Origin of the sequence: Eubacterium oxidoreducens (assembly GCF_900104415.1) — a bacterium.
Classification (GTDB): Bacteria; Bacillota; Clostridia; order Lachnospirales; family Lachnospiraceae; genus Eubacterium_C; species Eubacterium_C oxidoreducens.
In genome coordinates this window covers 57672-104531 of sequence record NZ_FMXR01000014.1, presented here as the reverse complement: position 1 = coordinate 104531, position 46860 = coordinate 57672, and the positions used below count along the sequence as shown (strand labels likewise).

Here is a 46860-nt window from a genome sequence, read left to right as displayed (position 1 = left end):
TGATAATCAAGCAGAAATCAGCAACAAAGTGCAGATTTCTGCCCAATATAACAAGTAAATAGTGCTGACGGTATCTGGGAGGAGCCAATATGACAAGACGGTTCGAGCCAACTGCGTTCTCCCTATGTGCGCACGGGAAACCGTGATCCACGATAATAGATAGCAGGGCTCTCGGCGGACCATTAGCCTGTTGGTAACCAATCCACGAATAACAGAGTGGCTACATGCCGGAGACTGTTAAACTGGCTCTTTCCAGATGCTGTCAGACAATAACAAATGTGACAATTATCAGGTGGAAAGTTTGTTGAGGCTTTCCTGCTTGACAAAGGTCACTTCATAACAGGGATAAATAGGTTGAACACTGCTTAAAAAATCGGGGCTATATTGATGATTAAACAAAGCACAAAGATGCCAAGAATTGGTATTCTTTGCTTTTTTGTTTATAAGAGATTTAGAAAATAAAAAAAGATCTCTAGGATGAGATCTTAAATGCACACACTGTGCAGCTGGAAATGGTATATGATGTTCCATAGTTTCGGCATTTTATTTTCCATAAATCAATCCATTGAGGATATACTGATTCTCGGAGGTGAATAGAAAGGGGCAAGATTGGATGATTTACGAAAAATAAGTTCCAAGGCGGATTAATCTTAATAAGTATCAGGTAGGTCGTTGTGGTGGGATTTCTTTTATCTCATGTAGGTATAGATACTTTTTAAAAGTTTATAGATTTCATGGATTATCAGGATATGATATTAGATGAAGAAAGAAAACAAAAGCAAATGGATTACATTGGATGAAATGTGTAATGCATGATTTATGCTACAATAAAAAGGCACTATTAGTTCTAAAGGAGGGAGCATTTTTAATGAAAAGTAGTAAAGTCGCCAGATATTTTTGGTGTGTAGTTGTAATCATTATAGTAATCGTTGTCGGAATAGTTGCGTTTAAAATATATTCTAATTCACATAACAAAACTGTTTCAGAAGTGTATATTTCTGATCTCATAAAGATAGAGAGACTTTACATGATGGATATTCCGATTTCCGGTGTTGTAACTGTTACAAAGGAGAAGAAAGATGGCAAGAAAGAGGATGCGGAATATATCCATTATCAGAATGCAGTTGTATCGGCTTATATTGATGTAGAAGACATTGAAGTAAAGGTAGATAAGGAAAATCAAGAGATAGATGTAACAATGCCAAAGGCGGAATTTACTAATGCGAGTATTGAGTATGAGAGTAAAGAAATATTAAAGAGAATCAGAACATTCAATGATGAAGATGTGGATATTGATCATCTTATAGTAGAAGATGCGAAGGAAAAGGCTTCTAAGTTCAGGGATACAGTAGAAGATACTGCGCAAGATACGATATATGAATTGATTGATACCTTGGTAAATGATGAGGAAACGCAGTATACAATTAAAGTTTCGGTTGATGGGGAGGCTGAAGATGATGAAAAATAGATGTATGATTATGGCAGCAATTGTACTGTCTATGTTTTCTTTGAGCAGTTGCTCTTCGGATAATAGTGTAAGTACAGTACAGTTACAAAAAGTTTGTGAACTGGCAACTATCCAAACGGAGGTAACCGCAGTTGCAGTTACGGAAAAAGGAAAGTCCAATATTCTGCAAGCAAATCGAACTTATTGGGAAGAGTTTGAAATGAATGTGGATTTGGCGTATGAAATAGAACCAGAAGACATAACGGTTAAAGGAAATACGGTGACGGTAATATTTCCATCACAACCGACTTTGAAATTCTCTCAGGCGGATACTGGAAGCAAGAGTTATTATTCGAAGAATTCGATTATAAAAAATAATATAACGATGTCAGATCGAGACGCGGCAAAAGCGGATGCTGTGGAAAAAGCCGAGAAAGAAATTTTGGAAAATGAAACGATTTGTGAAATGGCTGAAGAGCGTACAAAGGCTATAATAACATCATATATTGAGTCTTTGGGATCAACAATCAACAAAAATTATAAGGTTGAATTTAAGGATGAAGATTAAAACAAAAATATTCAAGTCCCGCAAGGGGGACTTGAATATTTTTGTTGATTGGTAGCAAATGAAAACGATTATGTCCAAAATTATGGAAGGGGAAAAAAACAACGAATAAAGAGTAAGAAGAATATCAAGATAGCTGATGGATTAAAGTTTTAAAAGAATGTCGCAACGACATTCTTTTTTTTTTTTTACATAATTTACTTGTAAGGATAAAAGAATTGTTTGAGTTTGGAGAGCCAGGTAAGAAAAGTGCAGCGCAGCCCCCAGGAATTGTCAGAGGTTGGGGAGCCGGGCAAGAAAAGCGAAGCGTCACCCCCAAGAAATGCCAGAGGTTGGGGAGCCAGGCAAGAAAAACGTAGCGCAGCCCCCAGGAATTGTCAGAGCTTGGGGAGCCAGGTAAGAAAAACGAAGCGTCAGCCCCAAGAATTGCCGGAGGTTGGGGGGCTAGGCAAGAAAAGCGAAGCGTCAGCCCCAGGAATTGCCGGAGGTTGGGGAGCCAGGCAAGAAAAGTGCAGCGTCACCTCCAAGAATTGTCAGAGGTTGGGGAGCCGGGCAAGAAAAACGTAGCATCACCCCCAAGAATTGTCAGAGCTTGGGGAGCCGGGTAAGAAAAGCGAAGCGTCACCCCCAAGAATTGTTTGAGGTTGGGGAGCCAGGTAAGAAAAGTGCAGCGTCGACCCCAAGAATTGCCGGAGCTTGGGGAGCTGGGCAAGAAAAGCGAAGCGTCACCCCCAAGAAATGACAGAGCTTGGGGAGCCAGGCAAGAAAAGCGAAGCGTCACCCCCAAGAAATGACAGAGCTTGGGGAGCCAGGCAAGAAAAACGTAGCGCAGCCCCCAGGAATTGCCGGAGCTTGGGGAGCCAGGTAAGAAAAGCGAAGCGTCATCCCCAAGAATTGTTATGGCTTGGGGAGCCGGGTAAGAAAAACGTAGCGCAGCCCCCAGGAATTGCCGGAGCTTGGGGAGCCAGGTAAGAAAAGCGAAGCGTCACCCCCAAGAATTGTCAGAGCTTGGGGAGCCAGGCAAGAAAAACGTGGCGCAGCCCCCAGGAATTGTCGGAGTTTGGGGAGCCGGGCAAGAAAAGCGCAGCGTCGCCCCCAAGAATTGCCGGAGCTTGGGGGCACCAGCCCAGAAACCAGGGACGCGCTCCCAAGAATCGCCCCAATGACATTTTTTGTATTAAAAAAAAAAATAATTTACTAATACTACCTAGAAACACTACCAGTTCGGCGTTTCCTCTGGTAGATAGGTTAAAAATAAAAAATAGTACTATTGACACACGAATGGTAAGATGGTACCATATGGTTAACTCGTTGGTAATAAAGTACCAAGAATGTGGGCGAAATTTAGAAACGTCTTTCGGATAGATGTAATAGTGTGAATTTAGGAGAAAGTGAGGATAAGGACATGAAGACAAAAGAAGGAAGATTTAAGAAAATGTTAGCCGGCATGTTATCGATAACAATGGCTTTTACGCTATGTTGTATCAATATGCAGGTTGCAAATGCAAGTGAAACAACGATTCCTAGTTGGCTTACAGCAAGACAAAGCGATGAGGATATTATATTGTCAGTAACAGACAATGCAACATATTCTATATCAGGCATTGCATCAGCACTTGGAGCACAAGCAGATACAAGTGGTTCGAATACGTCAATTAAGACAACGAACATTAATGTTACAGATTTAAGTAACTGGTATGTATATGACAGATATGATACATCTGTATATGCGGACCAGGCAGCTTATCTGGCAGGAACCGGCTATAATGAAGCATTAAGACCATATTTTGGTGATTCCGATAGTTCGGTGGAAACAGCTTGGCCAAGCAGCTTAGGAACACAAGGCGAGGCTGATTATGTAGATCTTACGGATAAGAATAATTGGACGATTGTAAATGCAAAAAGAGCGAATGAAGTACAATCAACTTATGGCGTGGCAGCCAGACATCTGAAAGAGCATATTTCAGCAGGTGTAGATAGCACCGGCGCTGCTAATATCTATTGGTATGGTTATTCGCAGACACAAGGAACTGACTGGGCGTTTTATCCGGCAGCAGCTGGTGGAAAAAAGACAGTTGATTATAAAGTAGATGCCAGCAAGATTTATTTCCATACCGTACCGCAGTCAGCAGGAACCGGATTTTTGATTAATACAAAGATTGTAGATGGAAAACTTTACGGATATGCAGTTATGACAAACTATACATCTTCAGGTAGCTATCCGTCAGGTATTTCAGGATTTACGATTTACAAATATGAAGGTGTAGACCTTACACAAGCACATAATTCATCGCTTACTTCCAAGGCGACAAGTATTATACAAAGTTCGGCAAATTTTTCAGCTTGTACAACGGCAAATGGATATGATCAAATTCAGATGCATATGGAAATTACAGATACGCATCTTTATATGACCATAACACCGATTGGCACTAGTGCAGCTCAAAATGCAACACCGGTAGTAGCTTTTGATGAGGATCTTAACGATTTATCAGCAGGTGGATTTGGACCGATTGTATCATACAGCTCACATGCATGTGGAACAACTTCCGCAGTTGATTTTACAGACCTTAAGATGAAACTATCAGAGTCAGATTCAACATTAAACGGATATGCCAATGCAGATTATACACAGTTTGATGATAACGGTGATTTATCAAAGAAATATTATGTACTTTTAGGAAATAATACCAATACCGCAGAGTCCGGTTATGTAGATTTCTTCGATCTCACCGGCGATAGAGCATTCTTAGAATTACTGAAGAAGGAAAATGTTGTATTAGTTACTAATCTAGAGACAGCACCGGTTAATGTGGAAGAAGGAAAGAATGGTACAAGATGTAATCTGGCAGATTATTTAGGTGAAGATAATGTCGTACAGGTAGATCTTAGTACTGCAACAACAGATGAAGAAATAGCCGAAATTATATATAATGCAATCAATAATGCACATTATAATACAACATCTTCACAAGCAGCTACAAATGCATTAGATAATCAAGCAACACCTACAGGAACCAATGTATATGTAGTAGAGAAAAATACCGGTGTACAGGTAGATACGATTAGCACGGGAAATTCTACATTTACAGAAGCATATCTGGAAGTAAATACAGATTTGTCAACCGATAACGCAGAAGGTATCGTAGTTACAGTATTAGATCCGGAAGGAAATGCACTAGAAGCACCGGATGAGAATAATACCAATAAGGCAACTTATGATCCGGATACCAAGACGATTCGTGTGCCGGTAACAGCGCTGCCGGGAACCTATAATATCTCGGTTAAAGACACTTTGACAGATACGGTAACACAGACAGTTGCATCCGCAACATCCTTTAGTGTAACAAAGAATATTGGTGTAACATTTAATGGAGTAACAAGTCAGAGCGGTCTTGCGATGGATGGTTGTTCCACAACAAATTCATTAGGCGCAGGAATCTTAGATACTTCATTAGGAGATTACACATTTGTTGTAAATCTGGATGGTGACCAGACAGCATTGTCAATGTATTCTGTTACTTGGGGACCAAATGGAACAGAAAATACACTGACCGAAGGAAGCGATTATAACGTAACAAAGATTGGAAATAAATACACATTTACCATTGATGCAGGAGCATTGGCAAGTATTCAAGATAACATCAATATAAATGCAGTATGCAGCAACGTATTTGATGAGATGGACAATGCGGAAATTGAAGATGCGTCTGGCTTAGGAAATGGAAATGTAATTACAACCTGCTCATCAGGCGAAGATTTTGTTGGTTATGTTAATGTAAATACGAATTATTATAAGAACTTAACAGCAGATCAGCTCGAAGTTTATTCCGATGATACATTGTTAGAGTATCAGACAGATTACTCTTATAATGAAACAACCGGCAAGGTTAAGATATTTGGAGATGTAATCGGAAGTTCCTTGACATTTAGAGGCGAGCCAACACCGGTTAACCTGAGCGTAACATTTAAGGAAGCACTTAATATTGAATATAGTGGCGAAGCAATTGCAGATTTTGATCATGATTATACGGCACAGATTACACCGGCTCATCACTATTATGTGAAGGAAATTATTGTAAAATCTGATTGTGCCGGACATGAAACACTGGTTTCACCGGATGATTATACCTTTGACGGAACAACACTTACGATTAAGAAGAACCATGTATGGGGAAATATCGTAGTAAGAGCGATTGCAGATACAACATATTACACAGTAACAAATAATGTAAGTCATCTTACTGTAGAAAGAAATAATGTACAGGTAACAGAACCACAGGATGTGAAGTATTCTACTGTATATACAGAAACTTTGGTTGCACCAAGCGGTTATTATTTACCGGAAAGCATTACACTTACTCGTGGTGAGGATACTCTGGTATTAGGCACGGATTATAGCTATGATCCACAGACCGGAGAAATTACGATTGAAGCAGAAGCAATTTCAGCTGATATCGTAGTAAATGCACAGGCAATACCAGATCTTAGTGTTACCACACAGCTGACAGGATTGACATTTGATGGTGAAGCAACAGTGAAACAGCAGACCGAGTATACCGGAACATTTGCACTGGCAGGCGATTATTACCGTTTGCCGACAGCAATCGAAGTATTTGCAGGAGATCAATTACTTGTAGCTAATGAAGATTATACTTACAATGCAACAACCGGAGCATTGGTAGTAAATGCAGATGCGGTAACAGATAACCTGAATATCATCGCAAGCGGTGATGACAGCAATATCATTGATGCAATGGATCACAGTGTGCTTACGAAAACGGATAAGACAACATTAGCACATGTGTACCAGGAAGATACAACAACTTATCTGTATGTGGTAGCAGACGAAAACTATAATTTACCAACACAAGAGCAGTTGAAAGTATATTATGACGGTGTATTATTATCTGCATTGGCGGACGAATACAGTTATAATCCTAACACAGGAAAGCTTAGCATTTGGAGTGACACATTAACAGATAAATCCAAGATGCTTACCGTTACAGCGGAACAGAATGCAGCTTCATTTGATGTCACATTTAATGGCACACATGTAACCAGTGATGGTGCAGCAACCGCAACATTTAATACAGATTATACAGCAACGCTAACCGCACAGGATGGTTATCGCCTGACAGATAGTATCACAGTAAAGGTTGGAAATGATACCCTGACAGCTGCAGATGAGTATACCTATAACGCATCTACAGGCGAAATCGTGATAAATGGTGCTGAGATTACGGATGATGTTACAATTACCGCAACCGCAACACTTAAAACATATAATGTCACATTAGATGCAGAAAATGTAACAATTACAGGAAGCGATGAGGCAACTCATGGACAGGCCTATACCGCAACACTCGAAGCAGCAGATGGTTATTCTTTACCGGAGACGATTGAAGTGAAGGTAGGCGAAAGTGTATTAGCAGCTGAAGATTATACCTATAACAAAGAAACCGGAGAAGTTGAGATTCTGGCAAATAAGGTAACCGGTAATATCACAATTACAGCAGCAGCGGACATTAATGTGTATGATGTAACCTTTGATGCAGAAAATGTAACAATTACAGGAAGCGATGAAGCAACTCATGGACAGGACTACACTGCAACACTTGAAGCAGCAGATGGTTATCTCTTACCGGAGACGATTGAAGTGAAGGTAGGCGAAAATGTATTAGCAGCTGAAGATTATACTTATGACAAAGAAACCGGAGAAGTTGTAATCGATGGAGCACAGGTAACTAATGATATCACCATTACGGTAAATGGAACAATCAAACAGTATAATGTTACATTGGATGAAAACAACATTACAATTGCCGGAAATGAAATTGTGAATCATGGTCAGGAATATGTAGCAACAATCGAAGCAGATGAGGGCTATTCTTTACCTGATAAAGTGAAAGTAAAAGTAGGCAATACGACATTAAGCGATCAAGATTACACCTACAATAAAGAAACCGGAGAAATTACGATTCACGCAGACAAAGTAGTAGGCGATATCACAATTACGAAGGTTGAGACAACACAAGAATCTACAGACACTAGCGAGACAACGCCAACCATTTCTACAGAAAATCAGACAGAAAATGAATTCGCACTGAACTCCGGATTAAAGGTTTCACAAAGTGGCTCAGTCATTAATGTGAAATGGGGTAAAGTAAGTAATGCAGATGGTTATGATGTCTATGCAGCATATTGCGGAACCAACTTTAAAGGACTTACCAAGACGGTTGCTAAGAAGTCTCAGGCAACAAAGATCAAAAAGCTGAATGGAAAGAAATTGAATCTTAAGAAGAATTACAAGATTTATGTAGTTGCATTCCAGAAAGTGAATGGTAAGAAGGTGATTCTTGGCAAGACTATTATGGCACATATTGTAGGTAAGAAGAATACCACTTATACCAACGTGAAGGAGATTAAGGTCAATAAGACCAGCTATCAATTGAAAGTTGGTAAGAGTGCTACAATTAAGGCAAAGACAGTTCTTGTAGATAAGACGAAGAAGCAATTATCAGACGCACATGCAAAACAGTTTAGATATGCTTCTACCAATAAGTCAGTTGCAACAGTATCTGCAAAGGGTAAGATTACAGCAAAAGCAAAAGGATCATGTAGCATTTATGTATATGCTAGAAATGGATATGCTAAGAAACTCAAAGTAACTGTAAAGTAAATAAGATTGCATACGCAATAGTAATAGCGCCGGCAAGCAGCCGGCGCTATTTTTTGACAAAAATTTAGGTGAACTTAATTCTTTTCATTTTTTATTAGATTCGAAATAGGCATCTGTGCAGTTATGATAATCATTTAAAAGAGTAGTAATGTCACAGGGTTTATGAAACAGGTAGCCTTGCACCAGCTCGCAATCTATATCCTGTAAAAATTGCAGCTGCTCTTGTGTTTCAACACCTTCTGCAAGTGTATGAATACCAAGCTCTTTGCATAAGTTTACAATGAGGCGAAGGATTCTGCGATTGGCTTGATTATGTTCATCAAGATTGTGGATTAGTTTCATATCAAATTTAATCCGGTCAAAGGTAAATTGACTAAACACGCTTAAGGAAGAGTAGTCACTTCCAAAATCATCTAACCAAAGCTCATAGCCTTCTTCCCGAAGCATTTCAAGCTGCATATGAAAATGGTCTGTTGCCCGGGCAATATCCTGCTCTGTAATCTCCACGATAATGAAGTCTTTGGGAATATTGTATCGTTGAAGAATCGTATTCAATTCATAAACAACATCTGCATGATCGAAATCTTGTGCAGAAAAATTAATGCTGATTTGAGAAAGTGGAAATCTTGCCTGATGAGCCAAGTGTAAGTCACGGCAGATATGTTCTACCATATAAAAGTCCAATTCATGAAGCAGATGAAAATGAGATAAAATCGGGATAAATTCGGCCGGTGAAATGGTTCCATATACCGGATCAATCCATCTTGCCAATGATTCAAAAATTGCAAATTTGTGAGTCGTAGTTCTTACGATACCATGATAAAAAGGTTGGATCCAATCCTGTTCCATTGCTTCATTAAAATGTTCAAGAATATAGCGTCTTTTTTTATATTGTTCATCTTGCTTTTGAGAGTAAAAATTACAAATCGTGCTTAAATCATCGCCAATATTCTTAAGAGCGATTCGGGCATAATCAACAGCTTTTGCAGCCGTCATATTCGGACGGACTATGCAAATGCCGACACGGATTCCAAGTGGTTTTCCATATGCCGTCTTTTGTACATGGTGATTTATGGTTTTGATGTTATCTAGAATGAGAGTTTTGGTTGAAAATTCATCAATGAGAACAAATTGATCATCTACAGCTCGTGCAATCATCGCATCCGGAAAGTATTCTTTGATTAAGGATGCATAAAGACGCAATAAATCATCTCCCCTAGAATATCCATATTGGGAATTATAATCATGTAAAGAATTGATATTGATATAGATAAGAACAGGCTGTTTTTCACAGGAAAGAAGAAGCTGTAGTCGTTCATCTGCGAATTGACGAAAGTACATAACATTGTGTAGGCCCGTTAAAGTGTCGCGAAATAAGGCATTATCCTCTTCGTCAACGGTATTGGAAAAGAGTTTGCCAAGCTTTCCTGCCGGATCCATCATGTCATAGTAAGTAAAGCAGACCATTTCAGAACCATCATTCATAGGCTGCCATTTTCCAATCAAATGAACCATTCGATAGCCTTCGCCGTTATGGATTTTATTGCGATATACAACATCTAAGTCATTCATTTTGGAAAGGAAGTTTGCGATATCATGCTTTAGCCAGAGCTTATCAGCCGGATGAACCTGGTGATACAAATCATGATTTAACTGATTTAAAAATGTCTCTCTGTCTTTGGTTCCGACATTACATAAGCCATCGGATATCAATTCGGCATGAAGCTTACCCTTTGATTGGTCAAATAAAACAAGTGGAAGTTGTAGGTTCTCATAAAAGATTCTTTCATTTTTTGATATCATAGGCTGCCTCCAATACAAGTTACATTTCATAGTGGCATAGTATAATTGTACTATTTGTTGTATCTATTTACAATGATGTGATTCATAGAAGAGGGGCAAATGGGTCGTGCTCCGCTTTGGGGGGGTGATAAGGTAATTTGATTGCGGGTAATAGATTCAATCGAATATTCAAAGGAAAACCGATATGCTAATATAAACCTACAAAGTTGGTAGGAAATAAAAGACCGACAAAAGAAAGGAGCAACAACAGGATGAATTTTTTAAGAATAAACCCAACTAGCAAATGTATGTGTAGCTGCTGTCTGATGGATGAGTTCCGGGAAGACGGTTTTAGCTATGCGCGAAGACGAGGCTGTTTGGGCATGGATAAGACCTGATGTTATGATGGCAAATGAAGCTATATGTAACGATTCCGGAAGCATGTTAGAATGCTTCTTTTTTTTATGTCAGAATTCATTATGATTTTCGACTGGGAGAAAAGGATTCACTTTTGATATGCAGAGATTTGTATCGGAAAGATATCAAAAAAAGGGATGCAAGTTCCGCATCCAATATCACGAAGCAAGAAATGAAAAATAAGAAAGGTGAAAAATATGAGTTTAAAAATTGATTCGCAACTAATACATGGAGGCGTGGATGGAGATTCTACGACAGGCGCAGTGAATATACCGGTATATCAGACTTCTACTTATCGACAGGATGGGTTGGGTAGAACGAGAGGATGGGAGTATTCAAGGACGGGAAATCCAACAAGAGATGCACTTGAACAATTAATCGCACAGCTTGAGAGGGGAAAGTATGGATTGGCATTTGCTTCGGGGCTGGCAGCGATTAATACCGTGCTTTCCTTGTTTCAGTCAAAAGATAAATTGATTGTCTCAGATAATATTTATGGTGGAACATTTCGGATTCTTGATAGCGTATTTAAGAATTTTGGCATTACCTATGAGATTGTAGATTCTTCGAATGTAGAAGAAGTAGAAGCAGCGATAGATGATGATGTTAAGGCAATTTACATAGAAAGTCCTGCCAATCCACTTTTAACAGTAACGGATATTGAGGCGATTGCTAAGGTGGCACATAAGAAAGGAGTGCTACTGATTGTAGATAATACATTTCTGACACCATATTTGCAAAGACCGCTTACCTTGGGGGCGGATATTGTTGTGCACAGTGGAACGAAATATTTAGGTGGCCACTCTGATACAGTCGCAGGACTGGTTGCGGTAAATGATGAGAAGCTGGCAGAGCGCTTATATTATCTGCAAAATTCCATTGGTGGAGTGCTTGCACCGTGGGATAGTTTCTTGATTATCAGAGGCATTAAAACACTTGGTGTACGCATGGAAAAGCATCAGCATAATGCGCGAATCATTGCAAAATGGTTGGGAGAATCCGGATATGCTACGAAGGTATATTATCCGGGGATTGAACAAGATAAAGGGTATGCAATTCAAAAAAAGCAGGCAGATGGTCCGGGAGCCATGATTTCCTTTGTGCTTGATGAACAATATGACTATCAGATTTTTCTAGAGAATTTGAAACTAGTTACGCTTGCGGAAAGTCTTGGAGGAGTAGAGTCTTTGGTATGCCATCCGGCCAGCATGACGCATGCTGCAATTCCGGCGGATATTCGAAAAGAAGTGGGAATTGTAGATGAGTTAATCCGATTATCTGTCGGTATAGAAGATGTGGATGATTTGATAGACGATTTAGAACAAGCAATAAAAATTGCCAAAAGGGGGTGACAAATAGTGGATGTTCATATGAGTGTTCAGGAACTGATAGGACATACTCCCATGCTGAGGCTAAATCATTTGGGGATGAAAGAAGAAACGAAAGTGTTTGCAAAATTGGAGCTGATGAATCCGGCAGGAAGTTTAAAAGATCGTGTTGGAGCTTATATGGTAAAAGATGCACAAGAGCGGGGAATTCTAAAAAAGGGCGGTACGATTGTGGAGGCTACAGCAGGAAATACGGGAATTGGGATTGCACTTGCTGCGCTGAATAAAGGATATCGGGTGATCTTCACGGTGCCGGAAAAATTCTCCATAGAAAAGCAAAAGGTGATGCAGGCATTAGGGGCACAGATTGTGCATACGCCAAGAGATGAGGGGATGCTTGGGGCAGAAAAAAGAGCACAAGAAATTATGGAACAGATTCCAGGCGCAGTGTCGATGCGGCAGTTTCATAATCCGGCTAATCCGTTGGCGCATTATGAAACCACAGGTCCGGAGATTTATGAGCAGATGGAGGGAAAGATTGATTATCTGGTTGCAGGAGCCGGAAGTGGAGGGTCTTTTTCCGGGATTATGAGATATCTAAAAGAAAAAAATCCGAATATTGAGGGCGTATTGGCGGATCCATATGGCTCAGTTATAGGTGGTGGTGAACACGGTGATTACGATATTGAAGGAATCGGAAATGACTTTATTGCAGACACTATGGATATAAAACTGGTGGACCGTGTGATAAAAATTACGGATGATGAGGCTTTTGAGGCAGCACGTATGTTAGCCAAAAAAGAAGGTATATTGGCTGGAACTTCATCGGGCGCTGCACTTGCTGCCGCACAAAAATTGGCAGATAAGATAGAAAAAGGCAATATCGTGGTAGTATTACCGGACAGAGGAGATAGATATCTTAGTAAGGGCTTGTATGATACAAAAAATTGATTGCGCATTATAAAAGTTAAGAATTATTCAAGAATAAGAAACAATGCTATCATGGCAACTAGTTTTGAACTCAGTCGGAGTACAAGCTCCGACTGAGTTAAACGCTCCGCGAGGATGCACACGGATTCGGACAGGAATTTGTCTGCTGAAGCAGACCCGAATCCGGCGCGCAAGACTCGCGAGCGAGTCTTGAATAGAGAAAAATAAAAATGATATAGAAACGTTGTTATGGTGAAAGGATAAAGGAGATATGTATGAGTATAGAAAAAAAATCAACGATTAATCTATCGCTACCGGCTGTAGAGATCCGAGAAGTAAGAACCAATTCTATAACAGGATATGATGGTAAGGCGAAAGATCTGGTAGAACAATCGCACAGCGGAGGCTTAAAAGATATAAAACGCTCCTTTCAACAATGCGCCGGATGTTCAATTGAGAAGGCTGCATGTATGACCGTTTTGATTCAGGACGCAGCGGTGATAGAACATGGTCCGATTGGATGTTCTACCTGCTTTCATGAATATAATTTTACATATAGTGTAAATGCGGATTTGAGAGGCGTTGCCCATCCAACGCAAAGAAAGGTGTTCTCAACCAATCTTCAGGAAAAGGATACCGTTTATGGAGGGGTTCAAAAACTGGCGAATACCATTCGGGATGTATATAAAAGAACCCATGCTTCTGTAATCTTTGTGCTATCAACCTGTGCGGCTGCAATTATCGGAGATGATATCGAAAGTACCTGTGATGAGGCAGAAGATGAGCTGGGGATTCCAATTGTTCCGATTGTTTGCGAAGGATTTCGTTCAAGGGTATGGACAACCGGATTTGATGCGGCATATCACGGGATAGCCAGAAAATTGATTGATAAGCCGGCTAAGAGACGAAATGATGTGATTAATGTCATTAACTTTTGGGGAAGCGATCGATTTTCAGACTGGTTTGCTCCATTTGGATGTAAGCCAAATTATATCACGCCGTACGCAACGGTAAATACACTAAGAAAATCCGGAGAGGCTGCGGCAACGGTGCAGGCATGTTCGACGCTAGGCAGTTATTTAGCAGCAGTACTCGAAAAAGAATTTGGAGTGCCGGAGATTGAGACGGCGCCGCCATATGGAATCGCGCAGACAGATCGCTGGTTTAGAGCGTTAGGCAAGATACTTCACAAAGAAGATGTAGCAGAAGAGATTATTGCACAAAAGAAAGAAAAGTATCTACCTAAAATTGAAGCCCTTAGAGAAAAATTAAAAGGCAAGACGGCTTATGTTACAGGAGGAGCAGCGCATGGACAGGCACTTCTTGCGGTATTAGGGGAACTTGGAGTGAATGCAGTCGGGGCATCTATTTTCCATCATGATGCAATCTATGATTCGGGTAGACAAGAGGATGATCAGCTTAAGAAAGCCGTAGAAGATTATGGAGATATATCCAATTATAGAGTCTGCTCAAAACAAGAATATGAGCTGGCGAATTCACTTGGAAAACTAAGACCGGATGTACTTCTTGCAAGACATGGAGGAATGACCCTTTGGGGGGCAAAGTATGGAATACCGAGTCTGTTGGTAGGGGATGAACACTTGAGTATGGGATATGAAGGCATCATAGATTATGGAGAGCGTATCTTAGATACGATTGAAAATGATGAATTTGTAAGAAATCTGCAAAAACATGCCATTAATCCATATACGAAATGGTGGTTGATGCAAAGACCGGATTATTTCTTTGAAAAGTAGGACAGATGAAAGGAGCAAAAAAATGGCTAATAATAATGGCATAATAGAGCAACCACGTTTTTCTTGTGCAATAGGTGCATTACAGAGTGTGGTCGCGATAAAAAGAGCAATGCCGATTTTGCATTCAGGCCCGGGATGTGGAGATATGGTACAGGGATTTTTTGAAAGAAGTAGAGGATATGCCGGAGGAGATACTTCACCATGTACTAATTTTTCAGAGAAGGATGTGGTATTTGGAGGAGAGGAAAAACTTCGAAAAATTATTGAGAATTCTTATAAAGTACTGGACACCGATTTGCAGGTAGTAATGACCGGGTGTACGGGGGGAATTGTAGGAGATGATATAGAAGGTGTTGTACAGGAATTTCAGGAAAGCAAAAAGCCGATTGTGGCACTCGATACACCGGGATTTAAGTGCAACAATTATGTATCGCATTCACATGTCGTAAATGCGATTATCGATCAATATGTATCAGTATATGAAGAAGACAATCCGGCTCGTAGTGATAAGAAACTGGTTAATTTATTTGCCAGTATTCCGTATCAAGATCCGTTTTGGAAGGGAAATTTAAGAGAATATAAAAGACTCTTAGAGGGACTTGGCTTACGAGTGAATGTGCTTTTTGGACCGGATTCAGACGGAGTAAAGGAATGGCAGACAATCCCAAAGGCGAATTTTAATATTCTGGTATCTCCATGGTATGGCAAAACAATTGTAGATCATCTAAAAGTTCGCTATGGACAGGATTATACCTGGTTTCATTCGGTGCCAATTGGAGCAAACGAGACAGAGAAGTTCTTAAGACAGGTTCTTTCTTATGCAATTGAAAAAAAGAGTGGGATTGATGTAAAAGCAGCAGAAGAATTTATCGATCGGGAAAGAGATGGATACTATGAAGAAATCGATAATCTTGCGACATTCCTGCTGGAGTTTCGGTATGGATTACCTGGATTTGCTCATATCCTTCATGATTCCGGCTATGTAGTCGGAATGGCAAAATTTTTGCTTCATGAGACGGGAATTGTGCCGAAGGAATTATTTGCGATAGAAAATACGCCTGAAAAATATCGGGAAGCAATTTATGAAGACTTAAAAAGTACTAGTACAAAAAGGACGATTCCTTTGTACTTTGAGCAAGATGCCGGATACGCACAGGACATCATTAGAAATACGGAACATAAAGGACGTGGAATTATATTGGGCTCCGGCTGGGATAAAGGCCTGGCAAGAGAAAAGAATTATGAATTTTTGTCGGTAGCGGTTCCAAGTTCTGTAAGACTGGTTCTTACTACGAATTATGTTGGATTTTCAGGTGGTCTTCGATTGATTGAAGATATATATCAAACGGCATTGAATGGATATGACTAAGAAGAATAAGACGGAGGCATAACATATGAGAGTGGGATTTGCCAGTACAGATGGAATTGTAATAAATGAGCATTTTGGACATGCAAAATACTGGGAGATATATGACATAGGTACGGAACTTTCGCTGGTTGAGACGAGAATGGTGAGGGCGGGGTGCAACTGTCACGATCCATCACTTTTTGAGGAAATGCTTAACGTTTTGTCGGATTGTAAAGCCCTTTTTGTGTCGAAAATCGGTAAGGAAGCTGCTCAATTTGTAGCACAAAAAGGAATTCGGATATTTGAAGCAGCAGGTGATATTGAAGAGATTGGGAGAGTCATTATAGAACAAGAGATATTAGATGAGGTAACGTAGATGAGTGTATCATTTGAAGAATTAAAATCCAGGCATCCGTGCTTTGCTCTTGGAGAAAAAAGCAACAATGGACGCATACATCTTCCGGTGAGTCCGGGATGTAATATCGGATGTCATTTTTGTAAACGCGATTATAACATAACAGAAGAAAGGCCTGGCGTAGCATCCGGAATCATATCTCCACAAGAGGCGCTCGAAACCGTAAAAAGAGCAGTAAAAATCATGCCACAGATACAGGTTGTAGGGGTGGCAGGACCAGGAGATACGCTCGCAACACCGTATGCACTAGATACATTTGAGTTAATCAAAAAAGAGTTTCCGGATATGATAAAATGCATGAGCACGAATGGTCTTATGTTAAAGGAACTTGCCGATCGTGTGATTGAGGTTGGAATTGATTCTTTGACCGTTACCGTCAATGCGGTTGATCCGAAAATACAAGCAAGGATTAATGAGTATATTATTTGGCATGGTAAGCGCTATGAGGGCGAAGAAGCAGCCAAAATTCTGATTGAAAATCAGTTAGAAGGAATACGCAAAGTGACGGAGTCTAATGTGACGGTGAAGGTAAATACAGTGCTTATTCCCCAAATTAATAAAGATCATATAGAGACGATTGCCAAGACCGTTTCACAGCATGGTGCATCAATCTATAATATCATTCCGCTAATACCACAGCATCATCTGGATTGGTGTACAGAGCCGGGATGTGAAGAATTATATGAAGCGAGAAGGGAGGCTGAAAAATATATCAAGGTATTTCGGCATTGTCAAAGGTGCAGAGCCGATGCAGTCGGAGTGCCTGGAGGTAAGGATATTTCAAAACAGATTTATCTTAAGGAAATTAAAGTAAAACAGACATTTTCACATGGATAATGGTAGGAGGATAACGAAGAATGAGTGGGAAAATCAGACAGATAGCAATATATGGAAAAGGAGGAATTGGTAAGTCTACAACGACACAAAATCTGACAGCAGGATTAGCTGAAAAAGGAAAAAATGTTATGGTAGTAGGCTGCGATCCAAAAGCAGATTCCACAAGACTTTTGCTTGGAACGTTAGCACAAAAGACCGTGCTTGATACGATTCGGGAAGAGGGGGATGAAGTAGAATTATCTAGTATTTTAAAGGAAGGTTTTCAGGGAATCCGTTGCGTAGAATCAGGTGGACCAGAGCCGGGAGTAGGATGTGCAGGAAGAGGAATTATCACTTCCATAGGATTGTTAGAACAACAAGGCGCATATACAGATGATTTGGATTATGTCTTTTATGATGTACTAGGAGATGTGGTCTGTGGCGGATTTGCAATGCCTATGCGAGAAGGAAAAGCACAGGAAATTTATATAGTAGCATCCGGAGAAATGATGGCATTGTATGCGGCTAACAATATTTCAAAAGGAATTGCAAAGTACGCCAAAAAAAGTGGGGTTCGTTTAGGTGGTATTATTTGCAACAGTAGAAATGTAGACCGTGAAAAGGATTTGCTTACCGCCTTTGCCAAGGAGCTTGGGACACAGCTCATCTATTTCGTTCCAAGAAATAATGTCGTACAACGGGCAGAAATTAACCGAAAGACCGTCATCGAATACGAGCCAAAATCAGTACAGGCGGATGAGTACAGAAACCTGGCAACGGCGATTGATCAAAATGAAATGTTTACGATTCCAACCCCAATGACGCAGGAGAGATTGGAGGAAATATTGTTGGAATATGGTCTTATGGATTCACTGAAGGATAATTATGTTATTTAACTCAGTCGGAGTACAAGCTCCGACTAAGTTAAACGCTCCGCGAGGATGCACACGGATTCGGACAGGAATTTGTCTGCTGAAGCAGACCCGAATCCGGCGCGCAAGACTCGCGAGCGAGTCTTGACCTATATGATGGAGGGAATATATGAAGAAGAAAATAAGAATAAAAAGAGGGGTAATTGCATTGGCAATCACCGGAATTATAGCGCTGAGTGGATGTTCGGCCAATACATCTGCTACAAGTGACAGTGAGGCATCATCTGAAGATACGGAGTATAAATATGGTGAAGTACAGATACCTGCATTAGATGGAGCACTTTGTGGAGCACCGATTTATATTGCTTATGAAAATGGTTATTTCGCAGAAGAAGGACTGGATGTAAAGCTGATTTCTGCAGATGCCGAGACTAGAAAAATCGGGTTAAACGATGGAACCATTCCTATCACAAATGGTGATTATATGTATTTTCAATCTATTGAACAGGATGTGGATGTAACCGTTGTGGACGGACTTCACAATGGATGTATCAAAATTCTGGTACCGAAAGGTTCAGACATCGATTCGGCAGAAGATTTGATTGGTGCGAAGATTGGTGTAGATGAAATTGGAGGAACACCATATCAGGTATCAAGTCTTTGGCTTGAGAATAATGGAGTAAAAGCAAATGGTAATGATGCGCAGGTAACGTTCCTGCCATATAGTGATGGTAATTTGCAGTTAGAAGCATTGTATAGTGGAGAAATTGACGCTGCGGCAATCTGGGATCCGGTAGGGGCAAAAGCGATTGCATCAGGAAAGGCAGAGGCACTTTTGGATATTGGGACGGATGATATATTTGCAGACAAATATTGCTGCTTTATCTATGCTTCTAATAAGGTCTTAGATGAGAATCCAGAAGAGATAGCAGCTCTTTTAAGGGCGCTTCATAAGGCATCGCAATATATTAATGATGATCCTGAAAGCAGTGCGAAAATCATTTCAGAGGGGGGATATTCTGAAATAGATGATATTGATATGGCGGTGGAATTACTTCAATCCTATCAGTATCCAACGTTAGAGGAGTTTGAGTCCGGTGAAAGAGATGTCAAAGAACAAGTACAATTTTTTGCAGAACAATTGTATGACATTGGATATCTTAGTACTCCGGCAGACGAACTCATTGATCGTCTCTATACAAAGGTGGATTATTAAATCCGCCGGAAAAAGATTTAAAAAGGAATGGAGGAATATCGTTGAAAGGATTAATTAAATCGGTTGCCGGTCTAGTTGCAGCATTACTGATTCAAATATTTGTGCCCTATGTGGATGGGGAAAATCTTACAGAATATCCACTCGGTCCGATTAGATTAAGTGGAAACGATTTATACAAAATACTTTTAATTGGCCTGGCAATATTTTGGGTGATTCTGTGGATGGTTTCCCAAAAAAATAAAACGAAGAAGAAGATATACCAAAAGAAATCTTCTCGCAGATTGGCGCTAGGGTTGGCACTTGCAGCATGGGATATTGCCGGAAGCAAATTTCAGCTCCTGCCGCAACCGTTTTTCCCGGGACCGGCAGGAATTGCACAGGCCTTTTTGGAAGATGGAAGTGCCATATGGGAGAACACATTGTATTCGGTAAGACTATTTGCATGGGGATTTATTTTAGGGGCCGTGATTGGAATCGTTACAGGTGTACTCATTGGTTATTATGCAAAAGCAGCGTATTGGGTTGAACCCGTGCTTAATATATGCGGGGTGTTGCCGGCTGTTGTATGGATGCCATTTGCACTGATCCTGTTTCCAACTTCATTTCAGGCAGCGGTATTCCTACTTGTAATATGTGTATGGTTTCCGGTGACATCTCTTAGTGCACTTGGAATCATGTCAACACCCAAGGTGCAGTATGAGGCAGCACAGATGCTGGGCGCGAGCAAACTTCGACAGATATTTACCGTTGCCATACCGCATGCTTTGCCACAGATTTTTACCGGAATTATAACGGCAGAAGCGTTCTCATTTACCAATCTGGTTATGGCAGAAATGATGGGACAGCCCGGAGGTCTGGGATATTACATCAATGCATCTAAGGCATGGAGTGCGTACTACAAAGTGTTTGCAGCAATTGTAGTAATGGCTATCATGTTCAGCCTGATTAAATGGGGAACAGATAAATTACAAAACTCATTATTGCGATGGCAGAAAGGGGTGGTTAAGTGAAGAATGCCATTTTAGAGGTTGAGAATGTGGAACGCATTTACAAGGACGAGGATAAGGAGACGTTGGCACTAAAAAATGTTAATTTCAAAATTGAAGAGGGAGAATTCGTCTCAATTATTGGAGCCTCTGGTTGTGGTAAGACAACTCTTCTTCGAATGATTGCGGGTCTAGATCAAATTGAGAAAGGAAATATCCGTCTAAGGGGGGAGGCGGTTGGTAAGAATAACCAGCAGATTGGATACGTATTTCAACAGGGAAGTTTGTTTGAATGGCTTACTGTAGAACAAAACATTGCATATGGATTAAAGGCATCCGGACAATATAAACAAAAGAACCAATTGGTAAAAGAGTATATAACACTTACCGGACTAACGGGATTTGAGGATGTCTATCCGCATCAGATCAGCGGTGGTATGGCACAGCGAGTGGCGATTGCAAGAGCGTTGGTAAACAGTCCGGACATATTGCTTTTAGATGAGCCGATGGGAGCTTTGGATTCTTTTACAAGAGCGAATTTACAAGACAAATTGTTGGAAATAAAACACAAAAATAAGATTACGATGCTATTGGTTACACATGATATTGATGAGGCAATTTATTTGTCGGACAAGATTATTATTATGACACCTCGACCGGGTAAAATCAGTGAGATTATGAATATAAAAATTGCACATCCGCGAAATAGAAGTGGTAGTGAATTTGTAACGATAAGAAATAAATTAATGGAAAAATTTGCACTGGCCAGTGAAGACGCCTTGCCGGAATATGTGATTTAGGAGGTATATATGGAAGCACAAAGATTTGATACAGCAAAGATTCATGCCGGATATAATCCGGCAGAACATAATTGGGCAATTTCGGTACCAATCTATCAGACAGTTGCATTTGAACTAGATAATATAAATCGAGGTTTGGAACTGTTTTCATTTAACAGCTCGGATTCGTTGTACACAAGGGTAACGAATCCGACTACTGAAATATTAGAAAAACGTATTGTTAAGATGCATCCGGGTGCGACGGGTGCGGTGGCTGTAGCGAGTGGAATGGCAGCAGTTTCGTATTCACTTTTAAACGTGACAGGAGGTAGTGGCAGAATTTTGGCATCGCCAAGACTGTACGGTGGATCTTTTGATAGCTTTGAACAGATTTTTAAGGAATATGGAGTACAGGTAGATTTAGTGCCAGATCCGGATGATATCAAGGCTTATGAAGAAGCAATTAAGGAAGATACAAAATGTATTTATATCGAGTCTGTATCCAATCCGAATGCAACGGTTTTGGATATTGAGAAAATAGCACAGGTTGCCCATCAGTATGGTATTCCTCTGATTGTAGATAATACATTGGCGACACCATATCTGATCAATCCATTTGAGTTTGGGGCGGACGTAGTTGTATATTCTGCCACAAAAGGACTTACGGGACATGGCAATGTGATGGCAGGTATTGTAGTTGAAAATGGTAAGTTTAATTGGAATAAGGATAAGTATCCGCAGTTTTTTAAGACACCTTATTTTCTAAATGATCTTGATGGAACACCGAGAAGTTTTCTTGATTTGTTTGTGGATATTCCATTTACAGGGCGTATTCGAGCTGTTTATTTAAATTATATGGGAGCTGCGTTAAGTCCGTTTAATGCATATCTGGCACTGATTGGCATTGAGACATTGTCTGAACGCTTAAATAAGCAGCTGGATAACACGAAAAAAATCATCTCTTTTTTGGAATCAAGAGATGAGGTGGCATGGGTGAAGCATCCATGGGCACAAGGTAGCCCTTATAAAAAGCTGGCGGAAAAGTATGCACCTAAAGGAGCGGCGGCAATTCTTTCTTTTGGATTAAAGGGAGATCTTGACACCGTGCATCGATTACTTGATTCGGTGAAAATATTCAGTCTTCAGGCCAATATTGGAGATGCAAGGTCCTTAATAATTAATCCGGCGCAAACGACACATGGTGAACTTACACCGGAAGACTTACAGGCAGCAGATATTGACACACAGACAATACGACTTTCCATTGGACTTGAGGATGTAAAAGACCTCATCGAGGATTTGAAACAGGCATTTGAGCAGTTATAGACAGAAAGAAAGGAAATGTTATAAAGATATGAAGAAATTATTGGGAATTATTGTTATCATTGCAGGAATTTTTTTGGTAGTGGCACCGCAAACTTTTTTTGCACCATGTGATATGGATGGAGCAGCCTGCACGTACATGGCAAAAGCAGTGCAAGTAATAGGAGTTTTTGTTGTATTAAATGGACTTACAGGGTTTGTGATAAAGGAAAATAAAGCCTATATATGGTTAGGCATTGTAACGACCATAACCGGAATCATCGGAGAATTAGTTCCGCAATATTTTGGTTACTGTGATATGAAGACCATGGCATGCGTTGTGGGTACGGTGCCGGCAACGCAAATTGCATCAGCAATTGTTATCGTGGTAGGAGTTTTGTATATTCTTGCCAGTATTATTTCAAGTAGGAGAAATCATGACTAGTATTAAGATGGCTCTTAAGGATTTAAGAACACAAAGATTTACAGCGGCGATTTTGTTTTTGCTGTTTTTATGTACAACTTTTGTAATAGTGGGCGGCGCCTTGGTGACAAATGGTTCTTTGCAAGGAGTACAAGAAACACAAAACCGTCTGGGGGCTGATGTGATTGTGGTTCCGTCTTCGTATAGCACAGATATGCAAAACGCATTATTTGAAGGAGAGGCAGCTACCGTTGATATGGATCGAACCTGGCTTGAAACTCTTGCACAGATGGATGGAATCTCCAAAATCAGCGCCCAGCGATATATTGCCACACTTTCGGCGGACTGTTGCTCGGCCGGAGGAATACAGATGATAGCATACGATCCGGATACGGACTTTACAATTGGTAAATGGCTTAGCAAGCAAGAGATTGCGACCCCAAAGAAGAATGAAATTATAATGGGAAGTGCTACGGGCTTTTCAAAAGGAGAGACAGTGCAATTCTTTGGGGTGGAATTTACCGTGATAGGAATTCTTGAAGAGACCGGCATGGGCTATGATACCGGTGCATTTATTTCATTTGAAGCGGCGCAGGAGATTGCTTCGCAGGAGGGATACAGTATCGTATATCCGACTAGGAATGGTGTGGAGCAAATATCTATGATTTTAATCGAAGTGGAAGATGGATATGAGCCGGAGAAAATTAAGCAAAGTATTCTGAATTATTATGAAGATGATGGTATTCATGCATATAGCAAAGCAACGATGGTATCGACGCTGTTTCAAAAGATTGAGAGTATGAGTAAGATGATGAATATATTTCAATTGGCACTCGTACTAGTCTCAGCAATCGGTGTCTTTGCGGTGATTACGATTTATATGAGTTTTCGAAAGCCTCATATTGGCTATCTATTGTCAAATGGTGTAGCTGCATGGAAAGTCTGGCTCTTTTTTGCGGGGGAATATCTGCTGGTTCTTGTGTTGGCGCATGTGATTGCTGATACTTTGGTAATCTTTTTGATATACGCGTTTGAAATGATGCTTAAGTTGAATCTGGAAATGCCTTTTGTAATACCGGGAGTTTGGGAAATGGTGAAAATCATAATCAAGAGCTTCCTTGTGAATCTGGCAGTGCTTTTTGTGGCAGCAGTGTATTCGCTAATTCGGATGATACGATTAGATATATCTCTGATTGTAAAGGAGGATATAAGGTGAGATTGGTTGCAGATCATATAAGTAAGAGATATGAAAGCGGTGGAATAGAAGATCTTTCTTTTCTGATAGAACCGGAGAGTTTCACTCTGGTAAAAGGGGAGTCAGGGGTTGGAAAGACGACCTTATTAAATGTGATTACAGGATGTTTGCATCCGGATTGCGGAGCAGTTTATATCGATGGACGTGAAATCTATACACAGATGAAACGCCATGAGAGAACTGCACTGTTACAGCATAAAATCGGTTATATGATGCAGGGGATAAGTCTGATTCCATCGATGAGTGTGTATGACAATATTCTATATCCTTATAAGCTAAATAATACTGCTTGCAAGGATATAACAGACAGGATTGATGAAATCTTTGAAGAGCTTGGAATTGCTAACATTAAGCAATCTACACCGGCTAGGATATCCGCAGGAGAATATAGAAGAGTTCTTTTGGCCGGAGTATTATGCAAAAGGCCACAAGTGTTGATAGCGGATGAGCCGACATCGAATCTAGATGAGAAGACAGCAGATCTGGTAAGACAGACACTTTATGATTATGTATCGGCGAACAACAGTGTTATTGTAGCAACACATGATTATAAATTTGCCGATGCAGACCGTATCATTCATTTGTCAAATCAAAAAGACGATGTCAAGGGTGTCTATTGACACAAAAGTGTGGAGATGCTAATATTCCTATAAAGTTGGTGGGAATATGAATTTCTGCCGCATAGAAATGAGGATAACTATATGAATATATCACAAATGAAATATATATTAGAAGTTGCAGGGGCATCTTCTATTAGAGAAGCAGCAACAAAGCTTTTCATATCTCAGCCGGCATTGTCGGCAAGCATTAAAGAGGTTGAGGAAGAACTTGGAATCTTGATATTTGAAAGATCCAATAAAGGAATTTCTATAACGGAGGAAGGTAGAGAGTTTGTTACATATGCCAAGAAGGTGATTGGGCAATATGCCATCTTAGAGGATCGATATTTTTCGAAGGATTTGGATAAAGAGCGGTTTTCTGTATCTACACAGCATTTTAACTTTTCCATCAAAGCCTTTACCAATGTGCTTCAAAAATACGACCCGGAGAAGTTCGTGTTTTCCATTCATGAAACAAAGACCAGAGAAGTTCTTGAGGATGTGCGTTCCATGAAAAGCGAAGTGGGAATCATATCATTTACAAGTTCGAATGAAGCTGTTTTAAAAAAACTGATTCGAGAATATGGTTTAATCTTCACACCTCTTATGGTATGTGAGACTTATATCTACGTATGGGAAGATCATGAGTTTGCCCAAAGAGAGGAAATTTCTATAGAGGAGCTTTCGGATTATCCATGTGTTTCGTTTGATCAAAGTGATGATACGAACTTTTATCTTACGGAAGAAGCGATGGCAGATTACGATTTTAAGAAGCTGATTAAATCAGATGATAGAGCAACAACGATGGAGCTGATAGCAGATCTTCATGGATATTCGATCGGTTCGGGAATGCTTTCAGGAGACCATGTGGTGTTAAAAGGACTAGTATCCATCAAGTTAAAAGAGCAAGATCCTTTAACCATTGGATATATCTTAAGAGATAAAGAACATATCTCTTCTTATGGAAAACAGTATATTGATGAAATCCTCAAATTCAAAGAAATATAATAGGATGAACAGGTAATTTAACTCAGTCGGAGTACAAGCTCCGACTGAGTTAAACGCTCCGCGAGGATGCACACGGATTCGGACAGGAATTTGTCTGCTGAAGCAGACCCGAATCCGGCGCGCAAGACTCGCGAGCGAGTCTTGACTTACCGGGAGAAGAATGCCAGGTGGCATTCTTTTTTTTTTGACATTTGCTTTAACTGCCGGTTTTAGCTGGTGAGTTGCCGTGATAAGTAAAATTTATCACATACGATAAAAGTTAAGGATTATCCAAAATCATACTAAAATGATAGGATATAAACATCAAAAAATTCAACAACATACATCAAAAAAATAAGAAATGAAAAGGAGAATGAAATATGAGCAATTACAGATTTGAAACATTACAGTTACACGTTGGACAAGAACAGGCAGACCCGGCAACAGATTCAAGAGCAGTTCCAATCTACCAGACAACATCTTATGTATTCCATAACAGTCAGCATGCTGCAGATAGATTCGGACTAGCAGATGCAGGCAATATATATGGAAGACTTACCAATTCGACGCAGGATGTTTTAGAGAAAAGACTTGCTGCTTTAGAAGGCGGAAGCGCAGCCTTGGCACTTGCTTCCGGATCGGCGGCTATTACTTATACGATTCAGGCACTTGCGGCAAATGGCGGACACATTGTTGCACAAAAAACCATTTACGGAGGTAGCTATAATTTATTGGAACATACACTTCCGCAATATGGAATTCGAACAACATTTGTAGATGCGCATAATCTTAAGGAAATTGAAGACGCAATTGAGGAAGATACAAGAGCTATTTATTTAGAAACACTTGGTAATCCGAATAGTGATATTCCGGATATTGATGCAATTGCACAACTGGCACACCAAAAGGGACTTCCGGTTGTAGTGGATAACACATTTGGAACACCGTATTGGATTCGTCCGTTTGAACATGGAGCTGACATTGTTGTTCATTCTGCAACAAAGTTTATTGGAGGACATGGGACAACACTTGGCGGAGTTATTGTAGAGTCCGGTAAGTTTAATTGGAAAGAAAGCGGCAAGTATGCAAATATTGCCGATCCTAATCCAAGTTACCATGGAATTTCCTTTTATGACGCAGTTGGCCCGGCTGCATTTGTTACCTATATAAGAGCAATTTTATTAAGAGATACCGGAGCAACCATCTCTCCATTTAATGCATTTTTATTACTTCAGGGCGTGGAGACACTGTCACTTCGTTTAGACAGACATGCAGAAAATACGAAGAAAGTAGTTTCTTATTTACAGAATCATCCGCTGGTGGAAAAGGTGAATCATCCATCGCTTGCAGACCATCCAGATCATGCTGTCTATGAGAGATATTTCCCGAATGGAGGAGCGTCTATCTTTACCTTTGAAATCAAGGGAGGAAAGGAAGAAGCATGGAAGTTCATTGACAATTTAAAGATTTTCTCACTTCTTGCCAATGTTGCAGATGTTAAGAGTCTTGTGATTCATCCGGCATCTACGACACATTCACAGCTTTCTAAGGAAGAATTATTAGATCAGGGAATTAAGGATAATACAATCCGTTTATCTATTGGAACAGAACATATTGAGGATATTATTGCAGATCTTGAAAATGGATTTGCTGCATTATAGGAGGAAGGTTATTATGTCAAATATTTATAAGGGAACTTTAGGATTAATTGGAAATACTCCACTTGTGGAAGTGGTTAATATTGAAAAGGAACTTGGACTAGAAGCAACCATACTTGTGAAGCTGGAATATCTTAATCCGGCCGGAAGTGTGAAAGATCGTATTGCGAAAGCAATGATTGAAGATGCAGAGCAAAAAGGACTATTAAAGGAAGACTCGGTGATTATTGAACCGACTTCCGGTAATACGGGAATTGGTCTGGCTGCAATTGCAGCTGCCAAAGGATATCGGCTGATTCTTACCATGCCTGAGACCATGAGCGTGGAGAGAAGAAATATAATTAAAGCTTATGGTGCAGAGATTGTCCTTACAGAAGGAAGTAAGGGAATGAAAGGCGCCATTGCAAAAGCAGAAGAACTTGCAAAGGAGATTCCAAACAGTTTCATACCGGCGCAATTTGAGAATCCGGCCAATCCGGCAATACATAAGGCTACAACAGGTCCGGAGATTTGGAAGGATACAGATGGAAATGTTGACATCTTTATTGCAGGAGTTGGTACCGGTGGAACGGTAACAGGAACCGGAGAGTTTTTAAAAGAACAAAATCCGGCAATTAAAGTAGTAGCATTAGAACCAAAAGACTCTCCGGTACTGTCAGAAGGAACTGCCGGTGCGCATAAGATACAGGGAATCGGAGCAGGATTTGTTCCGGATGTATTAAATACGAATGTTTATGATGAGGTTTTAAAAGCGCCAAATCAGGATGCCTTTGATACTGCAAAATTGTTAGCGAAAAAAGAAGGAATTTCAGTTGGAATCTCGTCCGGTGCAGCGCTTTATGGAGCAATTGAATTAGCAAAAAGACCGGAAAACAAGGGAAAGGTAATTGTTGCGTTGCTTCCGGATAGTGGAGATCGTTATTATTCGACTGCATTATTTACGGAATAGATATCATATTGGACAAAGAGGCTGCAAGATGACTCTTTGTCCAATTTTAGAAAGAGAGAGTATAAAGATATGAAAAGATAGGAGTATTACTAATCATCTCAAGCATGATCTTCGCATGATTCATGGTTCGAAAAATGTAATTGAGTTTTTAACTCAGTCGGAGCTTGTGCTCCGACTGCGTCAAAAATGAATTTCAATCATGTTACAGGTATACGCTTCGATTCCAAGCTGAAGCTTTAGACATACCTCGGAATCATTTAGAGAGACATCTAGAAGCTTTTCGATTCGCTCCATGTGATACAATACGGTATTTCGATGCATGTGGAGCTTTTCACTTGTGTCGGTTGCCTTACGATTGCATTTTAAATAGGTTTCTAAAAGTTTTAGCAGATTACTATTATGCTTCCGGTCATAATCAAGAAGCAAGCGGATCGCACAAAACATAAAACTGTTTTGAAAAATGTTAGGCGAGGAATGAAAACTTTTAGCAACAAGAAGCGTTAAAAAACTTTCTTCAAAGGTATAATAAGAGACCGGTGTATAGTCGGTTTCTTTGATTTGTCTTACATGAGCGCCATGTTCTATGGCGCAATTTGCCTGATCATAGGCAGCTTTTATTTCCCACAGATTATGAAAGATATTACTAGTACCGACAAGGCAGGGATATTTTTGCAGAGCCTGATTCAGCACGCTATGAACGGTGATTAGGTGATCGGTCTGATTACTTTGGTTATGTAAAATGACTATTTTGCGATTGTATTGTAAAACATAGGAAAATGGCAAAGCGTCCTGAATACGCTGCGTAAGATTGTCCCAAGGAATATTAAAGACATCATCAAATCCAATCTGATGCAGGATGTATTGTTGCTGGAATGGCAGGCCGGCATTGGAGGAACGCGTGATGGCTTCATCTTGTGTGCGAATATTGTTTTCTAAAAGATCTAAGATATATTGCTTGGATGCAGCAGAGGAAAAGCGATGAAAACGATCGGTTTTGGCATAATATTCAACATAATGTAAAAATATATCAAAGATGTCGAGACGGTAAGCATCCGGTTTGTAGCGATTACATTGCATAATGACATAGATAGACGGATGTCCGCCTACATGAAAGATTTTCTTTACCGTCTCGTATTGGGTCATCAGATAATCATCAGAAAGAATCAGGCCTGTCTGCGTGGCGAATTGCTCAAGACGTCTGTATTTGCGGAATTTTTCAATCGTTTCTTCATTATGATAGCCGTGTTCAATCAGGGATTGTGTTGTAGGATCATCAGAAACTAGATGTTTGGTATAGGCAAGCAACTTGAAAGTGGAATCTAAAATATCTACATGATTGTCAAGAATGTGCTCGCTGATGTCCATTAGGTCTTGGAGACCTTTTTCGCGAGAAACAGAAAGAGCCATTGCCGTTTGCCAGGAACGATGGCGGTCAAAGATAACCGAGACCTTGTTGATAATATCAGCCAGTCCTGCATTGGTCTTTAGAATGAGTACGTGACTTGCAAGTTCATCCGGTTCGTGTTCGTCATGATAGCGGTCGCGAATACATAGAAAGAAAATATCCGGATTGCTTTTGGCGATTGGAAGAATATCCGTTAATGCACCTAATACAATTTTATCAGAGGATAAAACTATTGTAGAAGTGTACAAGGTGAAACCGACAAAAGAAGGGGTCTCGCGATCGGGAATTTCATTCTCAAGTGAAATATCAAGTTCAGATAGAAGAATTTGTAAGGTGATAGAAAAGTTATTTTTCATAATTTCGCTCCAAATTAAAAAAAATTGTTGTTTCATATAAAGATTATAAGATGTTACAAGTAAGAATGACAACATAGAGGCTTTAAAAAGAGGAAAAATTGTAGAAGTATATAAAAAAACAGAGAAACTATTGGAGGAAATTACAAAAAAGAAGGAGCAGGATAAGTTATAGCGAACAATAGATCTATATCTGTAATTGAAAATCCTGGAATTTTATACAAGAAAGTGTCTTATGTGGGGAAAACATAATCATACGATAGCGGTAGGAATAAAAATATAATTGCCGGGAAAAAGAGATGTTGATATATTCTAACTTTTGTTTTATACAGAATGCACAAGTATAGGGAGATAAAATTGGGATGGTTCCTGATGAAATGAGAATCCTTTTGATGGTATGGTGTGATTAGAACAAAACAACGACGCGATCATACGCGTCCCAAACTATGATCTTAAGGGGGTCACATTTTATGATTACAAGAGGACTTGATGTAAAGCTCAACGTAAAGCCGATTTTCTTAGGCTTACAGCACCAGTATTACTATGAAGGACCATGCCGTTTTGCGAAAGGGGAAGCATTAACACCTGAATATGAAGGTATTTTGGCACAGGAACTGCAAAAGGATTTCTTCAAATTAGTAGAAGAGAATATGCCAAAGGAAGCTGTGAATCTGTTAGAGCCACTGTTTCTTCCTTGTCATGATGACTGGAAGATTCCGGAAGCTGCCTTCGATGCAATGACTACAGACAAGGAAGAAATTGATGTCTTTATGATGTCAGGAGGAATCGCACGAAGTGGTTTGATTATTGAATTGGCACAAAGAACAAAGAAGCCGATATTCCAAGATCCGGCTACTTGCTGTGACCTTACAGCGGTTACAGCGGTTATTCGAAACATGGGTCTTGAATGCTACGCACCGCTCACCTGGGAAGGTGTTGCACAGCAGATGAGAGTACTTCGCGTAAGAAAGGCATTAAAGAAGGCGAACGTTCTTTTAGCAGTTCGTTTTGATTCTAACGTATCAAAGAGTGCCAATGACACCTTCCTTTCCTTAGAAAGAGCAACCACAAAATTTGGCACCAACTTCCGTTTCCTCAATTTGCATGAACTGTTTGATTACATGATGCCACTTCCGGAAGGTGGTAATTATACGACACCGGGTCGTATGAATACGCCAAATGTAACAGATGAAGATATCAAGGAAGCGGAAAAACTTGCAGACGATCTGCTTGCCGGTGCGGATGAAGCAGGAATTGAACGTCAGGAAATGATTCGCTCATGTCTGGCTTATGTGGAAGTAAAGAAGCTCTTAGATTTGCATGATTGCTGTGGATTTACAGCGCCATGTCCGGATGCATGTTCAACAAGAAGATTAAATGAGCAAAGATTTACCTTCTGTTTGACACATTCATTGTTAAACGAACAGGGTATTCCTTCTGCTTGTGAATATGATGTGGATGGCGTATTAACAATGCTTATCTTGTCAACGATTTCGAATCACGCACCATTTATGGGAAATACCAATCCGTTAGTTTATCTGCCTGAAGAAAATACGATTCGCCCGATGAGACGTTTCCATATAGAAGATCTTGCAGGCGTTGAGGATTTAACCAATCTTTATCATACAGCACATTCAACACCGAATCGTAAATTACATGGAATTGATGAAAAAAATCAGCCGTATGCAGTTCGTCATTTCGCATATGATCAAGGATTTGGAGCAGTATTTCGTTATGATTGGAATCGTGACAAAGGAAAAAATATCACAATCTGTCGTATTTCTCCTGATTGTACCAAGCTTTTCGTGGGCAAAGGTGAAATCGTAGCCGGTGGTGATTATGATCTTGATAACTGTAATGGATATGTGGTATATCGAGTGGCAGATCAGGAGAAGTTCTACCAGGCTCAGTTGAATTTCGGAAATCATCTTCCGTTTGTATACGGGGATTATACCAAAGAACTTGAACTATTAGGGGAAGCATTAGGACTTGAAGTTTACAGTGTTTAACTCAGTCGGAGTACAAGCTCCGACTGAGTTAAACGCTCCGCGAGGATGCGCACGGATTCGGACAGGAATTTGTCTGCTGAAGCAGACCCGAATCCGGCGCGCAAGACTCGCGAGCGAGTCTTGACATCGGAGAAATCCCCCACCTCTAAGCGTTAGCGCAGGTGGGGATTCGAAATAATACTCTCTCTTGGTAGGAGTACATCTTTTGTGCTCCTACCCCTTTTGGCAAGGTAGGAACAGGCGGTGAGAATATGGCTAGAATGACAATTGCAAAAGACGAAAATACCTTCATTGAAGATCTTAATATGTTAGAAGACTGGTTTTTGCAATATGAATACTTATTGCAGATTTCCTGTGAGATGCCTAAAATTCCATCAGAAGAAAAGCGAGATGACAATAAGGTGCCGGGGTGTCAATCCGGAGTGTGGCTCAAGCTTTCTTATAAGGATGGTAAGGTAATGGTGCTTGCAGACAGTGATGCACTGATTATTCGGGGGATTATTTCGATTATAGTGTCCTTACTTAATAATCGAACTCCACAGGAAATAATAGAATATGAACCTCGTTTTATTTCGGAAACGAATATTGCCAGACAGATTTCGACAGATCGATTTAAGGGACTTCATGCGGTTGTCAACTCGATACAAGAATATGCAAAAAAATGTCTGTAGAGGAGAGCAATCATGGATGCGAAACAAAGAAGACAATTAGTTATAAATATATTGAATAAAGCAAAGGAAGCAACCTCAAAGGAAGCCGAACAGATTAAGGCAAATAAGAATCCAACGCGGGAATTTATTGAGGAACATGTAAGACGTTATGTATTATCCAAATACCTTCTTGCACCGGATGTTAAGGAGGATGATATTAAAGCGCTTGCTTCTTTGAGTCTTGCAAGAACAATGAAGCTTGATGTAAAATTGATTCATGAGCTCGATACAGCAACGCCGTGTGATCATGCGACATCGGAGTCGACGAAGAAGGTATTGCTTTTATATGCTGTACAAAAAGATCTAGAGCTCCCACCAAATCCCGAGAAGTTATCGAATGTGACAACGGTAACGGAATTGGTTGATTACATATATGAGATACTAGGAGGAGAAGATGTATCATCAATGGAGAGCTGATTTTCCTATTTTAGACAGAAAGGTTCATAATCACACACTTGTTTATTTGGACAATGCGGCAACTTCTCAGATGCCTAGGCAAGTGATAGAGAGCATTGCAAAACATCATATGCAAGACCATGCGAATATTCATAGAGGCATTCACCAGCTGAGTGAGATTTCTACAAAGAAAGTAGAAGATGCACGAGAATTGATTGCACAATTTGTCGGTTGCCGGGAGGGGAGCATAATCTTTACTGCCGGGACAACGGATGCAATTAACATCGTAGCCGCAGGCTATCGGGAGATGCTAACGAAACAGGACGCGATTATGGTTACGCAGCTTGAGCATCATTCGAATTATGTTCCGTGGCAGCAGGCATGCTTTCGTAGTGGAGCAGAGTTTTTGGTATGTCCGGCTAAGGATGGGGAATTAGATCTTGATTATATGGAAGAGATGCTAAAGACTCGACAGGTTCGTCTTGTGGCAGTTGCACATGTGACCAATTTGACAGGAACAGTTAATCCGATTAAAGAAATTGTTGCACTTGCGCATCGATACAAGGCCAAGGTATTGATCGATGGGGCACAGGGAATCTTGCATCAAGGCATTGATGTACATGATCTTGATTGTGAGTATTATTGTTTCTCCGGACATAAGATGCTAGGTCCTACAGGAATTGGTGTTTTGTATGGAAAAACAGAGTGTTTAAATAATCTCAAGAAAGTTCGATTTGGTGGAGGCATGGTGGATCTGGTTACGGAAAAAGAAACAACCTGGGGCCCGATTCCGCACTGCTTTGAAGCGGGAACTCCCAATATAACCGGTGCCATTGGTCTTGCAGAGGCGGTGCGTTATATAAATGAACATGATTTTCTTGCGATACGAAATTGGGAAGAAGAATTATTAGCTTATACAGTTGAACGGTTAGAAAAGATAGAAGGTGTACGAATATTTGGTCATCCAAAGATTCGAGCAGGCGCAGTGTCGTTTGAAATAGAGGGCGTCCATCCGTACGATTTGGCCAGCATGATAGACAAGATGGGGATTGCAGTTCGATCGGGCAACCTATGCGCACAACCGGCGTTGGCCTCACTTGGTGCGGATAAGGCGGTTCGCATTTCACCGGCATTTTACAACACAAAGCAAGACATTGATAGCGCTTTAGAAGCGATGCAACGAGTCATTAAAGTGTTGCTTCAATATAAAGTCTAGGCAAGAAACAGGCACGAAGGCATTAAAAGAGATACCTTCGTGCCTGTTTTTTGCTGAGTTAAACGCTCCGCGAGGATTGAAAAAAATTATTTTTGTTGTTGACAAAGAAGGAAATGCATAGTAATATAACGATATAAAGATTGAACACAATTGAATAGCACACAATATAAAAGAAAAGGAGACATAATTATGAGTATTTATGATTACACAGTAAAAGATCAAAAAGGTTTGGATGTATCGTTAGAAGAGTATAAGGGTAAGGTTTTATTAATTGTGAATACAGCAACCGGTTGTGGCTTTACACCGCAGTTCGATGGATTACAGGATTTATATGATAAGTATCAAGAACAGGGCTTTGAGATTTTGGATTTTCCTTGTAATCAATTTGCCAATCAGGCTCCGGGGTCAGATGAGGAGATTGCAACATTTTGTACCGGACGATTTGGGATTACGTTTAAGCAGTTCCATAAGATAGACGTAAATGGTGCGAATGAAGAGCCTTTATTTACGTATCTCAAATCACAAAAGAAGGGCAAGTTAGGAAGCAAGATTAAATGGAACTTTACAAAGTTTTTGGTTGATCGTGATGGAAATGTGGTTGCGAGATTTGCGCCAAATAAAAAGCCGGAAGATATTGACTCAGATATAGCTGCTTTATTATAATGAGTGAAATGATTGGAAAGGAAGAGGTTAATATGCATTACGAATATGATTGTACGATGACTTGTGCAGCGAAGATAGTGCTTGATATTGAAGATCAGGTAGTAAGCAATGTACGGTTTATTGGAGGGTGTGATGGCAATCAGAAGGGAATCTGTTCGTTGGTGGATGGAATGAACGTTGATGAGATTGAGGAGCGTTTAACCGGAATCACCTGCGGAAGGAAGCCGACGTCATGTCCGGATCAACTTGCGAAAGCGGTTCGCGCAGCATATGAAGCAAGTAAATCATGAAATCATATTTTTCACTCAGTCTGAGAAATCCCCCGTTTCTATGTATTTGGCATAGACGGGGGATTTTTCCGGTTTTGGGGAAGACTTATTCGACTTATCACTTAGCAAAGGAATCTGTCTGAAATTTAAGTTAGAGGTATATAATTATGATTAGATATATATTGACAACGACACTGGGATAGAGTACAATTACTGATGTTAGAAGTATCTAATAAAGGAGAAGTCATGAGTCGTGAAGCTTTAGAAATTGTACAAAAATTGAATTCCGGCAAATTGGGAATGCAGCTAATCCTACAGTGTGCACCACTGATTGCGCAACTTAAAGTTTCGAATTTGCTTAGGATTCACAAAAGAGAAGTGCCAAAACTAGTTCGCTTGCTTAAGATGGTGAATGTTTCTTATTATCTGTTATTAGATGACGGTGAGAGGGTTACCTTTTTGGTGTTTCGAAAGGAAGCTTTAGTGGCCTATCTGAATGAAAAGTGGAATCGTAGTTATCTTGAAAGTCTCGGTTATTGTGATCAGAATTTGACTAGTCTATTACTTCGATTTCGTGAAAGATATCGCGCGCATATCCTTACGAAGACAGATTTTCCGCATGAGATGGGATTGTTTTTGGGCTATCCGATTGAAGATGTTGTGGGTTTTGTCAGAAAGCAGGGAACGCAATTTTTGTTTTCGGGATATTGGAAAGTATATAAGGATGCGGCAGTAAAGCGTGCTTTGTTTGAGGAATATGATCAGGCACGTGAATGTATGCTTGTGATGTATGCAGAAGGCATGACGATTGAACAGATCCTAAAATATTATCAGAATGTGGCAATGAAATCGATTGCCGTATAGGAGGAACCATGGATAAGATTTATGTAGTTTATTGGACAGGAACAGGAAATACTCTTGAAATGGCTAACGCAATCGGAGAAGGCGTTAAGAAGGCAGGAAAGGAAGCTGAAGTTGTAAATGTATCGGATATCACAGTGGATCAGGTAAAAGGCGCAACAAAGCTTGCTCTTGGATGCCCATCAATGGGAGTTGAAGTGTTAGAGGAAGGCGAGATGGAGCCATGGGTAGCTGAGTTTGAGTCAGCTGCTGCAGGCAAGACACTTGCTTTATTTGGCTCTTATGGCTGGGGCGATGGTGAATGGATGCGAGACTGGGTTGATCGTATGAACGGTGCAGGTGCATCGGTATTAAATGGTGAAGGTCTCATCTGCCAGGAAGCTCCGGATGATGCTGCAAAAGCAGAATGTGTTGCACTTGGCGAGCAGCTTGCATATGCTTAACTCAGTCGGAGTACAAGCTCCGACTGAGTTAAACGCTCCGCGAGGATGCGCACGGATTCGGACAGGAATTTGTCTGCTGAAGCAGATCCGAATCCGGCGCGCAAGACTCGCGAGCGAGTCTTGACCTCAAATCATTACATAAAAAATGCCGCTTGGAAAATACTTCCAAAGCGGTATTTTTTTCATTTGTTTTGTCGTAGGTATATGCGATTAGTCTTCTAAGAACTTATCCTTTAATTCTGCAACCTTAGCTTCGTATACAGAATTTTGTTTTCCTTCAACGATAGCCTGGCGAATCTGTTCTTCCACTTCTTCATAAGTAGCAACAGAGGCATCTTTGCGATTCTCAATAAAAATCAGGTGGTAACCAAATTGTGTTTTAACAGGTCCAAGAACTTCGTTCAAATTACCGGTAAAGGTTACTTCATCAAATTCAGGAACCATCTGACCACGCTCAAAAGTACCTAAATCACCGCCGTTTTCTTTGGATGGACAGCTGGAATATTTCTTAGCGGCATCCGCAAAAGTGATATCTCCTTTGGCAATCTCATCCTTGATTTCCTTACACTTAGCTTCCTCATCAACAAGAATATGACGTGCACTGGCAACGGCTCCTTTCTTGAAGTCGTCTTTGTGTTTTTCATAATATTCTTTCATCTCAGCTTCAGAAGATTCAATGTCTTTGAATAGATTGGTGATTGCAATACGACCAATCAGATTCTTGCGGAAAGCTTCCATGGTTTCTTTGTAGTCTGGTGTATCTTCAACACCATCTTCGATTCCAAGATTGTAGAATAATTCGCGTTCTACTAATTGCTGGCTGCAATGTGTACGAAAATTTGGATCAGCTGCATAGATACGCTGCTGCTGGGATAAAGATGCAATAAATTTGTCTACATCATCACTTGTGATGGTAGTTCCGTTAACTTTAGCTATAATATCGCTCATAGAATAATACCTCTCTTTTTTGTCAAATAGTTATAATCTTCTATATTATGAGTGAAGAAAGGGCGTTTGTAAAGTAAAATTTTACTTATGAAATAATAAAAAACGTGTTATAATACTAACTGGGCGACGTGATGATTTACAATAATTAGGATAAAAGAACTAGATGCTTGTTTGGGGCGACATAATCAGTAGATTTTAAGAGAAAAGAGGCGAAGAGGGAAGATGTATCATGTAGGCGAATGTATTGTATATGGAGCACAAGGGGCATGCATTGTGAATAACATTGGAGAAAGTACATTTTCAAAAGAACAGGATGGAGCTTTATACTACACGCTCGTTCCATTTGGAGAAAACGAGGTGTCAATTACAACACCTGTTGATTCTAAAAAGGTGCATTCAAGATCTGTGATGAATCTTGAAGAGATGGAGACACTGCTGTTGAGTGTAGATAACCTTGAATCCATCAAGGTGCGAGATGCAAGGAAAAAGGATGAAGAGTATAGAGAAATATTAAAGTCGGCAGATGCCGGTAAAGTACTTCGTTTGATAAAAACACTGTATGAGCACAAGGTGACAAGAGAGCATATTGGAAAGAAGATTACCAGTAGTGATGAGAGTTTTCTAAAAAAATCAGTTAAGATTCTTTGTAGTGAGATGGCATATCTTCGTCATGAAGATGTTAAGAGTGCGCATCGAAAACTTGTCGAATTGTTAGAGCATAAGGTACAGGCATAATTGTATAAGTAACAAAGACAGAGCGAGTCTTTAACTCAGTCGGAGAACAAGCTCCGACTGAGTTAAACGCTCCGCGAGGATGCACACGGATTCGGACAGGAATTTGTCTGCTGAAGCAGACCCGAATCCGGCGCGCAAGACTCGCGTGCGAGTCTTGACAAAAACCTGCCGCTAAAGCACGGCAGGTTTTTCTTTGGAGTTATGGGATGTGGCAGCTTGGAAAAGCACCGCATCCTGTTTTATTATTCACTTACAGATTCTTCTGATTCAGAAGGTGTGTAAATCAATTCATTCGAGCTTCTAAAGATTGTTTCTTTAGAACCAACCTGATTGACAACAATGGAGGCAACATCATCGATTGAGACATCCGTTGCGTAGAGGTATTTATTTGATACATACGTGGTGGAAAGTTTCTCATCATTGAGATAAATCTTACTCCATTGTGTGAAGTTGCTACCATAGACACGAAGTGTTTGGCTTTCTTCGTCATAGTAGACATTGTTGAGTTCTACGTCATCAATGCCGATTACAATATCGCTGGCAACAGGGGCATTTTCTGAGCCGTCATATACATAATTATTGCCATATAAAATATCATATTGTAATAGCTCTAAGTTGTTTTTGTATTCTTTATAATCCTCATCAGACGAATCATAAACATTATTTTCCTGTTCGTAAGTAAAGATGGTTCCTTCATGAATATCTAATAAATCCGTAATATAAGAAGTCAGCTGATAGGTTGTAACATCTTTATCTTGTTGTTCAAGACCAAAATTGTTCCAGGTTACATACTGGGTATCATATAAAGAACCGGTGGTCATATCGTCTTCTGTCAGTCCCATAGTTGGAAGATGATCGCCATATAATACCAACATCGTGTCTTCATCTCGTTCGGATAGCATCTCTACTAATTCGCCGATAAAGGTATCAACTTCGTGGATTTCATTGATGAAGTATTCCCATTGATAATTTTCTTCTTCTGTCTCAGCTCCGGTGACTTCGATTTCAGGGTCTTCAAATACCTGATAAGAAGGATAGCTTCCGTGAGACTGAACCGTAATTGTGTAGACGTAATCGGCTTGATCTTCACTTGAGTCAAGGCATTTTTCGATTTCACCGGTCAGGATATCATCGGTTGCCCAGGTTCCAAGTTCGTTATAAGTACGGATATCCATAACTTCTTTACAAGTATAGGTATCATAACCAAGATTAGAAAATACATTGGCACGACCATAGAAATTACCGCCATTGTTATGAACGGCATGTGTGCTGTATCCAATTGCTGATAAATCAGAGGCAATACTTTCGCAGACCTGTGATTTTAATACTGTCTTATATGGATATTCGCCAAGTCCAAAGTATTCAATACTCATACCGGTCATGACTTCGAATTCGGTATTGGCTGTTCCGGCACCTACAACAGGAACCTGAAGATAGCCGGATGTGTAATTCTCCATCAATTTATGGAAATTCGGTGTAGGATCTTCTGAGTAATTTAAGAACTTCACCGTATATGGGTCAATAAAACTTTCAAGCTGTACAAAGATGATATTTGGTTGATCACTTGTGGAAGTCTGTTCTTCTACCTGCTCCGTAATAGACTCGATTGCTTCTTCGCTATAATCACTAGGCTGATTCATTCCACGATCAATTACACTTGCTGAGAAGCTGTAAATAAAACCGTAGTCTTTGTATCCTTGTGCGAGATTACCAAAGTAATCCGCAAGAACATCTGTAGCAACAGCAGCATTCGTAACAGAAGGTACACATACTAAGCTGACAAGCAGTCCACAGATGGCAATGCCGCGTCTTGGACGAGCTTTGAACTTAGGACTTTTAATTGCGAACATAATCATATATACAACCAAGAACACAATAAAGGCGCAGATGGCAATAATCTGCGGGATTGAAATGTAGTTATTGGTCATAGCAAATAAATCGCTAATCATCTTAAAATCGGTAAAGTTAAACGGCGTAACACGGTTCGCAAGAATAATTCCGTTGATAGAACCGAGAATCAGCCAGGCTACCGTGACAAAGGTTCGGATAAACATGCGGCAGCGAAACGGGTATGCAAGAAGAAGACATACAAAAACAATCATGACATTATATAAGAAACGAACCGGTGTATCCGTAACGAATCCTAAGGCATCAATCATGGAATGTCTGGAAATACTTTCAATTGCATAGACCGTCAGTGAAGCCAAAATAAAATGCATAATCAAGGAGTATTTGTTCATGAATCTAACAGCCTTGATGACACGAGGATTACTCTCAATCTTGTTACGAAGCCGATTGTCTAGGGCATTCATTTTGCTGCGAAATGCTCTTACATGTTTTGAAAAAAATTCAAAAACCATATAAAGGGTGGAAGGAATAATTAGAATTCCTGTAAGGATTTTTTTTAATAATTTAATAATCTTTCCCATATAATTAAACAAGCAAAGCTTGCCCTCCTTTTATTAAAGATACCCTGATTCACAGAGCGTATTTAGAACTTGCTCTAAGAGCCTTGACGCAGAAGCGGCGTTCAGGCAGTTAACTTATTTCCTATGCGAATACATTGTATAAATAAAAATATTCTAACCATAAGATGTGAATAAAATGTGAATATTGTAAATTATTTTTTACTCCAATCTCTTTTCGGATTATAGAAATTTTATATCTCGTTGTCAATAAAGAATTTATTAAGAATGAATGAGAATAGAAAAAATTTTTCTTCCTCTTATTACCCTTGCACATACGGTAGTGAGGGAATGGTATCTGCTTGAAATAAAAAGGAGATTTCGCTATAATTGTGAATGCGTGATGCGTATTCATTTTAACGATAATATGGGAAAAGAAAAGAAAGGGGTCATCATGGGTGATTTAAAAAGTACGGATATGGAAATAGCGAATGCTATTCAGGCGGAATATGACCGTCAAAGTAGTCACATTGAGTTGATTGCATCGGAGAACTGGGTGAGTAGCGCAGTGATGGAAGCAATGGGAAGTGTGCTGACGAATAAATATGCGGAAGGATATTCCGGTAAGAGATATTACGGAGGCTGTGAATGTGTTGATGTTGTTGAGACACTTGCTATTGAGCGGGCGAAGAAACTGTTTGGCTGTGAATATGTAAATGTTCAGCCGCATTCGGGCGCACAGGCTAATATGGCAGTGCAGTTTGCAATCCTACAGCCGAATGATACTGTGATGGGAATGAATCTGGATCATGGTGGACATTTGACACATGGAAGTCCGGTGAATTTTTCCGGTTCATATTTTAATATTGTGCCTTATGGGGTTAATGATGAAGGATTCATTGATTATGATGAAGTACTTAAAATTGCCAAAGAATGTAAGCCTAAGATGATAATTGCAGGTGCCAGTGCATATGCAAGAATCATTGATTTTAAGAAATTTAGAGAAATTGCAGATGAAGTAGGGGCTGTTTTGTTTGTTGATATGGCGCATATTGCCGGTCTTGTAGCTGCCGGACTACATCCAAGTCCAATTCCATATGCAGATGTTGTTACAACAACAACGCATAAGACGCTTCGAGGACCAAGAGGTGGGATGATTCTTTCAAGTGAAGAGGTTGCTAAGAAATATAATTTCAACAAGGCAGTATTCCCGGGAATTCAAGGCGGTCCACTGATGCATGTGATTGCCGGTAAAGCAGTATGTTTTAAGGAAGCATTAGATCCGGCATTTAAAGAATATCAGCAGCAGGTCATCAATAATGCACAGGCATTGGCAAAAGGACTAATGAGCCGCGGCGTTGATATCGTCAGCGGTGGAACGGATAACCATCTGATGCTTGTGGATCTTAGAAAAGATGAGATGACAGGAAAAGAACTTGAGAAGATGCTTGATGAAGCACATATTACGGCGAATAAGAACACGGTTCCAAATGATCCAAAGTCGCCGTTTGTTACAAGTGGTGTTCGTCTTGGAACACCTGCAGCAACTACGAGAGGCTTGAAAGAGCCACAGATGGATCGCATTGCACAGGCAATTGCGATGATTGTAAAGGAAAGACAAGAAGCAATTCCAAAGGCAAGAAAGATTGTGGAGGAATTGACCAAAGAATTTACACTTACAAAATAAAAAGCACTAAAAAAGAATGTCGCCGAGGTGACATTCTTTTGTTTAGTTACTTTTTTTGTCGGTTACAGGTGGTTTGGGTAATTTCATATATATAGTATCGATACGGTTCTTATCCATTTTTTCGATACGGAAGAATAACCCATCATCTGTAATTAGACTGTCTTTCTCATTTGGCAGATGATCGAGTTTTTCTAACAGATATCCGCCGATAGAATCATAGTCTTCGCTCGAAAGCGGAATGCCGATTTCCTTGCCTAAATCTTCAAGATTCATAACTCCTTGAATGAGATATTCGCCTTCACCGATTTGTTCTAAATCATCCTTTTCATCTCCGTCGTATTCGTCTCGGATTTCTCCGACAATTTCTTCAAGAAGATCTTCAAGTGTAATCATTCCGGCTGTTGCGCCATATTCATCCAAAACAATTGCAATATAAGCAGATTCTTTTCGCATTTGTGCAAATAGGTCATCAAGGGTCTGATGCTCGAACGTAAAGAATGCTTCACGAATGTAATCACGAATGGAAAAGTGATTGGTGTCTTCGATTAACAGTAGATCTTTTATATTTAGGATGCCGATTACGTTATCGGTGGAGTCTTCGTAAATTGGAAGACGGGTATGCATGTTTTTTCGATAAATTTCAATGACTTCTTCATATGTATCATTGAGTTTTACAAAGTCCATATCAGGACGGGGAACCATGATTTCTTTTGCCTGTGCATCATCAAAATCAAACACGTTATAAATCATCTGTCGTTCTTCCGGTTCAATCATTCCATTTTCATGAGAATCATCTACAATCGTTTTGAGTTCTTCTTCTGTCATGACATCATCAATGGAAGCGGTATCGGCACGAAACAGCTTTAAAAATCCCATGGCAATTGCTGTAATTATGAAGATAATCGGTCTTAATACTGTGGAATAGGCAGTAAAAAAACCACTGTATTTCATAGCAATCTTCTCGGAATTGCGAGTTGCATAATTCTTAGGTGCAATTTCGCCAAAGATTAAAACAATAATTGTCAGCGCGCCGGTTGCAATACCTGCACCAATACTTCCAAAAAGATGGATTCCCAATGTGGTTGCTAAAGATGAAGCGGATAGATTTACAACATTATTTCCGATTAAGATTGCACTTAATAGTCGCTCAATATTGTTGCAAAGATCTAAGGCCTTTTGGGCTTTTGGGTTTCCGTCTGCAGCCAAAGTACGTAGTCTTATGTTACTGGCTGTTGTAAAAGCGGTCTCTGAAGAAGAGAAAAAAGCCGATAAAAAAATTAATAAAATTACTATAATTAGTCGGATCGCGTCATAGGGGTCCAAAGAAATTCCACCTTCCTTAAAATGATAAAATTTTTTCTCATTATATAGTATGTGTGAAAGAATGACAAGTTAGGAAAGAAGGAATTGAAGTGTTATGCCTTGTCATTCAAAAGGCGGTATGTTATACTAGACAAAATTAAATGCTTAGTATAAAGGAGAGTGTGCTTTATGAAACATGTAAAGACATTAAATACAAAGAGATTACAAAATACAGTTAAAAAAGGCGGATGTGGCGAGTGCCAGACTTCTTGTCAGTCAGCTTGCAAGACTTCTTGTACAGTAGGAAATCAAAGCTGCGAGCATAGCAAGTAAGGATTTTGAAGAAACAAAAAAGAATGTTAAGACAGGCCGTATGGTTTCATACGGTCTGTTATTGCGTTATTTAACGCAGTCGGGGTATACGCTTAGGCGGTGGTAAAAGTTCCGCGAGGATGTGTATAAGACCCGCTTTTTCAGAAAGGTAATTTTAAGAGATGATACATCAATTTAAAAACAATGGTTTTAACATTGTTCTAGACGTGAACAGTGGTGCAATTCATGTGGTGGATGATGTTGTATATGATGTGCTTGAGATTTATGAAGAAAATTCTACGGAGCAAATAATACAAAAATTATCCGAGCATTATGACGAAGAAGAGTTAAAAGAAGCACTTGAAGAGATTCAAGAACTGATTGATCAGGAAATGCTCTTTACCAAAGACGAATATGAAGATTATATTTTTGACTTTTCCAAAAGACCGACAGTTGTAAAAGCATTATGTCTTCATATTGCTCATGATTGTAACTTGTCCTGCAAGTATTGCTTTGCAGAAGAAGGGGAATATCATGGTCAAAAAAGAGAACTTATGAGCTATGAAGTTGGCAAAGCGGCACTTGATTTTTTGATTGCCAATTCGGGTAGCAGAAGGAATCTGGAAGTGGATTTCTTTGGCGGAGAACCACTGATGAATTTTGATGTGGTAAAAAGGCTGGTTGCTTATGGAAGAGAGCAAGAGAAATTACATGGTAAGAATTTTCGTTTTACACTTACCACAAATGGTACGCTGGTAAACGAGGATGTCATGGAATTTGCCAATCGGGAAATGAGCAATGTGGTTATGAGTATTGATGGGCGTAAGGAAGTCAATGACCGCATGCGACCGTTCCCAAAAGGCGCCGGCAGTTATGATATTATCGTTCCTAAATTCAAAGAATTTGCCAAGAGCAGAAATCAGGAAAATTATTATGTGCGTGGGACATTTACCCATCACAACTTAGACTTTGCTAAGGATGTGCTTCATTTGGCAGATCTTGGGTTTGAGCAGATCTCGGTAGAGCCGGTAGTAGCGCAGCCGGAGGATGATTATGCAATTACGCAGGAAGATCTTCCGAAATTATTTGATGAGTATGATCGTCTGGCAGCAGAAATGCGAAAGAGAAATCAGTTAGGAAAGACTTTTAATTTTTTCCATTTTATGATAGATTTAGAAGGTGGCCCGTGTGTGGCAAAACGCTTGTCAGGATGCGGATCTGGGACAGAGTATCTGGCAGTTACACCAACAGGAGAGCTCTATCCATGTCACCAATTCGTGGGAAATGAAGATTTCTTGATGGGAACGGTATTTACCGGAATTGAAAATAAAGATCTTCAGACAGAGTTTAAGAGTTGTAACGTATATTCGAAGGAAAAGTGCAGAAAATGTTTTGCAAAGTTTTATTGTAGCGGCGGTTGTGCAGCGAATTCCTTTAATTTTCATGGAAGTATCCATGATGCCTATGACGTAGGGTGCGAGTTACAAAAAAAACGAATTGAATGTGCGATTATGTTAGAAGCAGCAAAAGCGCAGGAATTATAACTAGGAAGGAAGAAGGAAAACAATGAAAAAGTCAAAGAGCATAGTTGCGATTATCATCATTGTAGCGATTATCGCAGCACTTGGATATTATGCTTTCGGAGTTTTGTCAGCAACCAAGGATAAGGAAGATGCCGGAATCAAGCTTGGATTGGATCTGGCAGGTGGCGTTAGTATTACTTATGAAGCAGTAGACGGAGCTCCATCATCGGAAGATATGGCAGATACGATCTACAAGCTGCAACGAAGAGCTGAAAGTTACAGTACTGAGGCTAGCGTATATCAGCAGGGGGATGACAGAATTACCATTGAGATTCCGGGTGTCAGCGATGCAAATGAGGTGCTAGAAGAACTTGGAACACCTGGTTCATTGGAATTTCAAACACCGGACGGAGAGGCGTTCTTAGATGGTGATGATATTGCCGATGCACAGGCAGCATCTACCGGAAGTGATGTCAATGACAGTGGTTATGTTGTAGAGCTGACCTTGACAGATGAGGCGGCTGAAACATTTGCAGAAATTACCGGTGAATATGTGGGACAGCAGCTCCCGATCGTATATGATGGAGAGACGATTTCTTCACCGACAGTACAAAGTCAGATTACAGGCGGAACAGCGCAGATTACAGGTATGGACAGCTATGAAGAAGCGGAAGAACTTGCATCTATGATTCGTATCGGTTCTTTGTCTGTAGAGCTTGAAGAAGTACAGTCAGAAGTAGTAAGTGCACAGCTTGGTTCAGATGCGATTAGTACGTCTTTAAAAGCAGCAGCAATTGGTCTTGCGATTGTAATGATCTTACTGATTATATTTTATGCTGTTCCGGGTGTGGTTGCAGCAATTGCACTTGCACTTTATACCGCATTGGTGGTAAGTGTTATTAATGTCTTTGATGTAACGCTTACGCTTCCGGGTATTGCCGGTATCATCTTGTCGATTGGTATGGCAGTAGATGCAAATGTTATTATATTTGCTCGTATCAGAGAGGAGCTTGCAGCTGACCACAGCGTGCTTGTTTCAATAAAAAGCGGATTTAAGAAGGGACTTTCGGCAATTGTAGATGGTAATATTACAACATTAATTGCTGCAG

Annotated in this window: 38 protein-coding genes (1 of these 38 cut by a window edge); 33 read left to right on the top strand and 5 right to left on the bottom strand. The window is 40.0% G+C overall.

What is annotated here, in order from left to right:
• The first annotated feature begins 868 nt into the window (after nucleotides 1-868).
• The 3 genes from BLS20_RS10010 (at nucleotide 869) to BLS20_RS09985 (ending at nucleotide 8694) form a co-directional block, all read left to right on the top strand.
• The gene (locus BLS20_RS10010; RefSeq protein ID WP_176762368.1) at nucleotides 869-1468 is read left to right on the top strand and encodes a DUF4230 domain-containing protein; all 600 of its coding nucleotides are present in this window, start codon (nucleotides 869-871) and stop codon (nucleotides 1466-1468) included.
• Nucleotides 1455-2015 (top strand): DUF4230 domain-containing protein, encoded by a 561-nt coding sequence (locus tag BLS20_RS10005; protein ID WP_176762367.1) that lies wholly within the window; start codon nucleotides 1455-1457, stop codon nucleotides 2013-2015. Before BLS20_RS10010 ends, BLS20_RS10005 begins: the two co-directional genes overlap by 14 nt.
• 1402 nt (nucleotides 2016-3417) lie before the next feature.
• Nucleotides 3418-8694, top strand: coding sequence for an Ig-like domain-containing protein (locus tag BLS20_RS09985; RefSeq protein ID WP_090174226.1), 5277 nt, complete (start codon nucleotides 3418-3420; stop codon nucleotides 8692-8694).
• Nucleotides 8695-8778: 84 nt separating this feature from the next.
• Here the strand turns inward: BLS20_RS09985 and BLS20_RS09980 are convergent, their stop codons facing one another.
• Nucleotides 8779-10497 (bottom strand): EAL domain-containing protein, encoded by a 1719-nt coding sequence (locus tag BLS20_RS09980; protein WP_176762366.1) that lies wholly within the window; start codon nucleotides 10495-10497, stop codon nucleotides 8779-8781.
• 593 nt (nucleotides 10498-11090) lie between these two features.
• Here BLS20_RS09980 and BLS20_RS09975 point away from each other — a divergent pair.
• From BLS20_RS09975 to cysK (BLS20_RS09895), 17 genes are all read left to right on the top strand, one after another.
• A complete protein-coding gene (locus BLS20_RS09975) occupies nucleotides 11091-12245 on the top strand; it encodes a trans-sulfuration enzyme family protein (RefSeq protein WP_090174224.1) in 1155 nt (384 codons plus the stop codon).
• 18 nt (nucleotides 12246-12263) lie between these two features.
• Entirely contained in the window at nucleotides 12264-13172 is a 909-nt protein-coding gene (gene cysK / locus BLS20_RS09970) for a cysteine synthase A (RefSeq protein WP_090174237.1), read from the top strand.
• 254 nt (nucleotides 13173-13426) lie between these two features.
• Nucleotides 13427-14908 (top strand): nitrogenase component 1, encoded by a 1482-nt coding sequence (locus BLS20_RS09965; RefSeq protein WP_090174223.1) that lies wholly within the window; start codon nucleotides 13427-13429, stop codon nucleotides 14906-14908.
• Nucleotides 14909-14930: 22 nt separating this feature from the next.
• Nucleotides 14931-16277, top strand: a complete 1347-nt coding sequence (locus BLS20_RS09960) for a nitrogenase component 1 (RefSeq protein WP_090174222.1) — start codon at nucleotides 14931-14933, stop codon at nucleotides 16275-16277.
• A 25-nt stretch (nucleotides 16278-16302) separates the two neighbouring features.
• A complete protein-coding gene (locus tag BLS20_RS09955; protein ID WP_090174221.1) occupies nucleotides 16303-16632 on the top strand; it encodes a NifB/NifX family molybdenum-iron cluster-binding protein in 330 nt (109 codons plus the stop codon).
• Nucleotides 16633-17508, top strand: coding sequence for a radical SAM protein (locus BLS20_RS09950; RefSeq protein WP_090174220.1), 876 nt, complete (start codon nucleotides 16633-16635; stop codon nucleotides 17506-17508). It begins immediately after the preceding gene.
• A 20-nt stretch (nucleotides 17509-17528) separates the two neighbouring features.
• Nucleotides 17529-18383, top strand: coding sequence for a nitrogenase iron protein (nifH, locus tag BLS20_RS09945; RefSeq protein WP_090174219.1), 855 nt, complete (start codon nucleotides 17529-17531; stop codon nucleotides 18381-18383).
• Nucleotides 18384-18528: 145 nt separating this feature from the next.
• Complete coding sequence (locus BLS20_RS09940) at nucleotides 18529-19575, top strand: ABC transporter substrate-binding protein (RefSeq protein WP_090174218.1); 1047 nt, start codon at nucleotides 18529-18531, stop codon at nucleotides 19573-19575.
• 41 nt (nucleotides 19576-19616) lie between these two features.
• Nucleotides 19617-20585 (top strand): ABC transporter permease, encoded by a 969-nt coding sequence (locus tag BLS20_RS09935; RefSeq protein WP_090174217.1) that lies wholly within the window; start codon nucleotides 19617-19619, stop codon nucleotides 20583-20585.
• Entirely contained in the window at nucleotides 20582-21361 is a 780-nt protein-coding gene (locus BLS20_RS09930) for an ABC transporter ATP-binding protein (RefSeq protein WP_090174216.1), read from the top strand. Before BLS20_RS09935 ends, BLS20_RS09930 begins: the two co-directional genes overlap by 4 nt.
• Nucleotides 21362-21370: 9 nt before the next feature.
• On the top strand, nucleotides 21371-22666 hold the full coding sequence (locus tag BLS20_RS09925) for an O-acetylhomoserine aminocarboxypropyltransferase/cysteine synthase family protein (protein WP_090174215.1): 1296 nt from the start codon (nucleotides 21371-21373) through the stop codon (nucleotides 22664-22666).
• A gap of 28 nt (nucleotides 22667-22694) precedes the next feature.
• Nucleotides 22695-23087 carry a DUF4418 family protein gene (locus BLS20_RS09920; protein WP_090174214.1) on the top strand — a complete coding sequence of 131 codons (393 nt, stop codon included), beginning with the start codon at nucleotides 22695-22697 and terminating at the stop codon, nucleotides 23085-23087.
• Entirely contained in the window at nucleotides 23080-24282 is a 1203-nt protein-coding gene (locus tag BLS20_RS09915) for an ABC transporter permease (RefSeq protein WP_090174213.1), read from the top strand. The genes BLS20_RS09920 and BLS20_RS09915 overlap by 8 nt, the downstream gene beginning before the upstream one ends.
• The gene (locus tag BLS20_RS09910) at nucleotides 24279-24941 is read left to right on the top strand and encodes an ABC transporter ATP-binding protein (RefSeq protein ID WP_176762365.1); all 663 of its coding nucleotides are present in this window, start codon (nucleotides 24279-24281) and stop codon (nucleotides 24939-24941) included. Before BLS20_RS09915 ends, BLS20_RS09910 begins: the two co-directional genes overlap by 4 nt.
• A gap of 81 nt (nucleotides 24942-25022) precedes the next feature.
• Nucleotides 25023-25928 carry a LysR family transcriptional regulator gene (locus BLS20_RS09905; RefSeq protein ID WP_090174211.1) on the top strand — a complete coding sequence of 302 codons (906 nt, stop codon included), beginning with the start codon at nucleotides 25023-25025 and terminating at the stop codon, nucleotides 25926-25928.
• Between the two features lie 359 nt (nucleotides 25929-26287).
• On the top strand, nucleotides 26288-27568 hold the full coding sequence (locus BLS20_RS09900; protein WP_090174210.1) for an O-acetylhomoserine aminocarboxypropyltransferase/cysteine synthase family protein: 1281 nt from the start codon (nucleotides 26288-26290) through the stop codon (nucleotides 27566-27568).
• Between the two features lie 13 nt (nucleotides 27569-27581).
• Nucleotides 27582-28514, top strand: coding sequence for a cysteine synthase A (gene cysK / locus BLS20_RS09895; RefSeq protein WP_090174209.1), 933 nt, complete (start codon nucleotides 27582-27584; stop codon nucleotides 28512-28514).
• 180 nt (nucleotides 28515-28694) lie between these two features.
• Here the strand turns inward: cysK (BLS20_RS09895) and BLS20_RS09890 are convergent, their stop codons facing one another.
• Entirely contained in the window at nucleotides 28695-30275 is a 1581-nt protein-coding gene (locus BLS20_RS09890; protein WP_176762364.1) for a PucR family transcriptional regulator, read from the bottom strand.
• Nucleotides 30276-30742: 467 nt separating this feature from the next.
• Here BLS20_RS09890 and BLS20_RS09885 point away from each other — a divergent pair, with 467 nt between their 5' ends.
• From BLS20_RS09885 to BLS20_RS09850, 8 genes are all read left to right on the top strand, one after another.
• Nucleotides 30743-32281 (top strand): fucose isomerase, encoded by a 1539-nt coding sequence (locus tag BLS20_RS09885; protein ID WP_090174207.1) that lies wholly within the window; start codon nucleotides 30743-30745, stop codon nucleotides 32279-32281.
• A 251-nt stretch (nucleotides 32282-32532) separates the two neighbouring features.
• Nucleotides 32533-32952, top strand: coding sequence for a SufE family protein (locus BLS20_RS09880; protein ID WP_090174206.1), 420 nt, complete (start codon nucleotides 32533-32535; stop codon nucleotides 32950-32952).
• Nucleotides 32953-32964: 12 nt separating this feature from the next.
• The gene (locus BLS20_RS09875) at nucleotides 32965-33408 is read left to right on the top strand and encodes a hypothetical protein (RefSeq protein WP_090174205.1); all 444 of its coding nucleotides are present in this window, start codon (nucleotides 32965-32967) and stop codon (nucleotides 33406-33408) included.
• On the top strand, nucleotides 33386-34603 hold the full coding sequence (locus tag BLS20_RS09870) for an aminotransferase class V-fold PLP-dependent enzyme (protein WP_090174204.1): 1218 nt from the start codon (nucleotides 33386-33388) through the stop codon (nucleotides 34601-34603). The genes BLS20_RS09875 and BLS20_RS09870 overlap by 23 nt, the downstream gene beginning before the upstream one ends.
• Before the next feature lie 189 nt (nucleotides 34604-34792).
• Nucleotides 34793-35266 carry a glutathione peroxidase gene (locus BLS20_RS09865; RefSeq protein WP_090174203.1) on the top strand — a complete coding sequence of 158 codons (474 nt, stop codon included), beginning with the start codon at nucleotides 34793-34795 and terminating at the stop codon, nucleotides 35264-35266.
• Nucleotides 35266-35556 carry a TIGR03905 family TSCPD domain-containing protein gene (locus BLS20_RS09860; RefSeq protein ID WP_423230182.1) on the top strand — a complete coding sequence of 97 codons (291 nt, stop codon included), beginning with the start codon at nucleotides 35266-35268 and terminating at the stop codon, nucleotides 35554-35556. The genes BLS20_RS09865 and BLS20_RS09860 overlap by 1 nt, the downstream gene beginning before the upstream one ends.
• 225 nt (nucleotides 35557-35781) lie before the next feature.
• A complete protein-coding gene (locus BLS20_RS09855) occupies nucleotides 35782-36399 on the top strand; it encodes a DUF3793 family protein (RefSeq protein ID WP_176762363.1) in 618 nt (205 codons plus the stop codon).
• 8 nt (nucleotides 36400-36407) lie between these two features.
• Nucleotides 36408-36839 carry a flavodoxin gene (locus BLS20_RS09850; protein ID WP_090174201.1) on the top strand — a complete coding sequence of 144 codons (432 nt, stop codon included), beginning with the start codon at nucleotides 36408-36410 and terminating at the stop codon, nucleotides 36837-36839.
• Between the two features lie 210 nt (nucleotides 36840-37049).
• Here BLS20_RS09850 and BLS20_RS09845 read toward each other — a convergent pair whose 3' ends face one another.
• Nucleotides 37050-37787 carry a peptidylprolyl isomerase gene (locus tag BLS20_RS09845; RefSeq protein WP_090174200.1) on the bottom strand — a complete coding sequence of 246 codons (738 nt, stop codon included), beginning with the start codon at nucleotides 37785-37787 and terminating at the stop codon, nucleotides 37050-37052.
• 222 nt (nucleotides 37788-38009) lie between these two features.
• Between BLS20_RS09845 and BLS20_RS09840 the strand changes: the two genes are divergently transcribed.
• Nucleotides 38010-38522, top strand: coding sequence for a CarD family transcriptional regulator (locus BLS20_RS09840; protein WP_090174199.1), 513 nt, complete (start codon nucleotides 38010-38012; stop codon nucleotides 38520-38522).
• A gap of 242 nt (nucleotides 38523-38764) precedes the next feature.
• Here the strand turns inward: BLS20_RS09840 and BLS20_RS09835 are convergent, their stop codons facing one another.
• Nucleotides 38765-40963, bottom strand: coding sequence for an LTA synthase family protein (locus BLS20_RS09835; protein WP_143010253.1), 2199 nt, complete (start codon nucleotides 40961-40963; stop codon nucleotides 38765-38767).
• A gap of 418 nt (nucleotides 40964-41381) precedes the next feature.
• On the opposite strand from BLS20_RS09835, the gene glyA reads away from it, so the two are divergent.
• Entirely contained in the window at nucleotides 41382-42614 is a 1233-nt protein-coding gene (gene glyA, locus BLS20_RS09830) for a serine hydroxymethyltransferase (protein ID WP_090174235.1), read from the top strand.
• Between the two features lie 42 nt (nucleotides 42615-42656).
• On the opposite strand, the gene BLS20_RS09825 is transcribed toward glyA, so the two are convergent.
• Complete coding sequence (locus BLS20_RS09825) at nucleotides 42657-43937, bottom strand: HlyC/CorC family transporter (protein ID WP_090174197.1); 1281 nt, start codon at nucleotides 43935-43937, stop codon at nucleotides 42657-42659.
• A 168-nt stretch (nucleotides 43938-44105) separates the two neighbouring features.
• Here BLS20_RS09825 and scfA point away from each other — a divergent pair, with 168 nt between their 5' ends.
• The 3 genes from scfA to secD form a co-directional block, all read left to right on the top strand.
• Entirely contained in the window at nucleotides 44106-44249 is a 144-nt protein-coding gene (gene scfA, locus BLS20_RS09820) for a six-cysteine ranthipeptide SCIFF (protein WP_090174196.1), read from the top strand.
• A gap of 161 nt (nucleotides 44250-44410) precedes the next feature.
• Nucleotides 44411-45772, top strand: a complete 1362-nt coding sequence (scfB, locus tag BLS20_RS09815; protein WP_090174195.1) for a thioether cross-link-forming SCIFF peptide maturase — start codon at nucleotides 44411-44413, stop codon at nucleotides 45770-45772.
• Nucleotides 45773-45794: 22 nt separating this feature from the next.
• Nucleotides 45795-46860, top strand: the 5' end (the start) of a protein-coding gene (gene secD, locus BLS20_RS09810; protein WP_090174194.1) for a protein translocase subunit SecD. The gene runs 1202 nt beyond the window's last position; the window shows 1066 of its 2268 coding nt (coding positions 1-1066); the start codon lies at nucleotides 45795-45797; its stop codon lies beyond the right edge, outside the window.

Excerpts from the sequence above, each read along its gene's own strand:
- nifH (WP_090174219.1), top strand. The coding sequence starts at position 17,529 with ATGAGTGGGAAAATCAGACAGATAGCAATATATGGAAAAGGAGGAATT.
- scfB (WP_090174195.1), top strand. The coding sequence starts at position 44,411 with ATGATACATCAATTTAAAAACAATGGTTTTAACATTGTTCTAGACGTG.
- BLS20_RS09840 (WP_090174199.1), top strand. The coding sequence starts at position 38,010 with ATGTATCATGTAGGCGAATGTATTGTATATGGAGCACAAGGGGCATGC.
- BLS20_RS09875 (WP_090174205.1), top strand. The coding sequence starts at position 32,965 with ATGGATGCGAAACAAAGAAGACAATTAGTTATAAATATATTGAATAAA.
- BLS20_RS09985 (WP_090174226.1), top strand. The coding sequence starts at position 3,418 with ATGAAGACAAAAGAAGGAAGATTTAAGAAAATGTTAGCCGGCATGTTA.
- BLS20_RS09885 (WP_090174207.1), top strand. The coding sequence starts at position 30,743 with ATGATTACAAGAGGACTTGATGTAAAGCTCAACGTAAAGCCGATTTTC.
- BLS20_RS09975 (WP_090174224.1), top strand. The coding sequence starts at position 11,091 with ATGAGTTTAAAAATTGATTCGCAACTAATACATGGAGGCGTGGATGGA.
- BLS20_RS09860 (WP_423230182.1), top strand. The coding sequence starts at position 35,266 with ATGAGTGAAATGATTGGAAAGGAAGAGGTTAATATGCATTACGAATAT.
- BLS20_RS10005 (WP_176762367.1), top strand. The coding sequence starts at position 1,455 with ATGATGAAAAATAGATGTATGATTATGGCAGCAATTGTACTGTCTATG.
- BLS20_RS09915 (WP_090174213.1), top strand. The coding sequence starts at position 23,080 with ATGACTAGTATTAAGATGGCTCTTAAGGATTTAAGAACACAAAGATTT.
- BLS20_RS09980 (WP_176762366.1), bottom strand. The coding sequence starts at position 10,497 with ATGATATCAAAAAATGAAAGAATCTTTTATGAGAACCTACAACTTCCA.
- BLS20_RS09965 (WP_090174223.1), top strand. The coding sequence starts at position 13,427 with ATGAGTATAGAAAAAAAATCAACGATTAATCTATCGCTACCGGCTGTA.
- cysK (WP_090174237.1), top strand. The coding sequence starts at position 12,264 with ATGAGTGTTCAGGAACTGATAGGACATACTCCCATGCTGAGGCTAAAT.
- BLS20_RS09940 (WP_090174218.1), top strand. The coding sequence starts at position 18,529 with ATGAAGAAGAAAATAAGAATAAAAAGAGGGGTAATTGCATTGGCAATC.
- glyA (WP_090174235.1), top strand. The coding sequence starts at position 41,382 with ATGGGTGATTTAAAAAGTACGGATATGGAAATAGCGAATGCTATTCAG.
- BLS20_RS09960 (WP_090174222.1), top strand. The coding sequence starts at position 14,931 with ATGGCTAATAATAATGGCATAATAGAGCAACCACGTTTTTCTTGTGCA.
- BLS20_RS09850 (WP_090174201.1), top strand. The coding sequence starts at position 36,408 with ATGGATAAGATTTATGTAGTTTATTGGACAGGAACAGGAAATACTCTT.
- BLS20_RS09880 (WP_090174206.1), top strand. The coding sequence starts at position 32,533 with ATGGCTAGAATGACAATTGCAAAAGACGAAAATACCTTCATTGAAGAT.
- BLS20_RS09870 (WP_090174204.1), top strand. The coding sequence starts at position 33,386 with ATGTATCATCAATGGAGAGCTGATTTTCCTATTTTAGACAGAAAGGTT.
- BLS20_RS09890 (WP_176762364.1), bottom strand. The coding sequence starts at position 30,275 with ATGAAAAATAACTTTTCTATCACCTTACAAATTCTTCTATCTGAACTT.
- BLS20_RS09900 (WP_090174210.1), top strand. The coding sequence starts at position 26,288 with ATGAGCAATTACAGATTTGAAACATTACAGTTACACGTTGGACAAGAA.
- BLS20_RS09865 (WP_090174203.1), top strand. The coding sequence starts at position 34,793 with ATGAGTATTTATGATTACACAGTAAAAGATCAAAAAGGTTTGGATGTA.
- cysK (WP_090174209.1), top strand. The coding sequence starts at position 27,582 with ATGTCAAATATTTATAAGGGAACTTTAGGATTAATTGGAAATACTCCA.
- BLS20_RS09845 (WP_090174200.1), bottom strand. The coding sequence starts at position 37,787 with ATGAGCGATATTATAGCTAAAGTTAACGGAACTACCATCACAAGTGAT.
- BLS20_RS10010 (WP_176762368.1), top strand. The coding sequence starts at position 869 with ATGAAAAGTAGTAAAGTCGCCAGATATTTTTGGTGTGTAGTTGTAATC.
- BLS20_RS09925 (WP_090174215.1), top strand. The coding sequence starts at position 21,371 with ATGGAAGCACAAAGATTTGATACAGCAAAGATTCATGCCGGATATAAT.
- BLS20_RS09905 (WP_090174211.1), top strand. The coding sequence starts at position 25,023 with ATGAATATATCACAAATGAAATATATATTAGAAGTTGCAGGGGCATCT.
- BLS20_RS09920 (WP_090174214.1), top strand. The coding sequence starts at position 22,695 with ATGAAGAAATTATTGGGAATTATTGTTATCATTGCAGGAATTTTTTTG.
- BLS20_RS09950 (WP_090174220.1), top strand. The coding sequence starts at position 16,633 with ATGAGTGTATCATTTGAAGAATTAAAATCCAGGCATCCGTGCTTTGCT.
- BLS20_RS09855 (WP_176762363.1), top strand. The coding sequence starts at position 35,782 with ATGAGTCGTGAAGCTTTAGAAATTGTACAAAAATTGAATTCCGGCAAA.
- scfA (WP_090174196.1), top strand. The coding sequence starts at position 44,106 with ATGAAACATGTAAAGACATTAAATACAAAGAGATTACAAAATACAGTT.
- BLS20_RS09955 (WP_090174221.1), top strand. The coding sequence starts at position 16,303 with ATGAGAGTGGGATTTGCCAGTACAGATGGAATTGTAATAAATGAGCAT.